Origin of the sequence: Pseudomonas fluorescens group sp., from assembly GCF_020093335.1 — a bacterium.
GTDB classification, from domain to species: domain Bacteria; phylum Pseudomonadota; class Gammaproteobacteria; order Pseudomonadales; family Pseudomonadaceae; genus Aquipseudomonas; species Aquipseudomonas petroselini.
Window position 1 is genome coordinate 1 of record NZ_JAIOKW010000031.1, and the last position, 56,417, is coordinate 56,417.

General features: G+C 59.5%; 52 protein-coding genes and 3 pseudogenes (1 of these 55 running past the window's edge). 30 read left to right on the forward strand and 25 right to left on the reverse strand.

The annotated features are described in order from the left end of the window. Positions 1–378 (forward strand): annotated as a pseudogene (locus tag K7431_RS23680) (IS481 family transposase); the annotation flags it as partial. A 147-nt stretch (positions 379–525) separates the two neighbouring features. Here K7431_RS23680 and K7431_RS23685 read toward each other — a convergent pair. Then, positions 526–1,485, reverse strand: a complete 960-nt coding sequence (locus K7431_RS23685; RefSeq protein WP_015885575.1) for a hypothetical protein — start codon at positions 1,483–1,485, stop codon at positions 526–528. Between the two features lie 74 nt (positions 1,486–1,559). Next, a complete protein-coding gene (locus tag K7431_RS23690) occupies positions 1,560–1,697 on the reverse strand; it encodes a hypothetical protein (RefSeq protein WP_003175756.1) in 138 nt (45 codons plus the stop codon). Between the two features lie 637 nt (positions 1,698–2,334). On the opposite strand from K7431_RS23690, the gene K7431_RS23695 reads away from it, so the two are divergent. From K7431_RS23695 to arfB, 4 genes are all read left to right on the forward strand, one after another. Beyond that, positions 2,335–3,756, forward strand: coding sequence for an amino acid permease (locus K7431_RS23695; protein WP_015885574.1), 1,422 nt, complete (start codon positions 2,335–2,337; stop codon positions 3,754–3,756). 107 nt (positions 3,757–3,863) lie between these two features. Next, positions 3,864–4,547 (forward strand): pentapeptide repeat-containing protein, encoded by a 684-nt coding sequence (locus tag K7431_RS23700; RefSeq protein WP_015885573.1) that lies wholly within the window; start codon positions 3,864–3,866, stop codon positions 4,545–4,547. 99 nt (positions 4,548–4,646) lie between these two features. Further along, a complete protein-coding gene (locus K7431_RS23705; RefSeq protein ID WP_015885572.1) occupies positions 4,647–5,813 on the forward strand; it encodes a hypothetical protein in 1,167 nt (388 codons plus the stop codon). Between the two features lie 92 nt (positions 5,814–5,905). Further along, entirely contained in the window at positions 5,906–6,319 is a 414-nt protein-coding gene (gene arfB / locus K7431_RS23710) for an alternative ribosome rescue aminoacyl-tRNA hydrolase ArfB (protein WP_034109044.1), read from the forward strand. On the opposite strand, the gene K7431_RS23715 is transcribed toward arfB, so the two are convergent. The 3 genes from K7431_RS23715 to K7431_RS23725 all read right to left on the reverse strand — a co-directional run bounded on the left by K7431_RS23715 (position 6,316) and on the right by K7431_RS23725 (position 8,477). Further along, complete coding sequence (locus K7431_RS23715) at positions 6,316–7,512, reverse strand: MFS transporter (RefSeq protein WP_015885570.1); 1,197 nt, start codon at positions 7,510–7,512, stop codon at positions 6,316–6,318. The genes arfB and K7431_RS23715 overlap by 4 nt on opposite strands. A 104-nt stretch (positions 7,513–7,616) precedes the next feature. Further along, entirely contained in the window at positions 7,617–7,799 is a 183-nt protein-coding gene (locus K7431_RS23720) for a hypothetical protein (protein WP_015885569.1), read from the reverse strand. Between the two features lie 366 nt (positions 7,800–8,165). Further along, a complete protein-coding gene (locus tag K7431_RS23725; protein WP_015885568.1) occupies positions 8,166–8,477 on the reverse strand; it encodes a DUF962 domain-containing protein in 312 nt (103 codons plus the stop codon). 160 nt (positions 8,478–8,637) lie between these two features. On the opposite strand from K7431_RS23725, the gene K7431_RS23730 reads away from it, so the two are divergent. Then, the gene (locus K7431_RS23730; protein WP_015885567.1) at positions 8,638–9,696 is read left to right on the forward strand and encodes an AraC family transcriptional regulator; all 1,059 of its coding nucleotides are present in this window, start codon (positions 8,638–8,640) and stop codon (positions 9,694–9,696) included. Here K7431_RS23730 and K7431_RS23735 read toward each other — a convergent pair. Next, positions 9,653–11,107 (reverse strand): TrkH family potassium uptake protein, encoded by a 1,455-nt coding sequence (locus tag K7431_RS23735; protein ID WP_015885566.1) that lies wholly within the window; start codon positions 11,105–11,107, stop codon positions 9,653–9,655. The genes K7431_RS23730 and K7431_RS23735 overlap by 44 nt on opposite strands. Positions 11,108–11,261: 154 nt before the next feature. On the opposite strand from K7431_RS23735, the gene K7431_RS23740 reads away from it, so the two are divergent. Further along, the gene (locus tag K7431_RS23740; RefSeq protein ID WP_015885565.1) at positions 11,262–15,512 is read left to right on the forward strand and encodes a dermonecrotic toxin domain-containing protein; all 4,251 of its coding nucleotides are present in this window, start codon (positions 11,262–11,264) and stop codon (positions 15,510–15,512) included. Between the two features lie 62 nt (positions 15,513–15,574). Here the strand turns inward: K7431_RS23740 and K7431_RS23745 are convergent, their stop codons facing one another. The 6 genes from K7431_RS23745 to K7431_RS23770 all read right to left on the reverse strand — a co-directional run bounded on the left by K7431_RS23745 (position 15,575) and on the right by K7431_RS23770 (position 21,484). Continuing rightward, complete coding sequence (locus K7431_RS23745; protein ID WP_015885564.1) at positions 15,575–16,918, reverse strand: imelysin family protein; 1,344 nt, start codon at positions 16,916–16,918, stop codon at positions 15,575–15,577. Positions 16,919–17,102: 184 nt separating this feature from the next. Continuing rightward, positions 17,103–19,154 carry a putative bifunctional diguanylate cyclase/phosphodiesterase gene (locus tag K7431_RS23750; RefSeq protein WP_015885563.1) on the reverse strand — a complete coding sequence of 684 codons (2,052 nt, stop codon included), beginning with the start codon at positions 19,152–19,154 and terminating at the stop codon, positions 17,103–17,105. Between the two features lie 207 nt (positions 19,155–19,361). After that, positions 19,362–19,550 (reverse strand): hypothetical protein, encoded by a 189-nt coding sequence (locus K7431_RS23755; RefSeq protein WP_043205811.1) that lies wholly within the window; start codon positions 19,548–19,550, stop codon positions 19,362–19,364. 152 nt (positions 19,551–19,702) lie between these two features. Next, positions 19,703–20,299, reverse strand: a complete 597-nt coding sequence (locus K7431_RS23760; protein WP_003212997.1) for a superoxide dismutase — start codon at positions 20,297–20,299, stop codon at positions 19,703–19,705. A gap of 178 nt (positions 20,300–20,477) precedes the next feature. Continuing rightward, positions 20,478–21,077 carry a LysE/ArgO family amino acid transporter gene (locus K7431_RS23765; RefSeq protein WP_015885562.1) on the reverse strand — a complete coding sequence of 200 codons (600 nt, stop codon included), beginning with the start codon at positions 21,075–21,077 and terminating at the stop codon, positions 20,478–20,480. A gap of 5 nt (positions 21,078–21,082) precedes the next feature. After that, entirely contained in the window at positions 21,083–21,484 is a 402-nt protein-coding gene (locus tag K7431_RS23770) for an ACT domain-containing protein (protein WP_015885561.1), read from the reverse strand. Between the two features lie 96 nt (positions 21,485–21,580). Here K7431_RS23770 and K7431_RS23775 point away from each other — a divergent pair, with 96 nt between their 5' ends. From K7431_RS23775 to K7431_RS23785, 3 genes are all read left to right on the forward strand, one after another. Further along, the gene (locus tag K7431_RS23775) at positions 21,581–22,474 is read left to right on the forward strand and encodes a LysR family transcriptional regulator ArgP (protein ID WP_015885560.1); all 894 of its coding nucleotides are present in this window, start codon (positions 21,581–21,583) and stop codon (positions 22,472–22,474) included. A gap of 52 nt (positions 22,475–22,526) precedes the next feature. Continuing rightward, positions 22,527–23,525: an NAD-dependent epimerase/dehydratase family protein gene (locus tag K7431_RS23780; RefSeq protein ID WP_015885559.1), complete on the forward strand. Its 999-nt coding sequence runs from the start codon at positions 22,527–22,529 to the stop codon at positions 23,523–23,525. Positions 23,526–23,639: 114 nt separating this feature from the next. After that, positions 23,640–24,467 (forward strand): ATPase, encoded by an 828-nt coding sequence (locus K7431_RS23785; protein ID WP_043205810.1) that lies wholly within the window; start codon positions 23,640–23,642, stop codon positions 24,465–24,467. A 69-nt stretch (positions 24,468–24,536) separates the two neighbouring features. On the opposite strand, the gene K7431_RS23790 is transcribed toward K7431_RS23785, so the two are convergent. Next, a complete protein-coding gene (locus K7431_RS23790; protein WP_015885557.1) occupies positions 24,537–25,361 on the reverse strand; it encodes a hypothetical protein in 825 nt (274 codons plus the stop codon). Between the two features lie 180 nt (positions 25,362–25,541). Here K7431_RS23790 and K7431_RS23795 point away from each other — a divergent pair, with 180 nt between their 5' ends. The 8 genes from K7431_RS23795 (at position 25,542) to K7431_RS23830 (ending at position 34,508) form a co-directional block, all read left to right on the forward strand. Further along, complete coding sequence (locus tag K7431_RS23795; RefSeq protein WP_043205808.1) at positions 25,542–26,312, forward strand: hypothetical protein; 771 nt, start codon at positions 25,542–25,544, stop codon at positions 26,310–26,312. Between the two features lie 113 nt (positions 26,313–26,425). Next, complete coding sequence (locus K7431_RS23800; protein ID WP_015885555.1) at positions 26,426–27,685, forward strand: D-mannose isomerase; 1,260 nt, start codon at positions 26,426–26,428, stop codon at positions 27,683–27,685. Positions 27,686–27,789: 104 nt separating this feature from the next. After that, a complete protein-coding gene (locus K7431_RS23805) occupies positions 27,790–29,076 on the forward strand; it encodes an ABC transporter substrate-binding protein (RefSeq protein WP_015885554.1) in 1,287 nt (428 codons plus the stop codon). Between the two features lie 142 nt (positions 29,077–29,218). Further along, positions 29,219–30,127 carry a carbohydrate ABC transporter permease gene (locus K7431_RS23810; RefSeq protein ID WP_003175732.1) on the forward strand — a complete coding sequence of 303 codons (909 nt, stop codon included), beginning with the start codon at positions 29,219–29,221 and terminating at the stop codon, positions 30,125–30,127. Then, positions 30,120–30,965: a carbohydrate ABC transporter permease gene (locus K7431_RS23815; protein ID WP_015885553.1), complete on the forward strand. Its 846-nt coding sequence runs from the start codon at positions 30,120–30,122 to the stop codon at positions 30,963–30,965. Before K7431_RS23810 ends, K7431_RS23815 begins: the two co-directional genes overlap by 8 nt. Positions 30,966–30,967: 2 nt before the next feature. Further along, positions 30,968–32,128, forward strand: a complete 1,161-nt coding sequence (locus K7431_RS23820) for an ABC transporter ATP-binding protein (protein WP_015885552.1) — start codon at positions 30,968–30,970, stop codon at positions 32,126–32,128. A gap of 84 nt (positions 32,129–32,212) precedes the next feature. Continuing rightward, a complete protein-coding gene (locus K7431_RS23825; RefSeq protein ID WP_015885551.1) occupies positions 32,213–33,559 on the forward strand; it encodes a carbohydrate porin in 1,347 nt (448 codons plus the stop codon). Positions 33,560–33,662: 103 nt separating this feature from the next. Further along, positions 33,663–34,508: a D-hexose-6-phosphate mutarotase gene (locus tag K7431_RS23830; RefSeq protein ID WP_015885550.1), complete on the forward strand. Its 846-nt coding sequence runs from the start codon at positions 33,663–33,665 to the stop codon at positions 34,506–34,508. Between the two features lie 121 nt (positions 34,509–34,629). Here K7431_RS23830 and K7431_RS23835 read toward each other — a convergent pair whose 3' ends face one another. Then, entirely contained in the window at positions 34,630–35,490 is an 861-nt protein-coding gene (locus tag K7431_RS23835; RefSeq protein ID WP_170039859.1) for a MurR/RpiR family transcriptional regulator, read from the reverse strand. Between the two features lie 218 nt (positions 35,491–35,708). On the opposite strand from K7431_RS23835, the gene zwf reads away from it, so the two are divergent. From zwf to K7431_RS23850, 3 genes are read left to right on the forward strand one after another with little or no spacing between them, the layout of a single operon-like run. Then, on the forward strand, positions 35,709–37,175 hold the full coding sequence (gene zwf, locus K7431_RS23840; protein WP_015885549.1) for a glucose-6-phosphate dehydrogenase: 1,467 nt from the start codon (positions 35,709–35,711) through the stop codon (positions 37,173–37,175). Then, the gene (gene pgl / locus K7431_RS23845; protein ID WP_043205806.1) at positions 37,162–37,875 is read left to right on the forward strand and encodes a 6-phosphogluconolactonase; all 714 of its coding nucleotides are present in this window, start codon (positions 37,162–37,164) and stop codon (positions 37,873–37,875) included. The genes zwf and pgl overlap by 14 nt, the downstream gene beginning before the upstream one ends. Positions 37,876–37,892: 17 nt before the next feature. Further along, positions 37,893–38,558 (forward strand): bifunctional 4-hydroxy-2-oxoglutarate aldolase/2-dehydro-3-deoxy-phosphogluconate aldolase, encoded by a 666-nt coding sequence (locus K7431_RS23850; RefSeq protein ID WP_026013852.1) that lies wholly within the window; start codon positions 37,893–37,895, stop codon positions 38,556–38,558. Between the two features lie 115 nt (positions 38,559–38,673). Here K7431_RS23850 and K7431_RS23855 read toward each other — a convergent pair whose 3' ends face one another. Together K7431_RS23855 and K7431_RS23860 are read right to left on the reverse strand one after the other, a co-directional pair. Continuing rightward, positions 38,674–39,849, reverse strand: coding sequence for an aminotransferase class V-fold PLP-dependent enzyme (locus K7431_RS23855; RefSeq protein WP_015885546.1), 1,176 nt, complete (start codon positions 39,847–39,849; stop codon positions 38,674–38,676). Positions 39,850–39,858: 9 nt separating this feature from the next. Further along, entirely contained in the window at positions 39,859–40,095 is a 237-nt protein-coding gene (locus tag K7431_RS23860; protein WP_010208204.1) for a DUF3820 family protein, read from the reverse strand. Between the two features lie 205 nt (positions 40,096–40,300). On the opposite strand from K7431_RS23860, the gene K7431_RS23865 reads away from it, so the two are divergent. Next, the gene (locus K7431_RS23865) at positions 40,301–40,768 is read left to right on the forward strand and encodes a ferritin-like domain-containing protein (RefSeq protein WP_015885545.1); all 468 of its coding nucleotides are present in this window, start codon (positions 40,301–40,303) and stop codon (positions 40,766–40,768) included. Between the two features lie 133 nt (positions 40,769–40,901). Here K7431_RS23865 and K7431_RS23870 read toward each other — a convergent pair whose 3' ends face one another. Together K7431_RS23870 and K7431_RS23875 are read right to left on the reverse strand one after the other, a co-directional pair. Next, positions 40,902–41,372: a MaoC family dehydratase gene (locus K7431_RS23870; RefSeq protein ID WP_015885544.1), complete on the reverse strand. Its 471-nt coding sequence runs from the start codon at positions 41,370–41,372 to the stop codon at positions 40,902–40,904. A 57-nt stretch (positions 41,373–41,429) separates the two neighbouring features. After that, positions 41,430–42,374 (reverse strand): alpha/beta hydrolase, encoded by a 945-nt coding sequence (locus K7431_RS23875; RefSeq protein ID WP_015885543.1) that lies wholly within the window; start codon positions 42,372–42,374, stop codon positions 41,430–41,432. Between the two features lie 249 nt (positions 42,375–42,623). Between K7431_RS23875 and fadD2 the strand changes: the two genes are divergently transcribed. Further along, complete coding sequence (gene fadD2 / locus K7431_RS23880; protein ID WP_015885542.1) at positions 42,624–44,312, forward strand: long-chain-fatty-acid--CoA ligase FadD2; 1,689 nt, start codon at positions 42,624–42,626, stop codon at positions 44,310–44,312. 394 nt (positions 44,313–44,706) lie between these two features. Beyond that, positions 44,707–46,398, forward strand: a complete 1,692-nt coding sequence (gene fadD1 / locus K7431_RS23885; RefSeq protein ID WP_015885541.1) for a long-chain-fatty-acid--CoA ligase FadD1 — start codon at positions 44,707–44,709, stop codon at positions 46,396–46,398. Positions 46,399–46,452: 54 nt separating this feature from the next. Here the strand turns inward: fadD1 and K7431_RS23890 are convergent, their stop codons facing one another. After that, on the reverse strand, positions 46,453–46,830 hold the full coding sequence (locus K7431_RS23890) for a hypothetical protein (RefSeq protein ID WP_015885540.1): 378 nt from the start codon (positions 46,828–46,830) through the stop codon (positions 46,453–46,455). Positions 46,831–47,029: 199 nt separating this feature from the next. Here K7431_RS23890 and K7431_RS23895 point away from each other — a divergent pair, with 199 nt between their 5' ends. From K7431_RS23895 to def, 3 genes are all read left to right on the forward strand, one after another. Beyond that, positions 47,030–47,215 (forward strand): CsbD family protein, encoded by a 186-nt coding sequence (locus tag K7431_RS23895; protein WP_028617689.1) that lies wholly within the window; start codon positions 47,030–47,032, stop codon positions 47,213–47,215. A gap of 179 nt (positions 47,216–47,394) precedes the next feature. Then, a complete protein-coding gene (locus K7431_RS23900; protein ID WP_015885539.1) occupies positions 47,395–48,345 on the forward strand; it encodes a YihY/virulence factor BrkB family protein in 951 nt (316 codons plus the stop codon). 3 nt (positions 48,346–48,348) lie between these two features. Further along, complete coding sequence (def, locus tag K7431_RS23905; RefSeq protein WP_015885538.1) at positions 48,349–48,888, forward strand: peptide deformylase; 540 nt, start codon at positions 48,349–48,351, stop codon at positions 48,886–48,888. A gap of 75 nt (positions 48,889–48,963) precedes the next feature. Here def and K7431_RS23910 read toward each other — a convergent pair whose 3' ends face one another. The 3 genes from K7431_RS23910 to gstA form a co-directional block, all read right to left on the reverse strand. Next, complete coding sequence (locus K7431_RS23910) at positions 48,964–49,782, reverse strand: class I SAM-dependent methyltransferase (RefSeq protein ID WP_015885537.1); 819 nt, start codon at positions 49,780–49,782, stop codon at positions 48,964–48,966. 59 nt (positions 49,783–49,841) lie between these two features. Continuing rightward, positions 49,842–50,279 carry a GNAT family N-acetyltransferase gene (locus K7431_RS23915; RefSeq protein WP_043205799.1) on the reverse strand — a complete coding sequence of 146 codons (438 nt, stop codon included), beginning with the start codon at positions 50,277–50,279 and terminating at the stop codon, positions 49,842–49,844. A gap of 364 nt (positions 50,280–50,643) precedes the next feature. Further along, the gene (gene gstA, locus K7431_RS23920; RefSeq protein WP_015885535.1) at positions 50,644–51,246 is read right to left on the reverse strand and encodes a glutathione transferase GstA; all 603 of its coding nucleotides are present in this window, start codon (positions 51,244–51,246) and stop codon (positions 50,644–50,646) included. Between the two features lie 96 nt (positions 51,247–51,342). On the opposite strand from gstA, the gene K7431_RS23925 reads away from it, so the two are divergent. The 3 genes and pseudogenes from K7431_RS23925 to K7431_RS31300 form a co-directional block, all read left to right on the forward strand. Beyond that, positions 51,343–52,212 (forward strand): LysR family transcriptional regulator, encoded by an 870-nt coding sequence (locus K7431_RS23925; protein ID WP_043205797.1) that lies wholly within the window; start codon positions 51,343–51,345, stop codon positions 52,210–52,212. Between the two features lie 167 nt (positions 52,213–52,379). Further along, positions 52,380–53,156, forward strand: a pseudogene (locus tag K7431_RS31295) (PAS domain-containing protein); the annotation flags it as partial. A 117-nt stretch (positions 53,157–53,273) separates the two neighbouring features. Continuing rightward, a pseudogene (locus K7431_RS31300) lies at positions 53,274–53,699 on the forward strand (methyl-accepting chemotaxis protein); the annotation flags it as partial. A 161-nt stretch (positions 53,700–53,860) separates the two neighbouring features. Here the strand turns inward: K7431_RS31300 and K7431_RS23935 are convergent. The 3 genes from K7431_RS23935 to K7431_RS23945 form a co-directional block, all read right to left on the reverse strand. Continuing rightward, entirely contained in the window at positions 53,861–54,382 is a 522-nt protein-coding gene (locus tag K7431_RS23935; protein ID WP_015885532.1) for a hypothetical protein, read from the reverse strand. A 152-nt stretch (positions 54,383–54,534) separates the two neighbouring features. Further along, on the reverse strand, positions 54,535–55,020 hold the full coding sequence (locus tag K7431_RS23940; RefSeq protein WP_043205795.1) for a hypothetical protein: 486 nt from the start codon (positions 55,018–55,020) through the stop codon (positions 54,535–54,537). A 129-nt stretch (positions 55,021–55,149) separates the two neighbouring features. Then, positions 55,150–56,417, reverse strand: the 3' portion of a protein-coding gene (locus tag K7431_RS23945) for an MFS transporter (RefSeq protein WP_015885531.1). The gene runs 142 nt beyond the window's last position; 1,268 of the gene's 1,410 nt are visible here — the last part of the coding sequence; its start codon lies beyond the right edge, outside the window — the gene reads right to left on this strand; the stop codon is at positions 55,150–55,152.

Consider the following 56,417-nt stretch of genomic DNA (forward strand, 5'->3'; position numbering starts at 1 on the left):
GAAACTTGAGCTACCGCTAGGGAGCAATTTGGTTGAGCAGCAGCTTTTGCTGGAGCATTTCAAACATGAGTTCAATTACGTACGCCCTCATGAAGCGCTTGGTATGAAACGTCCGGGAGATGTGTATGTGCCGTCTACCCGACTTTATCCAGGATGCTTACCCGATGTGGAGTATCCGGCAGAAATGCGGGTTCGAAGCGTCAGGCAGGATGGATCGATCAAGTGGAATGGCAAGTTGGTATTTGTCAGCGAGGCATTATCCGGGGAAGGATAGGGCTCAAAGAAGCTGAGGATGATGTCTGGGATTTGTACCTGTGTGATTATTCCTTGGGGAGGCTTGGACGGGGTATGACCCGCGTCCAAGCCTCAAATGTGTAAACGATGTCCCCGGTTTCAGATGTAAACGATGTCTACGGTTCTACAGCCCGATAGCGGTGTGCCAGCCACCCATACATCAGCTGACCCACTGCCATCGTGGGCAAGCCCCCTCCCACAGTGGATCTCTATGAGAATCGACGTCAGCGCTTAGAATGCAAAGGTGCCATCAAACACCGGCTTGTCATCCAGCGCCAGCACCCCACTGGCGAAGATCAGATCCAGGTGATGGCTGCCTTTCTGCCCGCCCCCCAGGCCCAGGTGCAACCCGCAGTGGCGCTCCTCAAACCCGGCATTGCGCGCATACAGGTCCTTCACGCCTTCATTGGTGCCTATTCCCAGTTCCTCCACACGCCGGTTGGACGGGTTGGCATTCAGGTATTTATTGAAATCATCCGCCAGCCCAGGCACGTCGCTGGCCACGCTGCAGATGGTCGAGTTCTCGATCCACAGCTCCAGCGGTGATTGCAGCACGCCGTATTTACGCGCGAATGGGATGGTGCTGAGAAAGGTGCCGACAAACCGCACCTGGCCATTGATGGCTTCGCTGTGGGTGGCGATCTCACCGGGGGCGAGGTCGTGGTTGCCGACGCCGTTGATATTGGTCCACTTCTTGATGCTGCTCATCGGCGCTTCCAGCCGCGAACCGTGCTTATCGGTAAAGCTCAGCACAGTGGCTTGGGACATGCGCCGGATCAGCGTGGCGTTGAGGTCGGCAATGCGCTGCGGTTCGACGCTGAAGGTGTCGTAGAAGTAGTCGCCGTAATCCTTGAACAGCAGGGATTTTTTCCAGTGCTCGGCCATCACGCCTTGCAGGGCACGGATAAAGTCCGGGCCTTCGGCGCGAGGGTTGGGCAAGGTCGAGGAATCGTAGAGGAACAGATACAGGTCGCAGGTTTCAATCGCTTCGGCCAGGGTATCGCTGGTGGCCAGGTCCAGGCGCTGCACCTGGAAGTTGAAGCGGGCGGCACTGCTGAGGGTGATCGCCTGGGCGATGGCGTCGTAGCGCTCGGTATGGCCCAGCAACACGGTGGGGCAGCTCAGGCCGTTGAGCGCCGGGTGGTGCGCGAGGTAGTAGAGAAAGTGTTCGACGGCGCGGGCCTTGTCCATGACGTACTTCCTTTCTGTGCCTTGGGTAAGGGGGCAGGTGCCGTGCACAGCACCTGCCGAATGCCTGCCGGTTTTTAGAATGGCCACATCGCGGTGCCGAACGGCACAACGGCATCGGCTTGCATCATTTCAACGGCGGCCTCATGGGTCGGCGCTTCAAACCAATCGTCGAGTTGCAGTTCGGTTTCCAGGTCGTTTTCCAGTGCTTGCATGGTGTATCTCCTAGAGGACGTTGTTTGAGAACGGCTTGCCAACGGGCTTCGCGGGCAAGTGGGATGAACCTAGGAGAGAGTGTTTATAAATGCAAAATTTTTATTGACACGGTTTCATTTGGATTTTTTGTTCTGTTTTTAGGCGATCGTTTTTTCTTGAATGAATACAGGTAGCTGGCGCGACTAATCTGCCAGAAATTTCCTACCGTCAATTTTTATTAAAATTACAGCTGTAACGCTAATTTTCCATGCTGTAACGATTAATTTACGAGTAGGTGGCGACATTGTTGGCCGATCCTGCGCTGTAAGGATTACCTGACAGATCGTCGCACTCGCTTTTCGCGGACCCCCCAAGCGGTCGAGCGGTGTACAATCCGCCGCGTTTTACTGTGACCCCCTTGCGTAACCACGCAAAAGGCCAAGACCTCGGGGTTTACCCGCCCTGATCACTCCGCCTGGCCACGAGCCGGACGGGTTCGATTTCGTCACAGATAAAAACAAACAGGTGACGCATGACCGTTAGAACGACGCTGTACTCCTGGTGCCTGCGCTGGGGTTTGAGCGGCGCTGCTTGAGTCGGTAATTCAAGGCAGCAACCTGCATTCAACATCCTCAAACCTTGCGTGAGACCCTTTTCATGAGTGGACCCCATTCCTCTTCAGGCGAGCTGAAACGCGGCCTGAAAAACCGGCATATCCAGTTGATCGCCCTCGGTGGCGCCATCGGTACCGGCCTGTTCCTCGGCTCCGCCGGGGTGCTCAAATCCGCTGGCCCGTCGATGATCCTGGGCTATGCCATCTGCGGCTTCATTGCCTTCATGATCATGCGCCAGCTCGGCGAAATGATCGTCGAAGAGCCGGTTGCCGGTTCCTTCAGCCATTTTGCCCACAAGTATTGGGGCGGTTTCGCCGGCTTCCTGTCGGGCTGGAACTGCTGGATTTTGTACATCCTGGTGGGGATGTCGGAACTGACGGCCGTCGGTAAATACGTGCACTACTGGTGGCCGGAGATCCCGACGTGGGTCTCGGCAGCGGCGTTCTTCGTGCTGATCAACCTGATCAACCTGGCCAACGTCAAAGTCTTCGGTGAAGCCGAGTTCTGGTTCGCCATCATCAAGGTGGTGGCCATCGTCGGCATGATCGCCCTGGGCAGCTACCTGCTGGTCAGCGGCACCGGCGGGCCGCAGGCCTCGGTGAGCAACCTGTGGGACCACGGCGGCTTCTTCCCGCACGGCGTCGGCGGGTTGGTGATGGCCATGGCGATCATCATGTTCTCCTTCGGCGGCTTGGAAATGCTCGGCTTCACTGCAGCCGAAGCCGACCAGCCGCGCACGGTGATCCCAAAAGCGATCAACCAGGTGATCTATCGCATCCTGATTTTCTACATCGGTGCCCTGGTGGTGCTGCTGTCGCTGACGCCGTGGGACAGCCTGCTGGCGACCCTCAATGCCTCCGGCGACGCTTACAGCGGCAGCCCGTTCGTGCAGGTGTTCTCGATGCTGGGCAGCAACACTGCCGCGCATATCCTCAACTTCGTGGTCCTGACGGCGGCGCTGTCGGTGTACAACAGCGGCACCTACTGCAACAGCCGCATGCTGCTGGGCATGGCCGAACAGGGCGATGCACCTAAAGCACTGGCGAAGATCGACAAGCGCGGCGTGCCGGTACGCGCCATCCTCGCTTCGGCGGCGATCACCCTGGTGGCGGTGTTGATGAACTACCTGATCCCGCAACACGCGCTGGAACTGCTGATGTCGCTGGTCGTGGCAACGCTGGTGATCAACTGGGCGATGATCAGCTTCTCTCACTTCAAGTTCCGCCAGCACATGAACCGCACCGGCCAGGTGCCCTTGTTCAAGGCGCTGTGGTACCCGTATGGCAATTATGTGTGCCTGGCGTTCGTGGTGTTTATCCTGGTGATCATGCTGATGATCCCGGGGATTCAGGTGTCGGTGTACGCGATCCCGGTGTGGGTGGTGTTCATGGCGGGGTGTTATGGGCTCAAGAATAAGCGCAGTGCCGATGCGGCGCTGACGACAGCGAGTGAAGCGTTGAAGTAAGCGCCCGCACCTAAAAGGAAAACCCGGCGCAGTGCCGGGTTTTTTGTGGGCGTCGACGGGTTAGACTCGCGTCTTGTTGTGATCTGTTCATTGGCTGGAGCCCACCCATGCACCACACCGACATCGACGGCGGCACCTTGCAGCGCTGTGAGCTGGAAGACCTGATCGATCAGCACGGCGGCCCCTTGCGCCTGGTGGGCGTTGACTTGAGTGGCGCCGATCTGTCGCGTATGGCCCTGGATCACTGGGTGTTCGAACGCTGCATCCTGGTCCAGACCTCGTTCCTTGGATCGCGCTTAGAGGGTACCCAGTGGAAAAGCTGCCGCGCCGGCCACGCCATCTTTGAAGCGGCGAACCTGCTGGAGGCGCAGTTCCACAGCTGCGACCTGAACAACACCCGTTGGCAGCGCAGCAAGTTGTCCCAGGCGAGTTTTGAGCACTGCAAGTTGACCGGCGCCAACTTCACCCATTGCGCCTCCCTGGGCCTGAGCTTCAGCGAAACCCGGTTGAACAGCGCCTTTCTGTCGGGGTTGTCGTTCGCGCGTACTGTGCTGAATAACCTGGATTTTTCCGACAGCGATTTGTCGGATGCGGATTTTCGCAAGGCCGAATTGATCGACTGCAGCCTCGCCCACGCGCGTATCAACGGTGCCAATTTCGCCGGCGCCGACCTGCGCGGTGCGGATCTGAGCGGGTTTCGCCTCAATGATGCCAAATTGTTCAAAGGCGCCGTGATTTCCAAAGCCCAGGCGTCGATGTTGTTGTCGGAGTTGGGCTTGTCCGTTGCCTGATTATTCGGTTTGTTGCTGTCAGCAGCCCGTCGCCGGAACTGTGTGGTGTTGCCTTGCAATAAATAGATAGTGGTTTTATCTGAATATTTGAGGTGATGTATGCGAGATCTGATTTCCGTCAGCAGGCAACCTTTCAATCCAGCCAATGAGTACGCACCGGCCTTGGATACCGGCTGCGGCAATAAGCTGTACGCCGGTGAGGAAACCCCGGCATTCACACCGCACACCGGAGTCTCCATCGCGGGGAAAAACTACTCTCCCGCTGAAAAAGACTACCTGGTCAATGCCTTCGTCAACGATACGCTGCAAAACTCCAACTACGAGAACCCAGAACACCTTGCGCGCCGAGCGAAGCATTTCTTCACGCACATCGAGTCTGAAATGGCCATCGGTCTGGGCGTTGAGAAAGATTTGCTCCGCGACGACTCGCCAGCATCGCAACTGTCATCACATATGGCACACCTGGTTCGCGGTTTGTGGACGCATTCAAAAAGTGATCCCGCGTTTCGCGAGGCGCTGCACAAGGAGTTGTTGGCGCCGAGCAATGACCCCGGCAACGTTCTACTGGCTGGAGAGGGCACAGGCGGTCTGTACTTGAGTATGAAAAACCTGCACGCCCTGTTAGTTCGCGGCGAGCAGGGGCCGTTGACCCGTGAGCAAGCGCAGCAAGGTGCGGAAATGGGCTTTGGTATCAAGGCAATTGCCGAGGCGCTCAAGGCGCATGATCCGATGCTCAGTAGCGTCGATGCCTACACCGTCCAGCATCGCGTGGGGTCGAACCGTGTTGTGGACGGTGTGAAGACACATCATTTCACCAGCCGCCATGGCACGGATTTGCGCAACGACTTGGGCACTCAGGTGCGCGATGAACTTGGCATGCCCGTCATGTTGGGTACCTCGGGTGGCGCATCGGATGTCGCCTCGACCATTCGATATGCAGCCCAATTACAAGGTCAATCCATGTGGCCAAGCGGGATGGACGAAAAGAACGGCCGGGCAGCGATGATGGGGCTGGTGTTTCATCTGATGCGTAACCAAGTCACAGACAATGCCCAAGGCTTCTACGACAAGATGCGCAGCGATTTGCACGGTTTGTCTGCAAAACGGGTTGAGCCTGCGCTGATCTTTTCTCATTCCTTCCCGGAGGTGGTGTCGGGCGTCGAGATGACGCTGAATGATGAAAAACCCACCGATCGCCAAGCGATGATCCATTCAACGTTGCTAGCCAAGTCTCTGTTGGAACAGGCCTTTGCCAACAGGACATGAGGCGCGTCGGAGCACCTGCGCGGGAAGCGGGCCTGTGTAGCATCGTGACTCGTTCGCGTATGCTGGCGAACCTGAACCGCGGACCTGTCTCAATGCTGGTGATTTCCAATAACGTGCATTTGCCCGATGCCGAGATCGAGCTGACTGCCATTCGCGCCCAGGGTGCCGGTGGGCAGAACGTCAACAAGGTGTCGAGTGCGGTGCACTTGCGGTTTGATATTCCGGCGTCGTCGCTGCCGGACTTCTACAAGGAGCGGCTGTTGGCGTTGCGCGACAGCCGTATCACCAGCGAAGGCGTGCTGGTGCTCAAGGCCCAGCAATACCGGACCCAGGAGCAGAACCGCGCGGATGCGCTGGAGCGTTTGGTGGAGTTGATCCTCAGCGCCACCAAGGTGGAGAAGAAGCGCCGTCCGACCAAGCCGACCCTGGGCTCGAAAAAGCGACGGCTCGAATCCAAGACCAAGCGCGGCAGCATCAAGGCCGGGCGCGGCAAGGTCGACTTCTAGTCGCCGCGCGCTTCGCGGGCCTTGGGTGCCTGGCGATACAGGTACACGCTCAGCAGTAAACCACCGAGGGCGGCGAGGGCGGCGAACAGGAAGATCGACGCGAAGCCGAAGCCTGCCGCCACGGCCCCGGCGAGTGGCCCGGTGATGCCCAACGACAGGTCGATAAACAGTGAATAAGCCCCCACTGCCGAGCCACGACTGGACGCCGGCACCAGGTTGACGGCTTCCACGCCCAAGGCCGGAAACACCAGGGAAAAGCCGAAACCGCTCAATGCCGCACCGGCCAGGGCCAGATGGGCGTCCGGCGCGAGCCACAGCAACAGCAGGCCGAGAACCTCCACCGACAGGCAGGCAATCGCTACGCGAAACCCGCCGATCCGGTTGATCAAATTGCCGAACAGTAGCCGCGCACCGATAAAACTGGCGCCGAACAGGCTCAGGGCCCACACCGCGTTATCCCAATGCTGGGTGGTGTAATACAGGGTGATGAACGTGGCGATGGTGCCAAAGCCAATGGAGCCCAACGCCAGTGCGCAGCCGTGGGGCAATACTCGACCCAGCACATTCATGAACGGCAGGCGCACGCCGGCAACGAGGGGGGCGGCGACTTTGTTCCAGGCCAGCAACAGGCCGACGATTGCCAGCAGGATGATGCTGACGCCCATGCTCCACAGCCCGAAATGTCTCACCAGCACTACGCCCAGCGGTGCACCGACGGCCAGGGCCCCATAGCTGGCGATGCCGTTCCAGGAGATGACCTTGGCGGTATTCGCCGCACCGACGCGGCCGATGCCCCAGCCGATGGCGCCCGAGCCCACCAGGCTTTCAGCACTGCCCAGTACCAGGCGGCCGATCAGCAGGCTGCCCAGGCTCAACGCCGGCAGGCTTGAGAACCACGCCGCGAGCAGCATGAACACACCGCTCAGGCCGCAGCCCGCCAGGCCAATCAGTACCGCGCGCTTGCTGCCCAGCGTGTCGATGATTTTGCCCGCATAGGGGCGGCTCAGCAGGGTGGCCAGGTATTGCACGCTGATCACCAGGCCAGCAATGACTGCGCCGTAGCCCAGCTCACTGTGCACATAACCTGGCAACACGGCCAGGGGAATGCCGATATTCAGATAGCCGATGAAGGTAAACAACACGATGGAAACAACTTGCAGCGTGACCGCCAGGGGGCGCTGGGTATCGGGCATGGGAGAGGTCCACTGTCGCAGCAGGTAAAGATAGGCTGCTAATGATACCGGTGGTTTGCCCCGCGCAGGGCGGTAAACCGCAAAAATCTCAGATCAAAAAGACCTCAGGCTTGTGCAGGGGCCAGCAATTGGGTGGTGACCAGGGCGGCCAGGGCGTTTTCCTGGGTGCCGAAGCGCTTGAGCAGCACGGCCTGTTTGTCTGCGCTGAGGCGGTTCCAGATCTCGACCATCTGCAGGGCAGCATCGAGTACGGCGGTGTCCGGGGTATTGGGGAGGTTGTCGATCATGATGGGTATCTCGATTTATTCAGGCAGTGTGGAAAGCGCTCAAAGGTGCGCTTTCCACACGGTCTGGTACGGCGTCAGTCCTGGCTTTCGCGCTCGACTGGTTTTGCTTCTTTGGCCTCAGGCTGTTTGTCGCTGGCCTGCTGCGGGGTTGGCTGCTCTGTAGGGTGCAGGCTTGGGAAGGGGAGATTAGGTATCTCGTGCATCGTCGTCGCTCCTCGCAAAGTCTGTTTTTTCAATCGCAGGTGATTCCGCGCTCTCAAAAAGCCTTGGCAGGATACAGCACTGTAAATGACAAATAGACTTTTATATCGCCGGATTTACGTAAGCTCATCGTTCAAGCGCAAGTGACATAGGGTCACACCCGCTTTAAAACGGCACCTTGCCGAGAATCATGTCGCGGTACATCACAAAGTCCCCCAGCAGGCTGTAGAACGGGTGCTGAAAGGTCGCGGGGCGGTTTTTTTCGAAGAAGAAGTGGCCGATCCAGGCAAAGCTGTAGCCGGCGATCGGCAAGGCAATCAGCAAGCCCAAAGAACCTCTGCCAATGGCATACGCCAGGATACCGATCACCAGCGTCGTGCCAATAAAATGCAGGCGCCGGCATGTGCTGTTGGCGTGCTCGCTCAGGTAATAGGGGTAGAACTCGGCGAAGCTATTGAAACGTTTAACATTTTCCACGGCGACCGGCCCTTTGATTATTGTTCCGCCGAACAGATGTTCGGCGGGGAGCTTATTTGAGTCTAGAGTGATCAGTAGTAACAGCCAGTGACAATAGATGCCACTTTAGTATCCTTGGCTTCCTGGCTGCTGTTTGAGCCTGCTTTATTAAGAAGACGCCATGAGCGAACGAACAACTTCTGCAAGCTGGGCGATGGGGATAGTCAAGGCATTGGAAATGGACGGCCTGGATTGCCGTGCCTTGTTCAAGCAACTCGGCTTGGACTACGCCGCCCTTGACGATCCCGATGCGCGGTTCCCGCAAGACTCCATGACGCGTCTGTGGCAACGGGCGGTGGAGCTTTCGGGTAACCCGGCGATTGGCCTGAACATGGGCAAGGTCGTGCGCCCGGCGTCGTTTCATGTGGCCGGCTACGCACTGATGTCCAGCAACACGCTGGCGGAAGGCTTTATGCGCCTGGTGCGCTACCAGCGGATCATCGCCGAAAGTGCCGACCTGAGTTTCCGACTGATCCCCGAAGGTTATGCGCTGATTCTGACGGTGCACGGTGATCACTTGCCCCCCACCCGGCAAAGCGCCGAAGCCTCACTGGCCAGTGCCTTGGCACTGTGTGGCTGGCTGACGGGCCGTACCCTGCAACCACGCAAGGTGGTGTTGCAAGGCGATCAACCGGCGGACCTCACCCCCTATAAACAAGCGTTCCATGCCCCCCTGGAATTCAACGCGCCCTATGACGCGCTGATTTTCGAACGGGCGGATATGGACGCGCCACTGCCCACGGCCAATGAGGCCATGGCGCTGCTGCACGATCGATTTGCCGGTGAATACCTGGCGCGCTTCTCGGAAAGCCGCGTGACCCACAAGGCGCGCCAAGTGTTGTGCCGCTTGTTGCCCCAGGGCGAGCCTAAGCGAGAGGTGGTCGCCCAGACGTTGCACCTGTCCCAGCGCACCTTGCAGCGGCGTTTGCAGGAAGAGGGCACCAGTTTCCAGACGTTGCTCGACGACACCCGTCGCGAGCTGGCCGAGCAGTACCTGGCGCAGCCGAGCATGACTCTGCTGGAAATTGCCTACCTGTTGGGCTTCGCTGATCCGAGCAACTTTTTCCGCGCGTTTCGTCGCTGGTTCGACGCCACGCCCGGCGAATACCGGGCGCGGTTGCTGGAAGCGTCGACCGTCAGTGACGCCAAAACGCCGGAATGCACAGAACAAAGACTGTAATGATCTCCAGCCGGCCCAGCAGCATGCCGAGCGACAGGATCCATTTGGCCGCATCCGGCAGGCTGGCGAAGTTGCCCGCCGGGCCGATGGTTTCGCCCAGGCCCGGGCCCACGCCGGACACTGTACTCGCGGCGCCGGTCAAGGCGGTCATCCAGTCCAGGCCCAGCAGCGACAGGGCCAGGGCAATGGCGCAGATGGTGATGGCGAAGAAAAACGAAAAGGTCAGGATCGAACGCACGATCTCTTCGTCGAGACGGTGGCCGTTGTACTTCTGCTTGATCACCGCGCGCGGGTGAATCAGTTGGTTCAAGTTGGCCTTGAGCAGGATATACGCGACCTGGAAACGGAAGATCTTGATCCCGCCCGCCGTAGAGCCCGAGCACCCCCCGATGAACCCCAGGTAGAAAAACAGCATCAGTGAGAAGTTACCCCACAGGCTGTAGTCCCCCAGCGCAAAACCCGTGGTGGTCACCACCGACGTGACATTCAGTGCCACGTGACGCAGGGCCTCCAGCCAGTGCAGGTTGGTGGTCCACCAATACCAGGTGCCAAGCACCAGCCAGGTCACCAGCAACAAACCGAGCAAGCCCTGTACTTGCTGATCCTTGATCAGTGCCTTGCGATTGCCACGCAAGGTCGCCACGTACAGGGTGAACGGCAAGCTGCCGAGGATCATCACCACCACCGCCACCCAGTGCACGGCGGGTTGTTTCCAGTGCGCCAGGGATTCATCGGAGGTGGAGAAGCCGCCGGTGGAAATCGCCGACATCGCATGGTTGATCGCATCGAACAGGCCCATCCCGGCCCACCAGAACGCCAGGCTGCCGAGGATGGTGATGCCCACGTAGGCCGCCACGATCAGGCGCGCCACCATGTGCGAGCGGGGCATGACTTTTTCCGAGCGGTCCGAGGATTCGGTCTGGAACAGGCGCATGCCACCAATGCGCAGCAGCGGCAGGATCGCCACCGCCATGCCGATAAAACCGATGCCGCCCAGCCAGTGCAGCAGCGAGCGCCACATCAGGATGCCCGGCGACATGGTGTCCAGCCCGCTCAACACGGTGGAGCCGGTGGCGGTGATGCCGGACATGCTTTCAAAAAACGAGTCGGTGTAGCTGATGTGTTGGGTCAGCAGAAACGGCAGCGCGGCAAAGATGCACACCACCACCCAGCTGGTAACGGTCAGCAGGTACATGTCTCGCGGGCGCAGGTGCACATGTTCCGGGCGACCGGGAATCACCAGGGCCAGGCCGGCAATGAAGGTGATCATGCTGGCCCACAGGAACGAGGGCAGGTCACTGGTGCGTTCGAAGATCACCAGGGTTGCCATGGGCACGACCATGGCGATCGCGAGGGTGATCAGGAAGATGCCGATGATGAAACCGATGATGCGTAGGGTCGGCAACGCCATGAAGTTCGCTCGAGGTAGGGCAGAGGCGCCATTCTACCTGGGGTGTGGGGCAAGTAAACCGGAGCGGACATTGGCTTGGCGAGTAGCTATGTAATGCCCCCGTCCCGGCCTGCAGCGGCACGATGGCGTACTTCCTATTTTCGAGATATACGCCATGCCGCATGACCGGTTATCACCGACGCCGCTGATCAGTCGCCTGACGCTGCGCGACACCCCCTTACAGGCCAGCCTGCGCCAGAAGCTGGTTGCACTGAATATCGAACTGTTCGAGTTGCTCCAGCGGCAACCGACGTTTCACGCCCTGGTGCAGCAGGCCTTTGACCACGCATTCCCTGACCGCAAACCGCTGCTGGATATAGACCAAGGGGTTATCCAGTACGATGAGCAGGAGACACGGGCCATCGGCACACCCCTCCCTGAAAACAGCGAACCGGTGCCCGAGGAAGCCCTGGTGCCGAGGTTGAACCTCATGGAAGCGGTGGTGCAGCGCATGGTTGCCAACCAGGCTTCGGGCTACGCCAGCCGGCCTGTCAGTTTCCATGCGCGCTTGACCGCTGAAGGGGAGTGGGAGCCTGTTACCGGGCTCACACCGAGCGCTTTCGATCGTTTCCTTGACCAATTTGCCGATGGTTTTTCAGGGCGTTATCAGCAATCCCAGCAAGCCTTCCTGGCCTTGGCGCATGGGCCGACTGAGGCGCACACCATCAAGCAGCAGTTGATTAAAACGCGAACCGAGCAATTGAGCACCGAGCTCGCCCTGCTCAGCGCCGAAAACCTGCTCAGTGCGACGGCGCAGGCGCTGTTCGCCAAAGTGCTGAAATACCCGAACGCCCTGGCGCGTCAGGCGTTGGGCAGCTATCGACCGTGTGTCTATGGGATCGCTTTGAAGGCTGGGGATACCCACGATATCCCGCTGTATGGGGCCTTTATCTTGACCGCCCGGGACCCGCAAGATACCCACGTGGGCTGGCAAAGCGATGTTCAGGTGCCTCAGGTTCGACCCATTGAACCGGCGGCGAACGTCGGCACGGTGGTGGTGTTCACGCCCGGCGCAGGCCTTGAAGAGTTTGCCTCGTTGAGTGACCTTGACCGCGAGCTGCATCGGCGGCTGAGCCATGGCGTGGCGTTCCCCCGCATCCTGGCGATGGTGGCGCAAGACCAGCAATCGCTGGCGCTGGCGCGGTGCCGGGAAGGTCATGAACGGGGCCAGTTCAAGTACCTTGAACGACTGGACTCCCCGTTCGATTACGCTATCGAATCCCAATGCCTGCACCTTCAACAGAACGTTGCCGCGACCCTTGCGCGCTATCAAACCTTGGGTTTGCAGGCGGACAGCACGTATTTGTCGCAGAGTCTGGACGAGGTAATGGACCTGACGCGGGCATTCGATGGCGCGGGTGCACTCTTCGCCAGCCTGGAAAAACGCGGGCAGGCGCAGATCAAGGCCTTTCTCAGTGCCGCCAGTCAAAGCGACAAAGACGCGTGGAGCGCCGCCAGCGCGCAATATTACGAACAGTTGGCAAACCTGCTGGCCGCGGACGGCTTGCCTTCCTGGGCGCAATTCAGCGACAAGAGCAAACTGCTGGCTTACGCCAATCAGCAACTGCGCCAGGTGCTGGTGGCCGAATACGGGCTGGATATCAACCCAGATCATATTCTCGTGCACACCCAGGAAGCTTATGTCCCTCCCAGCGTGATAGTCCCAGGCGCGCCCGGCCACTCCATCAGAGAGCCCGGCACGCCGTTGTATAAAAGCCGCAGCCGATCACTGACCCAACTGGCCCTGGAAAACGTCGGTGGCCTGGATCTCAATTTCATCAATTTCTCGCGGTTGACCGAAAAAACCGAAGACCTCGACAAGCCCGACGAAGCGCTGCGACCGGAGGACTTCAAGACAGCTAAGGTTTATGAAGGGCTGACCGTGGAACAGGTCAGGGATCTGGTGCGCGGTGTGAATGTGGGCGGGACCTATGGGGCGCTGTTGCGTGAGCGGCTGATCACGTCCCCGCAAGCGTTGGCGCAGAAAAAAACCTATGTCCAAGTACTGGCGCATCAACTGCGGCTGGATGCCATTGAGGCCAGGATTGCCGGCGATTTCTTGCCGGATCGACTGGAACGTGGCTTCAACTGGGTGCGCGTCGTGCTTGATGAGCCGATTGATAGCGACCAGCGCGAACGCGTAGAAGGTCATCGCATATTGGTGGAGTACTTGAAGCTGCGCGGCCAGCGGGTGCGCGGGGTATTGATGCTGCGCACCGCCAGCGCCGGCGGCGGCTCGGTAGTGGTCTATACCCCGCAGGCACCGACTGGGCGGGTGTTTCATGAGTACCCGGATGAAACCCTGATAAGGGATTTCGTCCACAGCAGCTCCTGGCGCGAATACCTGGTGAGCCGTGTTGAGCGCGCGTTCCAGCCGCAAGTACGCGCCGTGTTGAGGGGGCGAGGTGACACCTCGATGGTTCATTTCGGCAGAATCGACAATAACTTCATGGAGGACGCCTATGAGGTTGACGCCAACTTCGTGATCAACGATGCCCAGGCCTTATCCACGAGCACTCATCAAACCAATGTCGAAACCGCACTGACGGTTGCCACCACGGCGTTTGATATTGCCTCCATGGTGTTGCCCATCAAGATCATGCTGCCTATTGGCTTGGCCAGGAGTCTGTTTTCGGTGTTCAACGGGGTCGAATCGGCGAACCTGGGAGACCGTACGGCGGCAGCGAACCACTTTGTGCGTGCGTTTGGAGAGCTGGTGGGGGCACTGGTGGATGGGGCCATCGGCAGCCGATCAACCGGCGCCGGTCGCGCCACGACGATCGGGCAATTGAACCCGCACATGGCGCTGGCGAAAAAGCCGGACGGCGTACTGCCTCTGAAGGGGTGGGAAGGCAAGGGGGTTTACTTCACGACCTCCAAAGACGGCTCGAGGTTGTATTTCATCAACCAGCATCAGCATTGGTACTCGATCCTTGATGACGGCGCAGAGCAGGCCTGGCGGATCAGGGATGTACGCAAACCGCCGCAATACTATTACGACCCCATTCGACTGGATGCCAGTGGGACATGGCACATCGGTTCGCACCCAGGCAGAGGCTTGAAGGGCGGTCAGCCGCCGCACCGGGCGCTCATGGAGGTTTATCCGTTCTTCGACGAGGCGCAGGCTTGGCGGGTGCTTGACTCGTTCAACTTTCCGCGGGGACAGGAAATCGCATTTGGGTTGGACCTGGTTTATCACTTGAGAAGCGGTGTCGCCCTCGACCCCTTCCATCCGTACCTCATGATCACGCCAGAACGGTTGGCGTCGCGCTTGCGTGGCGGGGACAGCCCTGGACGGATGCCTCAAGCGCTTACGGTCGACGCCGACCGTGCGCCCTTACCTCGACCGTCTCCCGACCGTCTCCCCCATGAACGGTTTGTCGAGTGGGGGCAGACCATCGACGCTGCCGAACTGAACGTGTTGAACGCCGAGAGGGACATTGTCCGCAGAATACCGGGCAATGCGAGCCACGCGACGGGTGACTACATCAGGATCGATGAACGCTGTTACCCGATCCTGCCTATCGGGGGCGATGTGCAACGTAGCGTCGCCTATATGCGTAATCCCAATCTGGTACTTGATAGCTTTGACCAGTTTGAGCACATGTTGAGAACCGACCTGTTCAACCAACCCAGGCTCACCCGGTTTTATAGAGGGATTAATCGGTGGATCAACCAGATTGAATTGCCGTTTCGGCGCACGATATCGGCCTATGTAGCCGGCGCATTTCCCATGCTGCATGAGACCAGTCAGCTACAAGTCGCCAGGGCACTGTTCAGGCGGGCTAACCCGTCAGGGTTGACGGCCTGGGGCTATCGCGTCTTGCAGGTCACTCTGAATGACTGGGTCCAGTGGCCATCGTCGTCCATGGCAAAGTTTGGCGACCCGTTGTTGCTGCTCCCTATCACCGGCAGAACCGGGCGTGGTTGGCACCTGGGGGAATCGTCGGGGTTCTTCGGCCATCTGCGGTTTCGTACCGATCCGGTGGCGCTGCTGTTACACAACACGTTGACGTCGGGCACCGAGGGCACATTGCGGGCGCTGATGATTGAGGTGTTGACGCGCAGTCGTTATCAGATACTCGACGGTTACAACGTCGTTGGCGAGTTACTGTTTACGCGACCGGGGCGTGACACGGTGTATTGGATGTCGTTGCGACGAGCGCAGGGGAACTGGGTCGACGAAGGTGTCAATGTGCAACCCCGCGTACAAGCGATGCAGCCTGATACACGCAACCTCGTGGCACGGGCGCGGGTGAGCAACAATTTCGTGATTTTGGTCGGAGGGGTTCGGTCGTCTGTCGACGGCGGCGAGGTCAGTCTCTTCATCTTCCGCGCTCGAGCCCTTCCGGGTCTCAGTGCATAAAAAAATGCCCCGAGGTGTACCTCGGGGCATTTTTACCGACGTTGAGCGTGAACCTGTGTGGATCAGAACTCGTGATCAGCGTTGTCCGGGTTCAAGTCGCTGATGCCCAGTTTACCCGCGGCCGCTTCGATCGAGCCGGTCTGCTTGACCAGCGCAGCGATCGCATCACGCACGATCTGATTGCCCGCATCGTTACCGGCAGCGATCAGTTGGTCGTAGTGCTCGCCCTTGTTGGCGTGATCAACCATGACCTGGATCTTCGCTTCGGTCGCTGCCAGGTCCGCTTTCAGCGCGGTATCGGCAGCCGGGTCTGCCTTGGCCACCAGGGACGACAGGCTGGCGCCGGTCAGCTTAGTACCGTCGACGCGGGTGTACTCGCCCAGGTAGACGTTACGGATGCCCTTGGCGTCGTAGAAGTGCGAGTTGTGGGTGTTGTCGCTGAAGCAGTCCTGTTCGTCTTCCGGCGAGTTGGCTTCCAGGGAAACCTTCATGCGCTCACCGGCCAGCTCGCCCAGGGAGAGGCTACCCATGCCGAACAGCATTTTGCGCAGGCCGTCGGTGGCAGGTTCTGCCTCCAGGGTGGCGCGGTAGTTATCTTCGACGTTAGGTTTCCAGTTGCCGACCATTTCTTCGAGGTCGCTGACCAGCAGTTGGGTGACCGCGCGCAGGTAGGTGCGGCGACGCTCGTTGTGGCCGCCCGTGGCGCCGTCGCCGGTCAGGTAGTCCGACGCAGGACGGTTGCCCGCGCCTGGGCCGGTGCCGTTCAGGTCCTGGCCCCACAGCAGGAATTCGATGGCGTGGTAGCCGGTGGCGACGTTGGCTTCGGAACCGCCCAGTTCATTGAGGCTGGCGAGTTTCTCCGGGGTGATGTCCTTCACGTCGACCTTGTCTTCGCCGACCTGGATCTCGGTATTGGCGATGATGTTGGCAGTCGCGCCTGGGTTACCCAGGGCATGTTCGTAGGACTTGTCGACGTAGTCGATCAGGCCTTCGTCCAGCGGCCATGCGTTCACCTGGCCTTCCCAGTCGTCGATGATGGTGTTGCCGAAGCGGAACACTTCGCTCTGCAGGTACGGCACGCGGGCGGCGATCCAGGCAGTGCGTGCGGCTTTCAGGGTTTCGTCGTTCGGCTTGGCGAGGAAGGCGTCGATTGCAGTTTGCAGGGTTTTCGCGGTGGACTCGGCATCGCTGTAGACCGCAAACACCATGTCAGCGTAATGCGCGACCACAGCCTTGGCGGCCGCTTCGTCGACCTGGCCGGCAGGCGTGGCAGCCGCTGGAGCGGTAGTGCTGGCGGCCGGGGTCGGCGCCTGGTTTGCTGCGGGCTTGTCTTTACCTTCGCCGCAACCGGCGAGAGAAATGGCAATGGCCAGCAGACTGGCGGTGGCCAGGGGCATACGAATCATGGCGAACATCCTGCTTCGGTTGTTGAGGGGGCGCGCGGAGGCGCGCAAAAACTGCGACATAATGCGAAAGATTTGCATTTTGTGTAAAGGGTTATACGCGGGAAATATTCAGTATCGTGTTTAGGGCAAGTCCCCATGCTCTCCAGTCAAGCGAGAAGACTGACCCTGTGGCGACGTTGCCACGTCAGAGAATCGCTGCGTTATTGCGTTCAGACTGCTTCAGAAAAGCCGCCAACTCCCGGGCCTGCAAGGGTTTGCTGTAGTGGTAGCCCTGACCTTCATGGCAACCCTCGGAGATGATGTAGGCCTCCTGCTCAGCGGTTTCCACGCCTTCGGCGATGACCTGCATGCCCAGGCTTTTGCCCAGTTGGATAATCGCGCGCACGATGGTGGCATCGTCATCATCGTCCAACAGGTCTTGGACGAAGCTCTTGTCGATCTTGATTTTGTCCAGCGGCAGGCTTTTCAGGTAACTGAGGGATGAATAGCCGGTGCCGAAGTCATCAATCGCGATCAACGCGCCCGAGCGGCGGAGGCTCAGCAGGTGCTGAGCCGCGGTGCTGATGTCTTCCATCAGGCCGGTCTCAGTGACTTCCAGTTCCAGGCTGCGCGGCGGCAGGCGGTAGATCTGCATGAGGTTGTTGACCACCCGCGGTAGCTCGGTGTGGTGCAACTGCACGGTGGACAGGTTGACGGCCATGCGCAGGTCGGTGAAGCCCAGGTCGTGCCATTCGCGCAATTGTCGGCAGGCCTGGTCCAGCACCCATTCGCCAATGGGAATAATGGTGCCGTTTTGTTCCGCGAGCGGGATGAACAAGTCCGGTGGTACCAGGCCGTGCTCCGGGTGCTGCCAGCGCAGCAGGGCTTCTACGCCGACCACCCGATTGTCGCGGTAGCTGATCTGCGGCTGGTATACCAAATGGAACTGGTTGCGGCCCAGGGCCTCCCGCAGGTCTTTTTCCAGTTCGCGGCGCCGACGCATTTCGCTGTCGACGCTGGCGATATAGAACTGATAGCGGTTGCGCGAACGGGTCTTGGCCAGGGTCATGGTCTGTTCGGCTTTTTGCAGGAGCTTTTCGGTGCTGTCGCCGTCTTCCGGAAACAAGGTGATGCCGATGGTGGCGCGTAGGCGGATACCCTCGTGGTCGAGGGCGAACTCCGCTTCCAGGTCGTCGAGGATGCTCTGTGCCAGCTCGGCGGCCTCGTAAGGCTGGTCGATATCGGCCTGTACCAGGGCGAACTGGTCGCCACCCAGCCGGGCCAGGGCGCCGAGGCGGCCGCTGTGGGCGCGCAGACGGTCGGCCAGGGCCAGCAGCAGTTTGTCACCGGCCTGGTAGGTAAACTGTTCGTTGACGCTTTTGAAATCATCCAGCCCCACGCACAGCACCGCCACGCGCCGTTGCCGGCGTCCGGCGTCGGTGAGGATCTTGTCCAGTTGCTCCTGCAGTTTCTGGCGGTTCGGCAGGCCAGTCAGGAAATCATACTGAGCCATGCGCAGCAGGCTGCTTTCGGCTTCATGGCGCAAGTGGGTATTACGTTCGATGGATTCGAGCAACTGGTTGGCGGTATTGATCCACAGCCCCAACTCGTTGCGCTCGTGCCCCTTGAGCTGTGGGATCTTGTGTTCGCTGGGGCGGTCCGGGTTGATCGAGGTCAGGTGCTCGATAATCCGCGACAACGGCTTGGTCAGCAGCCAGTGATAGACCAGGTACAGCACCAGGCCCAGGGCCAGGGCGCGCAGCACGCCGGAAATAAAGATGATCACCGAGTTGACAATAAAACCCTGGCCATAAGTGGCAGTGTCGAGCGTGATACTCAGGTCACCGTAATACTCACTGTAAGGGCCTTTGCCCACCAGAGGCGTGGTAAAGGTGCGTTCCCGGCCAAGAATCAGGTCGGTCAACCAGCGGCTGGGGGCTTGCTGCAATGCGCGGCTTTTCTCAGCCAGCATGGTTTCGTTGGGATGGCCGATGGAGGCGATACGCACGGCATCATCCTGGAACAGCCCCTCAATGACTTGCATGCCCATCTCGCGGTCCAGGCTGTAGACGGCCTGGGTCGAAGGGTCGCGAAACATGTCGAGGATGCGCTGGGCATCGCTGGCCACGGCCTGGCGCGTCTTGTAAGCATCGAAAACGATCTGCGCCACGCTCAGCGCAACGCCTACGATCAATGCCGACAGCAGCACAACCCGTAGCAACTTCACCGACAAGCTGTTCTTGAGTTCCAGCTTCAAAGGGGCATTCCTTGTCTCATGCGGGTGGCCTTCAATATGCCATGAGTATTGGCAATCCCGTGAGGCCAGTCAAAGGAACATTAGGGCTGGAGACGTCTTGGCGGTGGGGAGGGAGAAAAAACCAGAAAAAACGGCGGATTTGCTCCGCCGTCTGGGGGACTCGGCGTACGTGGGGTCAGGCAAATGCCTTTCCTACCGTGGCCGCTGTTATTGATAGGCTGAAATCTCGATCTTTGGCGGCGCTGGCGGCATCATGTCCTCGCCTGGTTTGCTGGGAGGGCTGGCAGCAGCGCCATCACCGCCACCGCCACCCGCCCCGCCGGCGAGGCCTTTCATAAGTCCGGTGATGAGTTGCATCGCCATCTGTCCGCCTGCTTTTCCGATTTCTTCCATCATTGATTCTCCAGAAGCGTGTGGGAGGGTTATTCCTCTCACTGGATGGGTGGCTGTTTCCCTTCCGCGGGTTCCACGATTCTGGGCAGGTCGACGTTGTGGAACACCCACAAAAAAGCCCGGCAATGCCGGGCTCTTTCTACTGCAAGCGTTGCTTAGGCAGTGAAGGTCTTGCCTTCGAACTGCTCAGCCACGAACTTCCAGTTGACCAGGTTCCAGAACGCTTCCACATACTTTGGACGCACGTTACGGTAGTCGATGTAGTAAGCGTGTTCCCACACGTCGCAGGTCAGCAGCGGGGTGTCGCCGCTGGTCAGCGGGTTGCCGGCGCCGATGGTGCTGGCCAGGGCCAGGGAACCGTCAGCCTTTTTCACCAGCCAGCCCCAACCGGAACCGAAGGTGCCGACGGACGTCTTGGTGAACTCTTCCTTGAACTTGTCGAACGAACCGAACGCAGCGTTGATGGCTTCAGCCAGCGCGCCGGTGGGTTGACCGCCGGCGTTTGGCGCCAGGCAGTTCCAGTAGAAGGTGTGGTTCCAGACCTGAGCGGCGTTGTTGAAGATACCGCCCGAAGAGGATTTGACGATCTCTTCCAGGGTCTTGCCTTCGAACTCGGTGCCTGGGACCAGGTTGTTCAGGTTCACGACATAGGTGTTGTGGTGCTTGTCGTGGTGGTATTCCAAGGTTTCCTTGGAAATGTGCGGCTGCAGGGCATCGTGTGCGTAGGGCAGCGGCGGCAATTCGAAAGCCATGATGATTCTCCTAATCAGGTCAGTTGCGGTGAGCGCAAGGCCGATCACGGGCGGCCAAACAAGCGCCGGGGAGTTTGTACTCTTTGCGGCGCAGGGTCCGGATCATAGCACCGGGGGTGCGGCAAAACCACGCAACAACTGTGTGGGATAGAGGTTCCAGAGCGTTTTGGAATATTCATCAAGCGCTGATCAATTGATAGGCCACGCTGAACATCATCACCGCCACCAACAGGTCCAGCAGACGCCAGGTGGCAGGGCGTGCCAGCCAGGGTGCCAGCCACGCCGCGCCGAGCGCCAGGGTGGAGAACCACAGCAATGAAGCGCTGGCGGCACCGGCCACATAGGCACCGGGCTCGGTTTGTTGGGCGCCGAGCGAGCCAATCAGCAACACGGTATCCAGGTACACGTGAGGGTTGAGCAGCGTGACGGCCAACGCGCTCAGCAGCACCGCACGCAGTGAGCGCACCTTGAGATTATCCGCCTGGTCCAGGCTCTGTTTCGAACAGGCCCGGCGCAGTGCGCACGTCCCGTACCAGAGCAGAAACGCCGCGCCACCCCAACGTGCGACCGCCAGCAGCACCGGGCTTTGCGCCAGCACCGTCGCCAAACCGAACACCCCGGCAGCCACCAGCAGTGCATCGCACACCACGCACAGCGCCGCCACGGGCAAATGATGTTCACGGCGCAGGCTTTGCGCCAATACAAAAGCATTCTGGGTGCCGATGGCCATGATCAGGCCGAGGGCTACCAGCAGACCGTTCAGATAACTCTGCCACATAGGATTTACTCCGCGTCCGCTGCCAGTTGTTGCAACACCTGTAGGGCGCGCTGGGCATCGGCACGGCCAACGAACAGGTGATCGTGGTAATAGCCGGCAATCACGTTGCAACTGATGCCGGCGTTGCCCAGTGCACTGGCGACCGCGGCGGTCAGGCCCACGGCGTCCAGGGCCGAGTGCACATTCAAGGTGATCCACGCGGCGACATAGTCAAACGCCAGCCCGGCCTGTTGCGCGTGCTGGCGTTCGAGGATCAGCGTCAGGCCTTCCTGCTCGCGGAAACTGCCGATCACCTCGCAACCGGCAGGAATTCGGTGATCGGGCAGGGTGCAGAACACATAGTCACCGTCGTTGAGATGGGGGCTCATGCTGCGCAGCAGGGTTGCCAGAGCGGTTTCGCCAGCCATGGGAGATTCCTTATAAAGAGAAGCGATGCTGGCTATTCTCGTGAGGCAGGCTGTATAAGAAAAACAAATATTGCTGATCGCTCATTAGAGAAACTGATGTTCGACTATAAATTGCTTTCCGCGCTGGCGGCGGTGGTGGAACAAGCGGGCTTCGAGCGTGCCGCTCAAGTCCTGGGCCTTTCGCAATCGGCGATCTCCCAGCGCATCAAGTTGCTGGAAGCGCGTATCGGCCAGCCGGTACTGGTGCGCGCCACGCCGCCGACGCCCACCGATATCGGCCGGCGTCTGCTCAACCACGTGCAACAGGTGCGCCTGCTGGAACGTGACCTGCAAAGCCAGGTGCCGGCGCTGGACGACGAAGGCATGCCTGAGCGCCTGCGCATCGCGTTGAACGCCGACAGCCTTGCCACTTGGTGGGCCGAGGCTGTCAGCGGTTTTTGCGCCGAGCAGCATCTGCTGCTGGACCTGGTTGTAGAGGACCAGACCGTGGGCCTCAAGCGCATGCGCGCCGGGGAGGTGGCGGCCTGTATCTGCGCCAGCGAGCGGCCGGTGGCGGGCGCGCGCAGCCTCTTGCTGGGGGCCATGCGCTATCGCGCGTTGGCCAGTCCGGCCTTTATTGCCCGGCACTTTGCGCACGGCGTGCGCGCGGACCAATTGGCGCGTACGCCGGCCTTGGTCTTCGGTCCGGATGATTTCCTGCAACACCGCTACCTGGCATCCCTCGGTGTGGACGGCGGGTTCGAGCACCATTTATGCCCATCCTCCGAAGGTTTTATCCGCCTGACGGAAGCGGGGCTGGGCTGGGGGCTGGTGCCGGAATTGCAGGTACGTGACCAACTGGAAAAGGGCCTATTGGTCGAGTTATTGCCAGATAAGCCCATCGATGTGCCGTTGTACTGGCATCATTGGCGCAGTGGCGGGCAACTGCTGGGCTTGTTGACCGACCACCTGGCCCAGGCGTGTGGTCAATGGTTGGTGCCGTTGGAGTGATGGCGCGCGTCAAGGCAACAGCGATGAAAAATGAAAGAACACGGGGTAATACATGAAGATTCTGGTCACCGGCGCAAGCGGCTTCATTGGCGGGCGCTTTGCGCGTTTCGCTTTGGAGCAGGGCCTGGACGTACGGGTCAACGGGCGACGCGCCGAAGGTGTGGAACACCTGGTCAGGCGCGGCGCCGAGTTTATCCAGGGTGATTTGAATGACGCCGCGCTGGTGCGTGACCTGTGCCGCGATGTCGAAGCCGTGGTGCATTGCGCGGGCGCCGTTGGGCTGTGGGGGCGTTACCAGGACTTCCACCAAGGCAATGTGCTCGTTACCGAGAACGTCGTCGAAGCCTGCCTCAAGCAGCGCGTCGGCCGGTTGGTCCACCTGTCGTCACCGTCGATCTACTTTGATGGCCGCGATCATCTGGGCGTGACCGAAGAACAAGTTCCCAAGCGTTTCAAGCACCCCTATGCCGCCACCAAATACCTGGCCGAGCAGAAGGTGTTCGGCGCCCAGGAGTTCGGCCTCGAGGTACTGGCCTTGCGCCCGCGCTTCGTGACGGGCGCGGGTGACATGAGTATCTTCCCGCGGTTGCTGAAAATGCAGCGCAAGAACCGCCTGGCGATCGTCGGCGACGGGCTGAACAAGGTCGACTTCACCAGCGTGCACAACCTCAACGAGGCGCTGCTCAGCAGTCTGCTTGCCCCCGGCTCGGCACTCGGCAAGGCCTACAACATCAGCAACGGTGCGCCAGTGCCGGTGTGGGATGTGGTGAACTATGTGATGCGCCAGATGGAAATGCCGCAGGTAACGCGGTATCGGTCCTACGGCCTGTCCTACAGCGTGGCGGCACTTAACGAAGCTTTCTGCGCGATGTGGCCGGGGCGGCCGGAACCCGCGTTGTCTCGCCTGGGCATGCAAGTCATGAACAAAGATTTCACCCTCGACATCAGCCGTGCCAGGCATTATCTGGACTATGAGCCCAAGGTCAGCCTGTGGACCGCCCTCGACGAGTTCTGCAGTTGGTGGAAAGCCCAGGCGCCGGGGATCCAGTAAGCACACAACAGGCAACACTTCGGGAACCGATTTCGGCGTTCCGGGTCGATCAGTGCGCCGGGATCACGGTTTATACTCCCGTCGCTCGCCATTTCACCGATTCAGGGTTGATTCATGCGCAACGATGCTAAAGACGACTTCGACAACGTTCCCAGCCTGCGGGCCGATGTCGGGGATGATGATGATTTCGAGCCTTCTCCCGCTACCTCGGTGCGGTCACGCACAACCAAGGTGGTCAAGGTCAAGAGCGCCAGCACCGGCCCATTGTGGGCCTTGATCGGCGCGTTGCTGATCGCCTTTGCGGGCCTGGCCTGGTGGAGCTTCCAGCAGATCTCCTTGATGGGCCAGCAGTTGGTTGCCACCCAGGAAAGCTTTGCGCGCATCAGCGAAGAAGCGGCGGGGCGCCTGCAGGATATTTCCGGCAAGGTGGTGGCCAGTGAAGCCAGCGTCAACAATGGCAGCGAGGCGCTGAAACTGCAGATCAAGCAACTTGAAAGCCAGTTGCTGGAGCAGGGTAAACAGCAAGTCGGCGTGGCCGGCCAGGCGACCGAGTTGGATAAGCGCCTGGCGCAAATGACGGCCAGCACCACTGAGCTGTCCAACGCCAACAGCAAGCTGCAAGGCCAGGTCCAGGCCCTGACCGATGCTGTGGCAACGCTCAAGGCGGCGCAAGGTGATGCGAGCAAGCGCGATAGCGAAATCAAGGAGCTTTCCGCTGACGTGGCGGCCTTGAAGAAACAGGGCAACCCCAGTGCGGCCATCGCCCGTATCGAGCAGGATCTGGTAGTGCTCAAAAGCGCGCAGGATAACCAGCCGGTCAACAGCGATGCGCCCACCAATAAAGAGTTTGATGTGTTTCGCATCCAGACCACGCGCAATATCACCACCCTGCAAAGCCAGGTGCAGAACCTGCAACGCCAAATTGCAACGCCGACGCAATAACTTCAATCAACCGAGCCACTCTGGCGGGGGGAGTGGCTCTTGTGGCGAGCATGCCTCGGGAAGCCCTTTCTACTCGGCTGTCACGGGTGCCATCGGCGTGCCGACCATTGCTACGCGGGTTGAGACCTCCCAGTCCGCAAAGCTGGCATAGGAGACCACGCCATTGTCGTGCAAGCGATAGCGGGTACCTTGCTCGATGCCGGGCATAAGGTCTGCTTGCTGATAATCGGCAGCGATGGCGATCCATTTTATCGGCTGTTTATAGGTTACCAGCGCCTGCATTGGCCAAGCGCCGGCGAAACTCATGACAAGAGACACCACGATAGCGCCCGCCCAGTGTTTGATCATGCGTCCTGCGAACTCCTTCCGGCCAGACTGCATGAAGGCCTTCGCTGATCCATCAGGAAAGACCATGGCTAACAGCCTGAAGATGTCGTCAATAATCGGAAACGTGGAAATATGGACGAGGCCGCCTAACAGTATCGCCACTAAGGCATTGCCTAGAATAATGACGGAAGCAGCCATTAACCAAAGGCTGGGATAAATCAGTGCGCTGACCACGCTGACCGTAATATCAAAGTCCTGTGCTGGAAGCCCCATGACGCTGGATACACACCAGCGTGCCGGTATAAACGCAATAAAGAATATCGCGGTATGGGCGACAGTCAGGTACACCTTGCCGAAGGATGAAGCCCAGTGATGCTTGATGAAGTTGAACAAAAAGGTGAGGTAGCCGATGCCGAATAATCCACCGGCGCAAAGAATAAGTGTCTCGGTCAGCCACATCTTCTGGAATATTAGCTGAGCGACCAGCCCGGCAATGCCAAGTCCTAAACCAATATTATAAAATGTGCTGCCGGAAGAAAGTTTCGCCGTTGTGGTGTGTTGTTGCATGTCAGTCCTTTGTTTGCAGCTGTTGGGTGATGGGGTTCGACACTTGAAACAGGTGTTCCTGTGGTGACACGTTGCGCTGGGCGGGCATCATAAATACAATCGCGCGCTCATGGTTCGATGAGCGACCTGTAAAACGGCGATTACGTTATTAGTTTTGCGCAAAAAAAGGAATTGATGCGAATGTCATTTGAAACAAAATTATCCGAATGCCGGGTCTGGCTTCACGCGTTGAAGCATACCGTTGCAAAATTCACACTCTGTTTAGTTCTTGTTTATATTTTAGTAGGCCTGTCTGTCTGGTTTGAGTTGCCGGCGCCCATTACTTTCCTCAGCTCGCTTTGCACGTTGCTTGTTCCTTTCGCTTTGATCGTGATGCTGCTGACCGAAAATGTTCTATATAAAAAACTTTCCAGTACGGTCTGGGGCAAGGCGGTCATCGGCGTAGGAATAACGTTCTACGGCGCATTGGCATATATATGGGCCGCCGGCGAGGTTAACCAAGTATTTGCCGAGGCGTCCGGGAACTTTCCCTGGGCGGTTACTGCTCTTGCTGTCGTATATTTTTTCAAGAATGTGGTGTTGGTGTTTGCGTTGGTATTACTGACAGGCATGTTCTTCTACGTGCCACTATGGCTGTTACGGATGCTCATAAACGAAGAACAATCGGCCAAGGGTTTTTTCCGGAAACTGGTTGGCGGCATTTTACTGTTGCTAGGCGTCAGTATGCTCATGGGAACTGCGAATGCTGTAACGTTGCGGGCACGGGAGCTGGCCATACACGTGGCGTTGTATGCTGATTTCAGCAGTAAGTACCCTTGTAATGGCGCGGTTTTCAACGGTGTACGTCAAGTGTTGTTCTTACCGTCCGGCAGCGTCTTGATAGCTGAAACGGTCGAAAATGAGCAACAGCAAGTTGAATGGCGGTTTTCAAGGGCCAAGTGTGAGGTGTGATGCGAGTCGTGAATGTCACCACTCGGTGACATTTCCCTTCCCCTTCGTTACTTGCCCCCACCGTGCCCTTGTTTAGACTCCGTTCATCCCACAAAAAATAATAAGGGCCACCCATGACCACGCAACCACTGCCTGTCAGCAGTTGGCTGAACGCGGCTGCTCATCACGCCTGGCTCGCCGCCGAAGGCCAGCGTCTGCTGGCGTTTGCCAAAGCTTCTCGACTGCCCGACGGCTTCGGCAACCTGAACGATAGAGGCCAATTGCCGGCCGATGCGCGCGCCGAAACCATGAACACCGCCCGCATGACCCACAGCTTCGCCATGGCCCACGCCATGGGGTTGCCCGGTTATGCCGAGCTGGTTGAACACGGGGTTACCTGCCTCAACGGCCCATTACGCGATGCTGAGCATGGCGGCTGGTTCGCCGCGCCCCACGCCCTCGATGGTAACCGTGGCAAGGCCGCTTACCTGCACGCCTTTGTCGCCCTGGCCGCCAGCTCTGCGGTTGTGGCCGGCGCTCCCGGCGCGCGCACCCTGCTGAACGACGCCATCCCTATCATCGACCAGTTTTTCTGGAGCGAGGAGGAGGGCGTGATGCTCGAGTCGTTTGCCCAGGACTGGAGCGGCGTCGAGGCCTACCGCGGCGCCAACAGCAACATGCACGCCACCGAGGCCTTCCTCGCCCTCGCCGATGTGACCGGCGATACGCGCTGGCTGGATCGCGCGCTGCGGATCGTCGAGCGTGTGATCCACACCCACGCCGCCGGTAACCAGTTCATGGTGATCGAGCATTTCGACGTTCATTGGCAACCTTTGCTCGGCTACAACGAAGACAACCCCGCCGATGGCTTTCGTCCCTATGGCATTACCCCCGGCCACGGCTTCGAGTGGGCGCGGCTGGTGCTGCACCTGGAGGCGGCGCGCCTGCAAGCCGGGCTCGTCACACCTGAATGGTTGGTGACTGACGCCAAGGGCTTGTTCGCCAGTGCCTGTGAATACGCCTGGGCAGTGGATGGCGCCCCCGGCATCGTCTACACGCTGGACTGGAACCATCGCCCAGTGGTGCGTGAACGCCTGCACTGGACCCATGCCGAAGCCAGCGCCGCTGCCCAGGCGTTGCTCAAGCGCACGGGCGAGTTGCATTACGAAACCTGGTACCGGCGTTTCTGGGAGTTTTGCGAGGCCCACTTTATCGACCGTCTCCACGGCAGTTGGCACCACGAACTCAGCCCGCACAACCAACCCAGCAGCAACATCTGGGGCGGCAAGCCAGACCTGTACCATGCTTGGCAAGCGGTCGTGCTGCCTGCACTGCCCTTGGCACCGAGTATGGCCAGTGCCATCGGGGCTGGGCTTTATGTCACCAGCTGGTGACATTTGTGCATCCCTTTGTTACCTGCGCCTCAAAAATCCATGTTTAAACTCCGTGCAGCGCAAGCTTAAGACTTGCATGCATAACAACAAGAAAAGGTACTCAGATGAACGCGATTAATCGCCTCGCCGTCGCTATTTCCATTGCCTCGTTGTTTCCCCTCAGTGCATTTGCCGCCGACTCGAAAGGGACGGTTGAAGTTGTGCATTGGTGGACCTCGGGTGGTGAGAAGGCGGCTGTAGATGTCCTGAAGGCCCAAGTTGAGAAAGACGGCTTCACCTGGAAAGACGGTGCCGTCGCAGGTGGCGGTGGCGCCACGGCCATGACCGTGCTGAAAAGCCGCGCGGTCGCCGGCAACCCGCCAGGCGTTGCCCAGATCAAAGGCCCCGACATCCAGGAATGGGCGTCCACCGGCCTGCTCGACACCGACGTGCTCAAAGACGTCGCCAAAGAAGAAAAATGGGACTCCCTGCTCGACAAGAAAGTCTCCGATACCGTGAAGTACGACGGTGACTACGTCGCCGTACCGGTCAACATCCACCGCGTGAACTGGCTGTGGATCAACCCGGAAGTCTTCAAGAAAGCCGGTATCACCAAGAACCCGACCACCCTCGAAGAATTCTACGCCGCGGGCGACAAGCTGAAGAAAGCCGGCTTCATCGCGCTCGCCCACGGTGGCCAGCCGTGGCAGGACAGCACGGTGTTCGAAGCCGTCGTCCTGTCGGTGATGGGCGCAGAGGGTTACAAAAAAGCCCTGGTCGACCTGGATAACGGCGCGCTGACCGGTCCGGAAATGGTCAAGGCCCTGACTGAACTGAAAAAAGTCGCGACCTACATGGACGTCGACGGCAAAGGCCAGGACTGGAACCTCGAAGCGGGCAAGGTTATCAACGGCAAGGCCGGCATGCAGATCATGGGTGACTGGGCCAAGTCCGAATGGACGGCCGCCAAGAAAGTCGCCGGCAAAGACTACGAGTGCGTAGCCTTCCCAGGCACCGACAAAGCCTTCACCTACAACATCGACTCCCTGGCGGTGTTCAAGCAGAAAGACAAAGGCACGGCTGCGGGTCAGCAGGACATTGCCAAGGTCGTGCTGGGTGAAAACTTCCAGAAAGTCTTCAGCATCAACAAAGGCTCGATCCCGGTTCGGGTCGACATGCTGAACAAAATGGACTCCTACGGCTTCGACTCCTGCGCCCAGACCGCCGCCAAGGACTTCCTGGCAGACGCCAAGACCGGCGGCCTGCAGCCAAGCATGGCGCACAACATGGCCACCACCCTGGCCGTGCAAGGTGCGTTCTTTGATGTCGTGACCAACTACATCAACGACCCGAAAGCCGACCCGGCCGACACCGCCAAGAAACTCGGCGCTGCGATCAAGTCTGCCAAGTAACACCTTTTGTAGGAGTCGGATTGCTGTGGCGAGGGAGCTTGCTCCCGCTGGGGTGCGAAGCACCCCCAAAGGCGGAGCGCCTTCGCCACAACACACTGGCTCCGACAGGCTGTAGTCCTTTTTCCCTGTACTGGATTTTCCCATGAGTTCTGTTGCTGTGTTCAGCAAAGCCTCGCCGTTCGATGCACTGCAGCGCTGGCTACCCAAACTGGTGCTGGCGCCCAGCATGTTCATCGTGTTGGTGGGCTTTTACGGCTACATCCTGTGGACGTTTGTACTGTCGTTCACCACATCGACGTTCCTGCCGAGTTACAAATGGGCAGGGCTTGCACAGTACGAGCGCTTGTTCGACAACGATCGCTGGTGGGTCGCGAGCAAAAACCTGGCCTTGTTCGGCGGGATGTTTATCGGTATCACCTTGGTCATCGGCGTGACACTGGCGATCTTCCTCGACCAGAAAATCCGTCGTGAAGGCTTTATCCGCACCATTTACCTGTACCCGATGGCGCTCTCGATGATCGTCACCGGTACCGCCTGGAAATGGCTGCTCAACCCGGGCATGGGCCTGGACAAACTCCTGCGTGACTGGGGCTGGGAAGGCTTCCGTCTCGACTGGCTGATCGACCCGGACCGCGTGGTCTACTGCCTGGTGATCGCCGCCGTCTGGCAAGCCTCGGGCTTCATCATGGCGATGTTCCTCGCCGGCCTGCGTGGCGTTGATCAATCGATCATCCGTGCCGCACAGATCGACGGTGCGAGCCTGCCGCGCATCTACTGGAGCGTGGTGCTGCCAAGCCTGCGTCCGGTGTTCTTCAGTGCGGTGATGATCCTGGCGCACATTGCGATCAAGAGCTTCGACCTGGTGGCGGCGATGACGGCCGGCGGTCCGGGCTACTCGTCCGACCTGCCAGCGATGTTCATGTACTCGTTCACCTTCAGCCGTGGCCAGATGGGCATGGGCTCGGCCAGTGCAATCCTGATGCTCGGTGCGATCCTCGCGATCATCGTGCCTTACCTCTATTCCGAGCTGAGGACCAAACGTAATGACTAGTCTCGCCTCCAAACCTGCCATCAGCCTGAGTCGCATCGCGATCTACGCTGTGCTGATCCTCGCCGTGCTGCTGTACCTGGTACCGCTGGTGGTGATGCTGCTGACCAGCTTCAAGACCCCGGAAGACATCAGCACCGGCAACCTGCTGAGCTGGCCGACCGTGGTCTCCGGCATCGGCTGGGTCAAGGCCTGGGCCACCGTGGATGGCTACTTCTGGAACTCGATCAAGATCACCGTTCCCGCTGTGCTGATCTCCACCGCCATCGGTGCGTTGAACGGTTATGTGCTGTCGTTCTGGCGCTTCCGTGGTTCGCAGCTGTTCTTCGGTTTGCTGCTGTTCGGCTGCTTCCTGCCGTTCCAGACCGTACTGCTGCCGGCGTCGTTCACCCTCGGCAAGATGGGCCTGGCCAGCACCACCACCGGCCTGGTGTTTGTGCACGTGGTCTACGGCCTGGCGTTCACCACGCTGTTCTTCCGTAACTACTACGTGAGCATTCCGGATGCGCTGATCAAGGCGGCACGCCTGGACGGCGCCGGTTTCTTCACCATCTTCCGTCAGATCATTCTGCCGATGTCCACTCCGATCATCATGGTCTGCCTGATCTGGCAGTTCACCCAGATCTGGAACGACTTCCTGTTCGGTGTGGTGTTCTCCAGCGGCGACTCCCAGCCCATCACGGTGGCGCTGAACAACCTGGTCAACACCAGCACCGGGGCCAAGGAATATAACGTGGATATGGCGGCGGCGATGATCGCCGGGCTGCCGACCCTGCTGGTCTATGTGATCGCAGGCAAGTATTTCGTGCGCGGCCTCACGGCCGGCGCGGTCAAGGGGTAATCATGGCTACGCTTGAACTTCGCAATGTAAACAAGACCTATGGCGCCGGCCTGCCCGACACCTTGAAGAACATCGAACTGTCGATCAAGGAAGGCGAGTTCCTGATCCTGGTCGGCCCTTCGGGGTGCGGTAAATCCACGCTGATGAACTGCATCGCCGGCCTGGAAACCATCACCGGCGGCGCGATCATGATCGGCGACCAGGACGTGAGCGGCATGAGCCCCAAGGACCGTGACATCGCCATGGTGTTCCAGTCCTACGCGCTGTACCCGACCATGAGCGTGCGCCAGAACATCGAGTTCGGCCTCAAGATCCGCAAGATGGCCCAGGCGGACATCGACGCCGAAGTGGCGCGCGTGGCCAAGCTGCTGCAGATCGAACACCTGCTCAACCGCAAGCCGGGCCAGCTCTCCGGCGGCCAGCAACAGCGCGTGGCCATGGGCCGTGCCCTGGCGCGCCGGCCGAAGATCTACCTGTTCGACGAGCCGCTGTCCAACCTCGACGCCAAGCTGCGCGTCGAGATGCGCACCGAAATGAAACTGATGCACCAGCGCCTCAAGACCACCACGGTCTACGTGACCCACGATCAGATCGAAGCGATGACCCTGGGCGACAAAGTGGCGGTGATGAAGGACGGCATCATCCAACAATTCGGCACGCCGAAAGAAATTTACAACGACCCGGCCAACCTGTTTGTGGCAAGCTTTATCGGTTCACCACCAATGAACTTCGTTCCTATGCGCCTAAAACGCAAGGAAGGTCGTTTGGTCGCGCTGCTCGACAGCGGCCAGGCCCGTTGCGAATTGCCGTTGGGCATGAACGACGCAGGCCTGGAGGACCGTGATGTGATTCTGGGCCTGCGCCCGGAGCAGATCGTGTTGGCGGCGGGTGAGGGCAACGGTTCGTCGAGCATTCGCGCTGAAGTCCAGGTCACCGAACCGACCGGTCCGGACACCCTGGTGTTCGTGCAGCTCAATGACACCAAGGTCTGCTGCCGTTTGGCGCCGGATGTGGCGCCCCAGGTCGGCGAGACCCTGACCCTGCAATTTGATCCGGCCAAGGTATTGCTGTTCGACGCCAACACTGGCGAACGCCTAGGCACTGCTTCTTCATTGCCCGCACAGGGGCATGCCGACAACGTGGCCCAATTCAAAGGCCGCTGAAGCAGCTAAGTTGTTGTTTTAAATAAAAAAGTAACCCGCGTTAGATAAAAACAGTTTAATAACAATAAAGACGAGGATGTAGGGATGAAAAAGCAACACAACAACACTCGGCTGATCTGCCAAATGTCAGCTGCAGCAGCCCTGGTTTTGTCCGCCAATGCGATGGCGGCCGATGCATTCAGTGCCGACTCCAAGTGGATGACCGGCGATTGGGGTGGTGAGCGTACCAAGCTGATCGAGCAAGGTATCGACATCAAGGCTGACTACGTAGGGGAAATGGGCGCCAACCTGCGCGGCGGCTACAACGACGACAGGACCGGCCGTTACTCTGACCAGTTCGGTCTGGGCGTAGCACTGGACCTGCAAAAGCTGTGGGGCTGGGATAACACCCAGGCCAAGATCCAGTTTACCAACCGTAATGGCCAGAACATCTCCAACGACCGCATTGGCGACCCGCGTGCCGGCACGCTGAGTTCGTCCATGGAAGTCTACGGCCGTGGCCACATGGTGCGTCTGACCCAGTTCTGGATCCAGCACCAGATGTTCGACAACAAGTTGGACGTGAAACTCGGTTACTTCGGTGAAGGCGAAGACTTCAACACCTTCCCATGCGACTTCCAGAACCTGTCGTTCTGCGGCTCGCAGGTCGGTAACTATGTGAACACCTGGTACAACTGGCCCGTCAGCCAGGCCGCGATCCGCGTGAAATACAACATCACGCCTGAGCTGTATGCGCAAATCGGTGCGTACAACCAGAACCCATCGCAGCTCGAGCACGGCAATGGCTTTAAGCTCAGCGGCAGCGGCACCAAAGGTACCGTGATTCCGGTGGAATTGGTCTGGTCGCCGAAGGTTAATAACCTGCCGGGCGAATACCGTGTGGGTTACTACAAAAGTGCCGCCGATGCCGCTGACGTACGTGAAGACGTGAACGGCAACGATGCCGCCACCACGGGTGCTGCATACCGTACCCGCAGCAGCAAGAAAGGCTACTGGTTCGTTGCCCAGCAACAACTCACCACGCACAACGGCGACGCTTCGCGTGGCCTGAACATCGCGGCCAACGCGACCTTCCACGACAAAGAAACCAACCTGGTCGACAACTACCAGTCGTTGATGCTGGTGTACAAAGGCCCATTCGATGCGCGTCCAAAAGACGACGTGGGTATTGGTGCCGCGCGTCTGCACGTCAACGACGACGTGAAGAAAAACGCCGAACTGCTCAACGTCGCCAATGGCGTGAACGACTACGACAACGCGCTGTTCTCGCCGATCCGCGAAACCGAGTACAACTTCGAAATCAACTACGGCTTCCACGTCACCAACTGGCTGACCGTGCGTCCCAACCTGCAATACGTCGTCCAGCCGGGCGGCGTGGATAAAGTCGACAACGCGCTGGTGGCGGGCCTGAAAATTCAGTCTACGTTCTAACGCTGTTGCGATAAGCTCCTTCTCTCTGTGCGCATTTTGCGGGTAGCCATGGCTATCCGCTTTTTTTTGGGTTGCATTGTGAAGATATTCAGGACCGTGGCACATGCATGAGCAACCGCTGCAACGCTTTTTCAAATCCCTGCGCGAGCGTCCGGTGTTCGCCTGGGAGCGCTTCCAGATGCGCGACGTGCTGGTGATCGACCACCCGCTGTGCCAGGCGGTGTTCAGTCGCCAGGGCGCGCAACTGTTGCATTTCCAGCCCCGTGGCCAAAAACCCTGGCTGTGGTGTGCAGCCAAGTGGCCGCAAGTTGGCGCCATCCGTGGTGGCGTACCGGTGTGCTGGCCGTGGTATGGCCGCCATCCGAGTGAGAATGCCTGGCCGTCCCATGGCTGGGCGCGCTTGATCGACTGGAAACTGCTCGACAGCAGCACCGACGATGAGGGCGTGCGCCTGCACTGGCAATTGCAGCTGTGCGACTGGCAGGTCGACCTGCACGCGCACTTGGGCGACACCCTGGAATTGCGCCTGAGCACCGAGCATCAGGATGAGCTGCCGTGCCAATTGAGCCATGCGTTGCATGCTTACTGGCGTATTGGTCACGTTGACGAGATAGCGCTGTCTGGGCTCGACGGTGCGCAGGGTTACGACCAGCTCAATCGCCAGGTTTGCCAGCAGGAAGGCGAGCTGCGCGTGGAGGGCGGGTGCCAGCGGGTGTTCCATCACGAAGGCGAATTGCAACTCAAGGACCACGCCTGGCAGCGTGAACTGTGCATCGACACCGGCGACAGCGCCGACACGGTGGTGTGGCACCCAGGCAGTCGGCCGTTGTTAGGCGTGAGCTTCAACGAGGCGTCGGGGTTTGTGTGCGTGGAGTCGGCGATGGCGGGGGCGAGTTTGGCGCCGGGGGAGCGGGCGCATCTGAGTTTGCAGGCGCGGGCTGGGGTTTAGCGGTGTGGTTGATGGCCTCATCGGGGGCAAGCCCCCTCCCACACTTGAAGGTATTCACAAATTAAACTGTGGGAGGGGGCTTGCCCCCGATGAGGCCAGTGAAACCAACACACAGCCTGGCTCAGTTGAACTCGTCGCCCACCGGGTACCGGCTGTCATTCAAGCTCTCTTTGATCTTGCGCAAATGCGGCTGGAAATCCACGCCACGGCGCAAGGTCATGCCGGTTGCCAGCACATCCAGCACCGTCAATTGGATGATCCGCGAGGTCATCGGCATATAGATGTCGGTGTCTTCCGGCAGCGGAATGTTCAGGCTCACGGTACTGGCCTTGGCCAGCGGTGAGTTCTCGGCCGTCACGCCCAGCACTGACGCGCCGTTTTCCCGCGCGATACGCGCCACTTCCACCAGCTCACGGGTACGCCCGGTGTAGGAAATGATCACGAACAACTCGCCCGTGTGCGCCACCGACGCGATCATGCGCTGCATCAGCACGTCCGCGTGCGCGGTCACGGCCAGGTTGAAGCGGAAAAACTTGTGCAGCGCATCCATGGCCACCGGGGCCGAAGCGCCCAGGCCGAAGAAGTGGATCTGCCGCGCCTGGATCAACAGGTCCACGGCCTTGCTGATCAGCGCCGGGTCCAGGGCCTGGCAGGCGCTGTCCAGGGACGCAATGGCGCTGCCAAAGATCTTCTGCGTGTAGGCCTCAGGGTTATCATCGGCCTCCACAGCGCGGCTGACATACGCCGCGCCACTGGCCAGGCTTTGCGCCAGCTGCAATTTCAGTTCAGGGTAACCGCTCACGCCGAACGAACGGCAGAAACGGTTGACCGTCGGTTCACTGACCGAGGCCGCCTGGGCGAGGGCGGCAATGGAGAAGCGGGTCGCCTGCTGCGGGTTGAGCAGGATGACCTCGGCGACTTTTTTCTCGGCCTTGTTCAATTCTTCGAGGCGGTTCCGGATCTGTTCCAGAAGATTTCGCACGCGGTCCATTCAGTCTTTCCTTCGGGCGACGATGCAAATTAGGGTGGTAACCAATCGATAAGTGGTCTTTTGCGGTGGCCTATCCTACTGAGGGTAGCTGAACACCACCACTCGGAATGCGTATTTCGGGAAAATGTTGTGGTTATTACTACATTTTTCCTTGAGTGATGCCTTGAAAAAAGGTATTTGTAGCTTAACTTGATAAAAGAACAAACATCATGCCTTCGATAACCGTAGAACCCTGCACCTTTGCCCTGTTTGGCGCCTTGGGTGATCTGGCGCTGCGCAAGTTATTTCCTGCCCTCTACCAACTTGATGGCGCGGGGCTCCTGCACGACGACACGCGCATCCTGGCCCTGGCCCGGGAAGCCGGTTCCGAGCAACAGCACCTGGCGCACATCGAACAAGCACTGCGCAAATACGTCGGCAAGGAACTGGACGAAACCATCGCCCAGCGTTTCCTGGCGCGCCTGACCTATGTTCACGTCGACTTCATGAAAGCCGATGACTACGTGGCCCTGGCGGAAATCGCCGGCACTGCGCAGCGCCTGATCGCCTACTTCGCCACCCCGGCGGCGGTGTACGGCGCGATCTGCGAGAACCTGTCGAAGGTCGGCCTGGCGGAAAACACCCGCGTGGTGCTGGAAAAACCCATCGGTTCGGACCTGGAGTCCTCGCGCAAGGTCAACGATGCCGTGGCGCAGTTTTTCCCGGAGAACCGCACCTACCGCATCGACCACTACCTGGGCAAAGAGACCGTCCAGAACCTGATCGCCCTGCGTTTCGCCAACAGCCTGTTCGAAACCCAGTGGAACCAGAACTACATCTCCCACGTGGAAATCACCGTGGCCGAGCAGGTCGGTATCGAAGGCCGTTGGGGCTATTTCGACAAGGCCGGCCAGCTGCGTGACATGATCCAGAACCACCTGCTGCAACTGCTTTGCCTGATCGCCATGGACCCGCCGGCCGACCTGTCCGCCGACAGCATCCGCGACGAGAAGGTCAAGGTGCTCAAGGCCCTGGCGCCGATCAGCCCGGATGGCCTGACCACCCAAGTGGTACGCGGCCAGTACATCGCCGGCTACAGCGCCGGCAAGCCGGTGCCGGGTTACCTGGAAGAAGAGAACTCCAACACCCAGAGCGACACCGAGACCTTCGTCGCCCTGCGTGCCGATATCCGCAACTGGCGATGGGCCGGGGTGCCGTTCTACCTGCGCACCGGCAAGCGTATGCCGCAAAAGCTGTCGCAGATCGTCATCCACTTCAAGGAACCGTCCCACTACATCTTCGCCCCCGAGCAGCGCCTGCAGATCAGCAACAAACTGATCATCCGCCTGCAGCCGGACGAAGGTATTTCCTTGCGCGTGATGACCAAGGAGCAGGGCCTGGACAAGGGCATGCAACTGCGCAGCGGCCCGCTGCAACTGAATTTTTCCGACACTTACCGCAGCGCCCGTATCCCGGATGCCTACGAGCGGTTGTTGCTGGAAGTGATGCGCGGCAATCAGAACCTGTTTGTTCGCAAAGATGAAATCGAAGCCGCGTGGAAGTGGTGTGACCAGTTGATCGCCGGGTGGAAAAAGTCCGGTGATGCGCCCAAGCCGTACGCGGCGGGTTCCTGGGGGCCGATGAGCTCGATTGCACTGATCACGCGGGATGGGAGGTCGTGGTATGGCGATATCTGAATTGAAACTGCCTCAGGGTGTGACGGCCCATGAGTACCGTACGCCTGCATTGTTGGCGGACGGCCTGGCCAATGACGTGGCCGAACAACTGCGTGAGGCCATCAGTGCCCGTGGCGAAGCGACGCTGGTCGTCTCCGGCGGCCGCAGCCCCGTCGCGTTTTTCCAGAACCTGGCCAAGCAAGGCCTGGACTGGTCCAAGGTCACCGTTACCCTGGCCGATGAGCGCTGGGTACCGGTGGAGCACGCGGACAGCAACGCCGGTTTGCTCAAAGCAAACCTGTTGCAAGGCCCGGCGGCTAAAGCCAAGTTCCTCAGCCTCTACAGCGCTGCGGCCAACCTTGAAGAGGCCGCCGAACAGGCCGATCGCCTGCTGGCCGAGCTGCCCGCCATTGATGTGCTGGTATTGGGCATGGGCGATGACGGCCACACCGCTTCGCTGTTTCCCAACAGTCCGAACCTCGCTGAAGCACTGCAGGCCGACGGTACCCGCCGTTGCTGGCCGATGCTGGCGCCGACCGTGCCGCACCAGCGCCTGACCATGAGTCGCGCGTTGCTGGCCACGGCGAACTACACCGTGCTGTCGATTTCCGGCAGTTCGAAGTTGACCACCTTGAGCGCCGCGCTGGCCAGCAACGACGTTGCTGCCATGCCGATTCGCGCGTTTTTGCAACCCACATTAGAGATTTACTGGTGCCCATGAGCCAAGGATCAGCCGCTATGAAAAGCCCTCAACCGACCGTGTCCATGGCGGATAAAGTTGCCCTGATCGACAGCCTCTGCGCCAAGGCGCGGATCCTGCCGGTGATCACCATCGCCCGCGAACAGGACATCCTGCCGCTGGCCGATGCCCTGGCAGCCGGTGGTTTGACCGCATTGGAAGTGACCCTGCGTTCCGAGTTCGGCCTCAAGGCCATTCAGGTGCTGCGTGAGCAACGTCCTGAACTGTGCACCGGTGCCGGCACCGTACTCGACCGTCACATGCTCGAAGCGGCCGAAGTGGCCGGTTCGCAATTCATCGTCACCCCTGGCATTACCCGCGACTTGCTGGAAGCCTCGGTGCACAGCCCGATCCCGCTGCTGCCGGGCATCAGCAATGCCTCGGGCATCATGGAAGGCTATGGCCTGGGCTACCGCCGCTTCAAGCTGTTCCCGGCCGAAGTCAGCGGCGGCGTCGCGGCCATCAAGGCCCTGGGCGGCCCGTTCGGCGAAGTGAAGTTCTGCCCGACCGGCGGCGTGGGCCCGGCCAACATCAAAAACTACATGGCGTTGAAAAACGTGATGTGCGTGGGCGGTAGCTGGATGCTGGACCCGGAGTGGGTCAAGAACGGCGACTGGGCCCGCATCCAGGAAGTCACCGCACAGGCGCTGGCGCTGCTGGATTGAGCTGATTTACCGAATCGTTGTTGCTGTGCTTAACGGCATTTTTGCGGCGCACTTGGTCGGTGTGCCGCTTTTTTTTGCCTGTAGAAAACTTGAATTCAACGCCGCTCCCACATTTTTAGTCTGCGTTCAGTTGGGTAATCGCGTTCACCAACACGCTGATGTCCGCAGCTGAAGTCACTAGCCCCGGCGTTACCCGGATACACGTGCCAAATGCTGCACCGACACGCGTGGTAGTAAACAAGTCAAAGTCCCTGAGCAACCGATCCACCATCACCTGCTGGTCCCTTCCGACAAACTTGAACGCCGTAATCCCGCAATACAACCTGGGATCATTCGGCGTCAGCACTTCAATCCCCGGCAAAGCCCGCACTTGGTTCACCCACAAATCCCGCAGGTAATTAACCCGCGCACCCTTGGCCGCCGAGCCACCCAACTTCCGGTGCTCTTCAAACACCAATGGCAGTGTCATCAGCGCCGGAAAGTTCGGCGTGCTGTAGGACGTGCGTGCGCGTACGTCGGTAGCCGGGTAGTGAAACTCGCCCATGTCCGGGTCGATATCGGCCAGGCGCTCCGGGGCGATGTACAGAAAGCCCAGGGTCAGCGGCGCGCCGATCCATTTGTGCAGGTTGAAACCGGCAAACTGAATACCTAACTCGGCGAGGTTGAACTCGATTTGGCCCAGGGCATGGGCGCCATCGAGGATCACGTCGATATCATGCTCGCGCGCCGCCTGGGCAATCGCGGCAACGGGCATGACCAGCCCGGTGCGGTGGGTAACGTGGGTCAGCGCCATCAACTTGAGGCGCGGGTACTGAGTGAACGCGTCACGATAGGTTTGCACGAGGCTGTCGAAACTGGCCGGGTGAGTGTGGGACAGTTCGATCACCTCCACGCCACGGTAACCCGCCAACCAGCGCATGGCCCCTTTGACCGTGTCGTACTCCAGGTCGCTGATCAGCACCTGGTCACCCGGTTGCAGGCAGTTGTAGTTGCGGATCAGTGATTGCAAGGCTTCGGTGGCGTTACGGGTAAACGCCAGCGATTCGGGGTCAGCCTCCATCAGCTCGCCGAGTTGTCGACGAATCTCCACATTCTCACCCTGCTCGAACGTCTGACGCACATACAGCGAGTTACTGCGGTTGATAAACGCAACCTGCTCCAGATAGTGCGTTTGCACCGCGTGGCTCATGCGGCCGAAATAGCCGTTTTCCAGATTGATCGGGCCGGGCTCCAGCGCATAGCGCTGCGCGACGGCCTGCCAGTGACGTTCGTTGTCTGCATTCCGTGGCATAGGTGGCTCTTAATGACGAGGGGCGGGCTTGCCGTGTTTGGCGCGCAGGGGTTCAAGCAGTTCAGACAAACCGTTGCTGTCGATTTCCTGCATCAATGCCAGCAAACCGCCGAGTTCACCGTGGGGGAAACCCTCGCGGGCGAACCAGTTCAGGTAAGGACCGGGCAGGTCGGCGATGATCCGTCCCTTGTATTTGCCGAAGGGCATTTCGCGGGTGATCAGCAGTTCGAGTTTTTCCGGGTTCATGAGCTTCAGGCGGTAGAGGCGAGGTCTTCGAAAATACAGGCATTCTGCATGAAGGCCAAATGACAGATCATGCAAATAACGTACATACAGATGGTTCAATAATTCGTAAGCTATTGATAATTAATAGAAAAGTTGTTTGCCAAAACCTGGCACGGGCGCTGCAATTACTAAGACACGTTTCTAAACCCGCACAAGGAATTGAAAAATGACTGACATCAACAAAGAATCGATCTCCGTACTCAACGACCTGATCGAGACCAGCAAAGACGGCCAGAAAGGCTTCGCCACTTGTGCTGAAGACATCAAGCATCCAGAGCTCAAAGCCCTGTTTGTGAAACGTTCTGCTGACTGTGCTACTGCGGCTGCCGAGCTGCAGACCGCTGTTCGTGCTCTGGGTGGCGATCCGGAAGAGTCCGGCAGCGTTGCCGGCGCCCTGCACCGTGGCTGGGTCGACGTGAAGTCGATGGTCACCGGTAAAGATGAAGAGGCCGTGCTGAACGAAGCCGAGCGCGGTGAAGACCACGCCCTGAAGGCTTACAAGGAAGCGATCGAGAAGATCAACAAGCACAACCTGCTGGGCATTCGTGACCTGGTTGAGCGTCAGTTCCACGGCGCACAACGCAACCACGACCAAGTAAAAGCCCTGCGTAACCAGGCTCGCGCCCAGTCGTAAGCCCTGTGCTGTAAATGCTGTAAGAAATGTGGGAGGGGGCTTGCCCCCGATTGCGGAGTGTCAATCACTGCATCTTGTGACTGATCTACCGCTATCGGGGCAAGCCCCCTCCCACATTCGTATTGCATAAGTTTTAGCCAATGCTGATCGGCGGCAACTCGGTCAGGGTCACGACTTGCTGCTTACGCGGCGCCAGAATTTCCGCCTCGCCGTCCACCACCAACTCATCGCGCTGGTTGAATACACGGGTGGCAATGCGCACGCGGAACTTCGGCAGTTTTTCGAGGATCTCCAGGCGCACCGTCAGCGTGTCGCCGATCTTCACCGGCTTCTGGAAGGTCATCTGCTGGCCGATATAGATCGTGCCCGGCCCAGGTAACTCACAGGCCACCGCCGCACTGATCAGGGCGCCGCTGAACATGCCGTGGGCGATACGCTCCTTGAACATGGTCGCCTTGGCGTATTCGGCATCCAAATGCACCGGGTTGTGGTCACCGGACATCGCGGCGAACAGCTGGATATCGCGCTCTTCCACCAATTTGCTGTAGCTGGCGGTCTGGCCGACTTCGAGGGCTTCGTACGGGGTGTTGGTTACCTGGGTCATCTAAAGGTGCATCCTGTGGCTAATCGGTAAATTAACTGTTTGATTTTAAGTGAAAACTCATTCGCAGCGGGCGGGCCTGTGCAAGGTCAGGGCCTGGTCGAGCCACGTCAGCACATCCGCGGTGACGTCATCGCGGTTGGTCTCATTGAACACTTCGTGACGCGCCTGCGGGTAAATAGTCAATTGCAGGTGCTGGCAGCCGGCTTCACGCAGGGCGTGGGCCAGGTGTTTGAGACGCTTGCCCTCACTCACCGGATCACATTCGCCGCCCATCACCAGGATCGGCAGGCCGGGATCGATCTGCGCGAGATTGGACGCTTTGCTGATTTGCTGCAAGCCGCCGAGCAGGTCGATCCACAGCTGGTTGGTGCAGCGGAACCCACACAGCGGGTCGTTGATGTACCTGTCGACTTCCGCCGGGTCGCGGCTGAGCCAGTCGAAAGCGGTGCGATTGGGTTTGAACGCCTTGTTGAACGATCCAAACGACAGGAACTCGATCAGCGCACTGCGCCCGCGCAAGCCCTGGCGCAGGCGCTCGGCCCGTGCGATCACCCGCGCCGCGCGGTACAGCGCCACCGGCTGGAAATTCGAACCGCTGAGGATCGCCCCGGTCAGGCTGGCGCTGTGGTGCACCAAGTAGGCCTGGGCGATGTAACTGCCCATGCTGTGCCCAAGCAGAATGATCGGTAACCCCGGCTGCTGCTGGCCGATATGCTGGTTGAGGCTGGCCAGGTCGCCCACCACCTTGTTCCAGCCGTCCTTCTCTGCGTACAGACCCAACGTGCCTTCATCGGCGGTACGGCCGTGGCCACGCTGGTCCAGCGCGTAAAGGCCGTAGCCGGCACCGCACAAGGCTTCGGCCAGGCGTGCGTAGCGCCCGCTGTGCTCGGCCATCCCATGGGAGAGCATCACCAGGGCCTTGGGCGGACCGTCGGGCATCCATTGATTGACGTACAGGCGGCAGCGGTCATTCGCGGTCAGCCAGAAGGTGCTGTGGTTCATAGCGGTTCCTTTTCTCAAGGTCTGCTCAAGGTCTGGTCTGCTCAGGTTCGTTCCAGTGTATAGCTCATCCCGAGGGAAGCGTCTGATCAGTGCAGGGCCTTGTAGGAAGATTCACACAGTTAATGACGCTCTTTCCTGTATTTGCCTGTTTGGCCATAGCTGCTAACGTCCCCTGAGCTCCGCTTTTTATAGATGTAGAGGTTTTACACCAGCAGCGGCCGGACACACTCAGGTAAGAGGACAAGAATAATGCAACCTGATTTCTGGAATGACAAACGCGCGGCGGGCGTACCCAATGACATCGACCTCGCGGCCTACAAGTCGGTGATCGAAGTCTTCGAGCGTTCCTGCAAGGCCTTTGCCGACCGTCCGGCATTCAGCAACATGGGCATCACCCTGACCTACGCCGAGCTTGAACGCCAGAGCGCGGCGTTCGCCGGCTACCTGCAGCAGCACACCGACCTCAAGCCGGGCGAGCGCATCGCGGTGCAGATGCCCAACGTGCTGCATTACCCGGTTGCCGTGTTCGGTGCCTTGCGCGCCGGGCTGATCGTGGTCAACACCAACCCGCTGTACACCCCGCGCGAGATGCGTCACCAGTTCAAGGATGCCGGTGTACGTGCGTTGGTCTACCTCAACCTCTTCGGTTCGCGGGTGCAAGAGGTGTGCAGCGACACCGAGATCGACTACCTGATCGAAGCCAAGATGGGCGACTTCATGCCCGCCGCAAAGGGTTGGCTGGTGAACACCCTGGTCGACAAGGTCAAGAAGATGGTCCCGGCCTACAGCCTGCCGCGCGCGGTGTCGTTCAAGCGCGCCCTGCGCATGGGCGCAGGCCTGGGGGTGACCCGCCACCCGGTGACCCTGGATGACATCGCCGTGCTGCAATACACCGGCGGCACCACTGGCTTGGCCAAGGGCGCGATGCTCACCCACGGCAACCTGGTGGCAAACATGCAACAGGTGCGCGCCTGCATGTCCCAGACCGGCGAGGACGGCCATCCACTGATCAAGGAAGGGCAGGAGGTGATGATCGCGCCGCTGCCGCTTTACCACATCTATGCTTTCACCGCGAATTGCATGTGCATGATGGTGTCCGGCAATCACAACGTGCTGATCACCAACCCGCGCGACATCGGCGGCTTTATCAAGGAGCTTAAAAAGTGGCGCTTTACCGGGCTGTTGGGGCTCAACACGCTGTTTGTGGCCTTGATGGACCACCCGGATTTCAAAAGCCTGGATTTTTCCCACCTCAAGCTCACCAACTCCGGCGGCACCGCGCTGATCAAGGCCACGGCCGAGCGCTGGGAGCAGATCACCGGCTGTGCGATAGGCGAGGGCTACGGTCTCACCGAAACGTCCCCTGTGGCCAGCACCAACCCCTACGGCAACAAATCACGCCTGGGCACCGTGGGCATTCCTGTGCCAGCCACGGCAATGAAGGTGATTGATGACCAGGGCCTCCAACTGCCGTTGGGTGAACGCGGCGAGCTGTGCATCAAGGGCCCGCAGGTGATGAAGGGCTACTGGCAGCAACCGGCTGCCACCGCCGAAGCGCTGGACGCCGAAGGTTGGCTGAAGACCGGCGACATTGCAGTGATCGATGACGATGGCTTTGTGCGCATTGTCGACCGCAAGAAGGACCTGATCATCGTCTCGGGCTTCAACGTGTACCCCAACGAGATCGAAGACGTGGTGATGGCCCACCCGGCGGTGGCCAACTGTGCCGTGATCGGCGTACCGGATGATCGCACCGGGGAGGCGGTGAAGCTGTTTGTGGTGGCGCGTGCGCAAGGGGTGAGCCTTGAGGAATTGAAGGCGTACTGCAAGACCAACTTCACGGGGTACAAGGTGCCCAAGCATATTGTGTTGCGTGAGTCGTTGCCGATGACACCGGTTGGCAAGATTTTGCGGCGTGAGCTGCGCGACATCGCCTGATCTGAAATGCGCTGAAAAAAAGTGGGAGGGGGCTTGCCCCCGATGGCGGTGGGTCAGTCACCAGATGTGTAGACTGAACCACTACCATCGGGGGCAAGCCCCCTCCCACATTTGTACTGTGTTGTTCTGAAAGCCCCGTTCCAGAGCCATTTATGCCGCTATTTTGGCTTGGTTTAAAGCGTGACCAATTATTGTAGGACAGTCGTGTTTATGACCGTGGGCCCCTTCTTTGGCTCTAGGCGGCCCTTGGCAAAGCTGCTACTCTCGGCGCGCTTTGTGACGTCTCGGCCTGCTTGAAAGCGCCAGATTCACCTAAAAAAACATACACCAATAATAATCGCATCAAATGCGATGATGAATTCGCGTCGCTGACGTCGCTGAGGAGTGGGCTTCCATGAACGAAGACTTTTGGAAGGATAAGTACCCCGCCGGGATTGCTGCACAAATCAATCCAGACGAGTATCCAAATATTCAGGCGGTACTGAAGCAGTCCTGCCAGCGCTTCGCCAACAAACCGGCTTTCAGCAACCTGGGCAAGACAATCACCTACGGTGAATTGTATGAATTGTCCGGCGCCTTCGCCGCGTACCTGCAGCAACATACCGACTTGAAGCCCGGCGACCGCATCGCCGTGCAGTTGCCCAACGTCCTCCAGTACCCGGTTGCCGTCTTCGGTGCCATCCGCGCCGGCCTGATCGTGGTCAACACCAACCCGCTGTACACCGCGCGGGAAATGGAACACCAATTCAACGACTCCGGGGCCAAGGCCTTGGTCTGCCTGGCCAACATGGCTCACCTGGCGGAAAAGGTCGTGCCCAAGACCGCCATCAAGCACGTGATCGTCACTGAAGTCGCTGACCTGTTGCCGCCGCTCAAGCGCCTGCTGATCAACAGCGTCATCAAGTACGTGAAGAAAATGGTCCCGGCGTTTCACTTGCCCAAGGCGATCAAGTTCAACGACGTGTTGGCCAAGGGGCATGGCCAACCGGTCAGCAACGCCAACCCGGCCAGCGGCGATGTAGCCGTGCTGCAATACACTGGCGGCACCACCGGCGTGGCGAAGGGCGCGATGCTCACTCACCGCAACCTGGTCGCGAACATGCTGCAATGCAAGGCGCTGATGGGTTCCAACCTCAACGAAGGTTGCGAGATCCTGATCACGCCGCTGCCGCTGTACCACATCTATGCGTTCACCTTTCATTGCATGGCGATGATGCTGATCGGCAACCACAACATCCTGATCAGCAACCCGCGCGACCTGCCGGCGATGGTCAAGGAGCTGTCGAAGTGGAAGTTCAGCGGCTTTGTCGGCTTGAACACCCTGTTCGTCGCGCTGTGCAACAACGAAGCCTTCCGCAAGCTGGACTTCTCCGCGCTGAAAGTCACCCTGTCGGGCGGCATGGCGTTGCAACTGGCAGCCGCTGAACGCTGGAAGGCCGTGACCGGCTGTGGCATCTGCGAAGGCTACGGCATGACCGAAACCAGCCCCGTGGCTACCGTGAACCCGATCCAGCACATCCAGATCGGCACCATCGGCATTCCCGTGCCGTCCACCGTGTGTAAAGTCATCGCCGACGACGGCACCGAACTCGCACTGGGTGAAACCGGCGAGCTCTGCGTCAAGGGTCCGCAAGTGATGAAGGGCTACTGGCAGCGCCAGGAAGCCACCGACGAGATGCTCGACAGCGAAGGCTGGCTGAAGACCGGTGACATCGCGATCATCCAGCCCGACGGCTATATGCGCATTGTCGACCGCAAGAAAGACATGATCCTGGTCTCGGGCTTCAACGTGTACCCCAACGAGCTGGAAGACGTGTTGGCGGGCTTGCCGGGCGTGCTGCAGTGCGCGGCCATCGGCGTGCCGGACGAGAAGTCCGGGGAACACATCAAGCTGTTTATCGTGGTCAAGCCAGGCGCAACCCTGACCAAGGAGCAGGTGATGGAGCACATGCGCGCCAACGTCACCGCCTACAAAGTGCCCAGGGCCGTGGAGTTCCGCGATGCGTTGCCGACCACCAACGTAGGCAAGATCCTGCGGCGTGAGTTGCGCGATGAAGAGTTGAAGAAGCTCGGTCTGAAAAAGTAACGCTATACCCATGTGGGAGGGGGCAAGCCCCCTCCCACATTTTTTATGCGTTTTCTACAGGGCGAACTGCGCGAAGCTCACACCGGCGCCTGCAGGGCGCACATCCTTCAAGAACGAATCCTTATCCGCGCTCAGCTCCAGGGTGATCTCAGGCTTGCGCTTGCCCGCGTTGCGCACCACCAAGCCTTCAAGATTCTCGCGCAGGAACACCGTCGGCACCTTCAGATGCAGCAACTGGTCGGTCTCGGCGTTATGCATCAACAGATGAATCCACTCGTACTGGCCCACGCCAATCCGCACCACCGGCAAGTCGAACCACCAGATGTTGCGTTTGCTGTCCAGGTCGGTGAAGTGGCAGTTGTTGACGCCGAGTACGGCACCGCCCAGTTCAGTGTTTCTGCGGGCGATGGCCTGTGCTTTATTGAGTTTCATAACCTTCCTACGGGATCTGTTATTCAGCGTTATAGCCTGAATGTGCCGGGCATTCTCGTGGGTTGGCCGCAAAACATAAAGCCAAACCTGCAACCGGCGATGAAATGCCTGCGCAAAAATAATTGAAACTCTGCCGAACGGCCTCAGGTCAATCTTTACGTAATGACCAAAAACCATCGATTGTTTCAGGAGAAATACCATGAGCAGTACATCCGATAAGGTTAAAGGCGTAGCGAACGAAGCGGTCGGCAACATTAAGCAAGGCGTCGGTAAAGTCACCGGCAACGACAAACTGCGCGCTGAAGGCGTGGTTCAGGAAAAGAAAGGCGAAGTTCAGAAAGCTGTCGGCGATACCAAAGACGCCGTGAAAAAAGCGACCAAGTAAGCCTGAATCGCTGGCTGGTTTCACGCAGCCCGACGGCCATCCACGGATGGCCGTTTTTGTGTCACCTGATGCGGTTAAAGTTTCGAAATTGTTTCAAGGTCGCCAAATAGGCTACCTTGATGTAGAAAACGGCCCCTGAGTCGCCCACGAACCTTCCTTTTGCGGCGAAAGGAGACGCTATGATTTTCCCGGTACTAGAAGGCCTCAAGCTGCACAAAGTGCTGGTGCGCACCGTCAAGGAATTTGTCGATGACGAGATGCCCACCTACGCCTCGGCGCTGGCCTACCAGATGCTGTTCTCGCTGTTTCCCTTCCTGCTGTTCCTGATTGCCCTGATCGGTTTCCTGCACCTGCCGGACTTCTTTACCTGGCTGCGCCTGCAGTCCGAGCTGGTGTTGCCGCCCCAGGCCCTGGAGCAGGTCAACCCGGTGATCGACCAGTTGCAGCAATCCAAGGGTGGCCTGTTGTCGGTGGGTATCGTGATTGCGCTGTGGACGGCCTCGGCCGGCGTGCGTCTGATGATGAGTGCGATGAACGCCGCGTATGACGTGGTCGAAGGTCGGCCTATCTGGAAGCGCTTTCCGCTGTCGATTTTCTACACCGTCGGCATCGCCGGCATGCTGTTGGCCGCTGCAGCGTTGATGGTGCTCGGCCCGCAGGTGATGGAGTGGTTGGCGGGGCAGATCGGCATGCAGGAGTTCGTGGTCACCTTGTGGACCATCGTGCGCTGGCCGTTGATCGTGATCCTGCTGATGTTTGCCGTGGCCCTCATGTATTACGTGATGCCGGACGTCGAGCAGAAATTTCGCTTTATCACCCCAGGCTCGGTGCTGGCCGTGGTGGTCTGGATCGTGGCCTCCCTGGGTTTTGGTTATTACGTCAAAACCTTTGCCGACTACAACGCCATGTATGGCAGCATCGGTGCGATCATCGTGTTGCTCCTGTACTTCTACATTTCTGCGGCCGTGCTGTTGCTGGGCGCGGAGATGAATGCGGTGATCGAGCACATGTCCGCCGAGGGCAAGGACCCTGGCGAAAAAGAGTTCGATGAACCCGGCCACACCGTTGAAAAACAGCACGTCTCAGGCCTTGGCCGGGACCATTCCAAGCCCACCCCTGACGAAGTCTGATCGATGATCCGTGAAATCCTGAAAATGGGCGACGAACGCCTTCTGCGTATCGCGCCTCCGGTTCCGCCGGAAATGTTCGACAGCCCCGAACTGTGGCAATTGATCGATGACATGTTCCAGACCATGGAACACGTGGGCGGCGTCGGCCTGGCCGCGCCGCAGATCGGCGTTGACCTGCAATTGGTGATCTTCGGTTTCGAGGCCAGCGAACGCTACCCGGACGCGCCGCCGGTGCCGCAGACGATCCTGATCAACCCGCTGATCACGCCGCTGGGCCCGGTGCTTGAAGAGGGCTATGAAGGCTGTCTGTCCGTGCCCGGCATGCGGGGCGCGGTGAGCCGTTACCAGCAGATTCGCTATGAAGGGTTTGATCCGAAGGGCGAACCTATCGTGCGGTTTGCCGATGGTTTTCATGCACGGTTGGTGCAGCATGAGTGCGATCACTTGATCGGCCGGTTGTACCCGTCGCGGATCACTGACTTCAGCAAGTTCGGGTTTATCGAGGTGATGTTTCCGGACATGGATCCCACGGCCGACGCCTAGCGTTCAGGCCCAATGAGACCGAACGGTGGGAGCGAGCAAGCCCGCTCCCACCGTTGGAACGCCTTTCAAGTCGGTTTATTTGGCCGGCTTCACAAACCGCAACGTCATCCGATCCGACTCGCCAATCGCCACATACTTGGCCTTGTCCTGCTCCCCCAATTTCAATGTCGGCGGCAACGTCCACACCCCAGCCGGATAGTCCTTGGTGTCTTTCGGATTGGCGTTGATTTCGCTCTGTCCCGCCAGCTTGAACCCGGCATCCGTCGCCAGTTTCACCACCTGGGCCGTGGTCAGGTAACCGCTGTCTTTGATCGCGTCCAGATCGGCCCCCTCCTTGGCCCGATGATCCTCCACGCCCAGCACGCCACCCGGTTTCAGCACGGTGTAGAAGGCACTGAACGTCTTCGCTGCGGTATCGGCCGCGACCCAGTTATGCACATTACGGAATGTCAGCACGGCGTCTGCCGAAGCGGGTTTGCCGAACACCGGCGCCTTGGGGTCGAACTCGACCACCTCAGCCTTGCCGTACCGAACAGGGTCAGCCGCGAATTTCTTTTTCAGGTTCTCTTCCGAGGTGCGCGCATAGGCACTGCTGCTCGCGGCCTGCACCGCCGCGATGTAATGCCCGTGATCCTTGAGCAGCGGTGCCAGCACCTCGCTGTACCAGCCGCCACCGGGGGTGATCTCGATCACGGTTTGCTTGGCGCCCAAGCCAAAGAACGCCAGTGTCTGTTGCGGATGGCGATAACCGTCGCGGGCGCTGTTGGCCGGGTCGCGCCAACTGCCGGCGAGCACGCTCTGGTACTGCTGGGCGGTGAAGGTGGCGTCGGCTGCCTGGCTTAAAACCGGGGCGAGCAGGGCGGTGAGGGACAGAGCTGCGAGTGTGGTTTTCATGATCATCCTGTAAAGGGCCACTGTGCCGCCGAGGCTAGCATGGGCCCTGTACGCTCGGATCACACATTATCCGAGGTCGACCTCACCAAACGATCTAAGCCCATCGCGATCATCGGTTTGTTGCGTTTGTAGCGCACCAGCCGTTCGCTGAGAGACTGCGGCAACAGCGTGTCCTGACTGAACCCCATGCGCTGATACAACCCCTCCAAGTCCGGATGGCACAACAACCACACTGTACCTTCGACATCGGCCACCGCCGCCGCGATCACCTGCGCCGCCAGCCCCTGGCCGCGATAGGCCGGATCAACAAACACTCCGGTCAGCCACTGCCCGCCGACCACGGGTGTGAGGCACAGACCCGCGACAATCTCGCCATCGCGCGCCACCCACAAACGCCCGCCCTTGAGCGCCTTCATCGGCGAATTGTGGCTGCGGTAAAATTTATTCAGCAACGGCCAAAGCGGCTCTGCCAGCGGTTCGATGTGCAATGGGGGCATGGTGTTCAGGCAAGCGTTATCAAGGACCGGGGATTATAAGCGCCTTCTGTCTTGCAATAGGTGGTATACCCACTGCTACATCCCCTGTCAGTGGAGCACGCATCATGGCCAAAGGTATGGATTCAAAGAAAGCCGCGAAGAAGAAACCGGCAAAGACCGCAGATGAAAAACGCGCCGACAAAAAAGCCAAGAAAACTGAGACAGGCCTGTTCGGTCACTGAGTGACACGCTTGAAAGCAAACCCTCTGCAAGATTTCCCAGCCTCTACCGTAAGCCCCAAATGGCCGCTTGAAACCGGTTCTCTGCAGCGAAGCGGATCAAATGTGGGAGCACGCCCGCTCCCACAGGTTGATTGCATTTTAGTTCATCGGCTTTCTGCTGCCAGGGCCGCAATCACCGCCGGCCGTGCGCCGATCCGCTGCTGAAACGCCGCCAGCGCCGGCCACTCGCCCAGATCAATAGCGTGAAACCCTGCCCAGCGCAGCACCACGAACAGGTAGGCGTCCGCTACCGAATATGCGGTGCCCAACAGATAATCCTGGTGTTCCAGCGTCTGCACCAGCACCGCGAAACGCTTGAAGAGGGTGGCCTGGAACAGGGCACGCACCTCGCCCTGGATGGCATCGTTGAAGAACACCGCCAACCCGCCGTGCACTTCGGTCGCGATGAAATTCAGCCATTCCTGCAACCGCACGCGCTCCCAGCTGCCATTGGCCGGGGCCAGTCCGACGGTGGGTTTCAGGTCGGCCAAGTACTGCAGGATCGCGCTGGCTTCGGTCAGCACCTGGCCATCGTCCAGCCTCAGCGCGGCGACGTAGCCCTTGGGGTTGATCTGCAGGAAATCCTCGCCATCGGCGGTGGTTTTGGCCTGGTTATCAACCCGCACCAGGTCGAACGGCAACGCCAATTCGCGCAGGACGATATGCGGGGCGAGGGAACAGGCGTGGGGGGCGAAATACAGTTTCATCTGGGGCAGCTCCGTTGAATTTGCGCCAGTCTCGTGGGCGTGGCACCTTGCGTAAAATTAAACCTTCAGACCCCTGCCATAAGGATCGCTACTGCCATGATGAACCTGATGCATTGGCGCCTGCTGGTGGCGGTGGCCGATCACGGCAGCATCACCGCCGCCGCCGAGCATGTGGGCATGACCCAATCCGCCGCCAGCCAGGCCATGGCCGGCATGGAGGCATCACTGGGTGCGCAGCTGTTTACCCGCGAGCCGCGCAAGACCTTGCCCACTGCCTTGGGCTTGAGTGTGGTCGAGCAGGCGCGGGTGATGCTCACAGCCTTGCAGGCGATTCGCAGCACCGTGGACGAAGCCAGGCCCATGCTGCGTGGGAGTATTCGCATTGCAAGTTTCCCCATGGTGCTGGTGGCCTTTCTCACTCCGTTGTTACAACGCTTCGCGCAGCTTCACCCCGGTATAGAGGTCACCACCCTTGAAGTCACTGACAACGAAGTGAACACGTTGCTCGACGCAGGCCTGATCGACTTCGGCGTAGTGCTCAACCCCCATCCTGGGCGCAATGCCACGGTGTTGGGGCGGGACAATTGGCTGGCGGTGTTGCCGGTGCAGCACGCGCTGGCCCAACGTCCGGCGCAGGCCACGGTGACGCTGGAGGAATTGCTGGCACAGCCCTTTGTACTGGCCACTGGTGGCTGCACCGCCAATGCGCGCAGCCTGGGCGCTGATGCCGGGCTGACGCTGAGTGATATTCGCGTGGAAGTGCGCGAGTGGAGCAGTGCCTTCAGCCTGGTTCGCGAAGGTGTCGGCGTGACCCTGGTGCCGGAAATGACCCTGCCAGCCCAACGCCAGGGCCTGCGGGTGATGCCACTGGCCGTGCCCGTGCACCGCGAGTTCTCCCTGGTCGCAGCGCAACACTGTCCGCCCTCCGCTGCTGCCGGCGCATTGTTAAAAATGCTGGCTGACTAGTGGCCTTGCATAGCGCCAAGCCGTGTCTATGCTCACCCAGAACCGTTGATGACGCTTGGCATATAAAGCGATTTGGATGGTTATTTCCCCATGAAGGTGTGCCAGCAATAGCCAACAAATGAATGGAATGCGCCTTCTGGGCGCCGGTAATCAAGGGTGATCTGACCATGTTCAACCGCCATCACAAATCCGACCTGCAACAAATCGAACGTTTCTCCTGCGCACTCACTGAATCCAACGCCAAACTCGCCGCCATCAGCCGTTCCATGGCCATGATCGAGTTCGACCCCAGTGGCGTGATTCTCGACGCCAACGATAACTTCTGCAAAGCCATGGGCTACAGCGCCGAGGAGATTTGCGGCAAACATCACCGCCTTTTTTGCGACGAGGCCTACACCCAAACCGACGCCTACGCCAAGCTTTGGCTTGACCTGGCGCGGGGCGAGGCGCTCAGTGGCACCTTTATGCGCTTGAACAAACAGGGCCAGGAAGTCTGGCTCGAAGCCAGCTACATGCCGGTGCTGGACAAAGACAATCACGTATTGAGCGTGATCAAAGTCGCGTCGGATATTTCCGCACGGGTTCACCATGAGCATGAAAACCAGAGCCTGATCGACGCCATCGGCCGCTCTATGGCGGTGATCGAATTCACGCCCCAGGGCCAGATCCTCAACGCCAACGAAAACTTCCTGAAAACCGTGCAGTACTCCCTGGATGAGATCGTCGGCCAGCACCACAGCTTGTTCTGCCACCGCAGCGAAGTGGAGTCGCCCGCCTATAAGGCGTTCTGGGCGTCCCTCAACCGCGGCGAGTACCACTCGCACCGCTTCGAGCGCAAAAACAAATACGGCAAGACGCTGTTCCTGGAAGCCTCCTACAACCCGATCTTCGACACCAATGGCCGCTTGTACAAAGTGGTGAAGTTCGCCAGCGACATCACCGACCAAGTCACCACCCTGCGCAGCGCCGCTGACTCGGCTCACGCCACCTCGGTGCAAAACGATGCCTGCGCCCGTAAGGGGTCGGAAGTGGTGCAGCAAACTGTGCAGATCATCGAAGAAATCTCCCTCGACCTGAACCAGGCGGCCGTGAGTATCGACGCGGTCAGCAAGCAGTCGGACATCATCGGCGCCATTGTGCAGACCATCCGCAGCATTGCCGAGCAGACCAATATGCTGGCGCTCAACGCTGCCATTGAAGCGGCGCGGGCCGGTGAGCATGGGCGCGGGTTTGCAGTGGTGGCCGACGAAGTGCGCAGCCTTGCGGGGCGGACCAGCCAGGCGACGGTGGAAATTGTTGATGTGGTGCGTAAGAACCACGACCTGTCGCTGAGCGCCGTGTCGAGCATGCAATCGAGCTTGAGCCGCACAGGGCTGGGTGTAGAGTTGGCGAACGAAGCGGGGCAGGTGATCCTGGAGATTCAGGAAGGCTCACGGCATGTGGTGGATGCGATCGGGCAGTTCAATTCGACGTTGCAGTTGCAGTAACCCCGAGCACGCTTTGCGTAGTGAGCGGGCTTGCCCCGCGCTGGGGGGCGAAGCCGCCCCAATAAAAACGCCGCATTCTGTCAGGCAGAATGCGGCGACTGGTTTTAGGGCGGCTTCGCCCCCCAGCGCGGGGCAAGCCCGCTCACTACAGGCTAAGGGGCTTAGATCGCGGCCAGGGTTTCTTTTACCGCCCGCGCCTGCGGGTCAGTGGTCTTTGCAGCTACCTGCTGCTCTTGCTGCTGCTTCAAGCGTTCCGCCACTTGCTTGGAAATAGCGTCCTGCTTTTCCTGCGACATGTTCTGCACATCCGCCTCGGTCAAACCCTGCTCCTTGAGCAACTGCTCACGAATGCGCTCGGCCGGGGATTTGCTCATGTAATCGGTGAACTCGGACCGCGCCGTGCTGGTGGTCGAACCGGTTTTCGGCACGTCTGTTGTCGCCGTGGAGGCGGTAACGGCCTCTGTGGTGGTCTGCAACTGCACGCGGGTCTTGGCGAAGGCTTCGTCGATACGGTCAGTCGCCTTGTCCAACTCCTTCTGCGCGGCCGGCACGGTCACGCTTTGCTGCGCAGCTTGCAAGGCACCGCTGTACAGCGCGCTGGCGGCGGCGTTGGCGGGGTCCATGTCGGGCCGTTTGATCTGTTGAAGGGTCGACACGGCTTGGGTGTTGTTGTTAACCAGCATGATCGGTCACCTGGGGAAATGTTCGGTGCCTCAGGAGGAGCAAATAGCGTGCCGGGTGTGAACGCCTGGAATTAGGGCGCGTATCTATGTCGCTAAGGCAAGAACTGTCCTGTTTGCGGCCAATTCTTGCCGTTGGCGGCTGTCTCACGGCATCACTCAGTGTGTGGTGGTGTGATGGCTTGGTTGTTATCTAGAACGCCAATTCCAGTCAAATCCATCTCCCCACCATTGACTTCTAAGGAGTTTCCATATGTGTCACTGGCTCTGAAGTAGAACCTTGCGAAAACTTTTCCAGTGTTGGTATTAAATTCAAAAAACGTAATTTGCCCCGCTGTCGCTTGAAAACGGATCTGCTGAGGGTCGGAGGCGTATTTTAAATCGCAGGTAGCGGTCACTGGGCCGCCGGGGGTGATGTCGTATTTGTCGCGGTTTCCGGTAATTCCAAGTGGGAGATGGAATTCCATATAAACGACATCGCTACCTCTCTGAGTCGTGTCCAATGTGTAGCGGAAGGCCATTCTTCTTAAGCTGATTTCATCGGCTCTGTATTCAAGAACCAAACTACCTCTCACGAGTTGTGCTGTGAATTTCCCATTTGTGGGGTTCCTATGGTTACTTTCCATTTGGGAGTCTGTCATGGCGCCGTCCTTGTTTATTAACTGGTGAATTGACAGAGCTGTGTCGCAAGCCCTGCGCAAATCAGGCGCCCATAACTGCCGCAGGTCCACTGTCAGAAATAACAGTTACGACCAATGGTTGCGTCGTCATCAGTGGGCGATATTTTCCAGCGCCAGGTTACGCGTGCGTGGCCCGAACCAACTGATGGTGATCATCACGATCAACATGCTGCTGGCAATAAACGCCAGTACGCCCGGCGTGCCCAGGTGTTCGAGGATAAAGCCGATCAACAGGCTGCTGAACACCGTCGACAAGCGGCTGAACGAGTAACAGAACCCGACCGCCCGTGCGCGGATGTTGGTCGGGAACAGTTCGCTCTGGTACGAGTGATAACTGAAGCTCAGCCAGGCATTGCAGAAGGTGATCATCACCCCGCAGATCACCAGCCCCACCGCCGTGGTTTGCAGGGCAAACAGGCTGCCGAAGATCACGGCGCCCAGGGCCGAGCCGACGATTTGCCATTTGTTTTCAAAGCGGTTGGCCACCTTCACGAATAACAACGGCCCCAGCGGGTAGGCGAGGGTAATGATGAAGGCGTAGAGCAAACTGTGGGTCACGCTGACGCCCTGGCCTGAGAGCAGTGCGGGCAGCCAATTGCCGAAGCCGAAGAACCCGATGGCCTGGAACACATGGAACACGATCAGCATCAACGCGCGGCGGCGGTATGGCGGTTGCCAGATGTCGGCAAAGCGGCCGCTGCCGTGCACGCTGACGGCTTGCGGTTCGGGCTCGTCCAGCGGTTTGCCGTGATCCTTTCGGCAGCGCGCTTCCAGGTTGTCCATGATCTTCCCGGCTTCGTCAAAGCGCCCTTTCTGTGCCAGCCAGCGCGGTGATTCCGGCAGGCGTTTGCGCAGTTGCCAGATAAACAACGCGAACACGGCGCTCGACAGCACCACCCAGCGCCAACCCGAGATGCCGAACGGCGCCTGCGGCACCAGCCACCACGACATCAGCGCCACCGCCGGCACCGACAGGAACTGGATAAAAAACGCAAAGGCAAACGCCGAACTGCGCATGCGTTTGGGCACCAGTTCCGAGAGGTAGGCGTCGATGGTCACCAGCTCGATGCCCAGGCCGATGCCCACCAGGAAACGCATGCAGATGATGCCCAAGGCCGAGGTCTGGATGCCCATCAACACGGTGGCGACGGTGTACCAGATCAACGCAAAGGTAAAGATTGCCCGGCGCCCAAAACGGTCGGCGATGGGGCTGAGCAGGCTGGCGCCGAGGAACAGGCCCAGGAAGGTCGCAGAGGCGAAGGCCGCCTGGTCCGAGAAGCCGAACACGCCTTCGCTGCCGGTGTGGAAAATCCCGTCGCTGATCAGGCCGGGGCTGATGTAGGCGGTCTGGAACAGGT

Bases quoted from the DNA above. Each gene is read 5' to 3' on its own strand.
- K7431_RS23685 (WP_015885575.1), bottom strand. From the start codon at position 1,485: ATGGACAAGGCCCGCGCCGTCGAACACTTTCTCTACTACCTCGCGCAC.
- K7431_RS23690 (WP_003175756.1), bottom strand. From the start codon at position 1,697: ATGCAAGCACTGGAAAACGACCTGGAAACCGAACTGCAACTCGACGAT.
- K7431_RS23695 (WP_015885574.1), top strand. From the start codon at position 2,335: ATGAGTGGACCCCATTCCTCTTCAGGCGAGCTGAAACGCGGCCTGAAA.
- K7431_RS23700 (WP_015885573.1), top strand. From the start codon at position 3,864: ATGCACCACACCGACATCGACGGCGGCACCTTGCAGCGCTGTGAGCTG.
- K7431_RS23705 (WP_015885572.1), top strand. From the start codon at position 4,647: ATGCGAGATCTGATTTCCGTCAGCAGGCAACCTTTCAATCCAGCCAAT.
- arfB (WP_034109044.1), top strand. From the start codon at position 5,906: ATGCTGGTGATTTCCAATAACGTGCATTTGCCCGATGCCGAGATCGAG.
- K7431_RS23715 (WP_015885570.1), bottom strand. From the start codon at position 7,512: ATGCCCGATACCCAGCGCCCCCTGGCGGTCACGCTGCAAGTTGTTTCC.
- K7431_RS23720 (WP_015885569.1), bottom strand. From the start codon at position 7,799: ATGATCGACAACCTCCCCAATACCCCGGACACCGCCGTACTCGATGCT.
- K7431_RS23730 (WP_015885567.1), top strand. From the start codon at position 8,638: ATGAGCGAACGAACAACTTCTGCAAGCTGGGCGATGGGGATAGTCAAG.
- K7431_RS23735 (WP_015885566.1), bottom strand. From the start codon at position 11,107: ATGGCGTTGCCGACCCTACGCATCATCGGTTTCATCATCGGCATCTTC.
- K7431_RS23740 (WP_015885565.1), top strand. From the start codon at position 11,262: ATGCCGCATGACCGGTTATCACCGACGCCGCTGATCAGTCGCCTGACG.
- K7431_RS23745 (WP_015885564.1), bottom strand. From the start codon at position 16,918: ATGATTCGTATGCCCCTGGCCACCGCCAGTCTGCTGGCCATTGCCATT.
- K7431_RS23755 (WP_043205811.1), bottom strand. From the start codon at position 19,550: ATGATGGAAGAAATCGGAAAAGCAGGCGGACAGATGGCGATGCAACTC.
- K7431_RS23760 (WP_003212997.1), bottom strand. From the start codon at position 20,299: ATGGCTTTCGAATTGCCGCCGCTGCCCTACGCACACGATGCCCTGCAG.
- K7431_RS23765 (WP_015885562.1), bottom strand. From the start codon at position 21,077: ATGTGGCAGAGTTATCTGAACGGTCTGCTGGTAGCCCTCGGCCTGATC.
- K7431_RS23770 (WP_015885561.1), bottom strand. From the start codon at position 21,484: ATGGCTGGCGAAACCGCTCTGGCAACCCTGCTGCGCAGCATGAGCCCC.
- K7431_RS23775 (WP_015885560.1), top strand. From the start codon at position 21,581: ATGTTCGACTATAAATTGCTTTCCGCGCTGGCGGCGGTGGTGGAACAA.
- K7431_RS23780 (WP_015885559.1), top strand. From the start codon at position 22,527: ATGAAGATTCTGGTCACCGGCGCAAGCGGCTTCATTGGCGGGCGCTTT.
- K7431_RS23785 (WP_043205810.1), top strand. From the start codon at position 23,640: ATGCGCAACGATGCTAAAGACGACTTCGACAACGTTCCCAGCCTGCGG.
- K7431_RS23790 (WP_015885557.1), bottom strand. From the start codon at position 25,361: ATGCAACAACACACCACAACGGCGAAACTTTCTTCCGGCAGCACATTT.
- K7431_RS23795 (WP_043205808.1), top strand. From the start codon at position 25,542: ATGTCATTTGAAACAAAATTATCCGAATGCCGGGTCTGGCTTCACGCG.
- K7431_RS23800 (WP_015885555.1), top strand. From the start codon at position 26,426: ATGACCACGCAACCACTGCCTGTCAGCAGTTGGCTGAACGCGGCTGCT.
- K7431_RS23805 (WP_015885554.1), top strand. From the start codon at position 27,790: ATGAACGCGATTAATCGCCTCGCCGTCGCTATTTCCATTGCCTCGTTG.
- K7431_RS23810 (WP_003175732.1), top strand. From the start codon at position 29,219: ATGAGTTCTGTTGCTGTGTTCAGCAAAGCCTCGCCGTTCGATGCACTG.
- K7431_RS23815 (WP_015885553.1), top strand. From the start codon at position 30,120: ATGACTAGTCTCGCCTCCAAACCTGCCATCAGCCTGAGTCGCATCGCG.
- K7431_RS23820 (WP_015885552.1), top strand. From the start codon at position 30,968: ATGGCTACGCTTGAACTTCGCAATGTAAACAAGACCTATGGCGCCGGC.
- K7431_RS23825 (WP_015885551.1), top strand. From the start codon at position 32,213: ATGAAAAAGCAACACAACAACACTCGGCTGATCTGCCAAATGTCAGCT.
- K7431_RS23830 (WP_015885550.1), top strand. From the start codon at position 33,663: ATGCATGAGCAACCGCTGCAACGCTTTTTCAAATCCCTGCGCGAGCGT.
- zwf (WP_015885549.1), top strand. From the start codon at position 35,709: ATGCCTTCGATAACCGTAGAACCCTGCACCTTTGCCCTGTTTGGCGCC.
- pgl (WP_043205806.1), top strand. From the start codon at position 37,162: ATGGCGATATCTGAATTGAAACTGCCTCAGGGTGTGACGGCCCATGAG.
- K7431_RS23850 (WP_026013852.1), top strand. From the start codon at position 37,893: ATGAAAAGCCCTCAACCGACCGTGTCCATGGCGGATAAAGTTGCCCTG.
- K7431_RS23855 (WP_015885546.1), bottom strand. From the start codon at position 39,849: ATGCCACGGAATGCAGACAACGAACGTCACTGGCAGGCCGTCGCGCAG.
- K7431_RS23860 (WP_010208204.1), bottom strand. From the start codon at position 40,095: ATGAACCCGGAAAAACTCGAACTGCTGATCACCCGCGAAATGCCCTTC.
- K7431_RS23865 (WP_015885545.1), top strand. From the start codon at position 40,301: ATGACTGACATCAACAAAGAATCGATCTCCGTACTCAACGACCTGATC.
- K7431_RS23870 (WP_015885544.1), bottom strand. From the start codon at position 41,372: ATGACCCAGGTAACCAACACCCCGTACGAAGCCCTCGAAGTCGGCCAG.
- K7431_RS23875 (WP_015885543.1), bottom strand. From the start codon at position 42,374: ATGAACCACAGCACCTTCTGGCTGACCGCGAATGACCGCTGCCGCCTG.
- fadD2 (WP_015885542.1), top strand. From the start codon at position 42,624: ATGCAACCTGATTTCTGGAATGACAAACGCGCGGCGGGCGTACCCAAT.
- fadD1 (WP_015885541.1), top strand. From the start codon at position 44,707: ATGAACGAAGACTTTTGGAAGGATAAGTACCCCGCCGGGATTGCTGCA.
- K7431_RS23890 (WP_015885540.1), bottom strand. From the start codon at position 46,830: ATGAAACTCAATAAAGCACAGGCCATCGCCCGCAGAAACACTGAACTG.
- K7431_RS23895 (WP_028617689.1), top strand. From the start codon at position 47,030: ATGAGCAGTACATCCGATAAGGTTAAAGGCGTAGCGAACGAAGCGGTC.
- K7431_RS23900 (WP_015885539.1), top strand. From the start codon at position 47,395: ATGATTTTCCCGGTACTAGAAGGCCTCAAGCTGCACAAAGTGCTGGTG.
- def (WP_015885538.1), top strand. From the start codon at position 48,349: ATGATCCGTGAAATCCTGAAAATGGGCGACGAACGCCTTCTGCGTATC.
- K7431_RS23910 (WP_015885537.1), bottom strand. From the start codon at position 49,782: ATGAAAACCACACTCGCAGCTCTGTCCCTCACCGCCCTGCTCGCCCCG.
- K7431_RS23915 (WP_043205799.1), bottom strand. From the start codon at position 50,279: ATGCCCCCATTGCACATCGAACCGCTGGCAGAGCCGCTTTGGCCGTTG.
- gstA (WP_015885535.1), bottom strand. From the start codon at position 51,246: ATGAAACTGTATTTCGCCCCCCACGCCTGTTCCCTCGCCCCGCATATC.
- K7431_RS23925 (WP_043205797.1), top strand. From the start codon at position 51,343: ATGATGAACCTGATGCATTGGCGCCTGCTGGTGGCGGTGGCCGATCAC.
- K7431_RS23935 (WP_015885532.1), bottom strand. From the start codon at position 54,382: ATGCTGGTTAACAACAACACCCAAGCCGTGTCGACCCTTCAACAGATC.
- K7431_RS23940 (WP_043205795.1), bottom strand. From the start codon at position 55,020: ATGACAGACTCCCAAATGGAAAGTAACCATAGGAACCCCACAAATGGG.